This is a genomic window from Pseudomonas sp. GW823-FHT05G12, from assembly GCF_058795575.1.
In genome coordinates this window covers 3,353,616-3,411,286 of record NZ_CM179501.1, presented here as the reverse complement: position 1 = coordinate 3,411,286, position 57,671 = coordinate 3,353,616, and the positions used below count along the sequence as shown (strand labels likewise).

The following is a 57,671-nucleotide window of genomic DNA, read 5'->3' as shown; positions in this document are numbered from 1 at the left end:
CCGCCGCCGCAGTGATCGGCATCCCCCTGTTGAAGACCAAACTGCTGGCTTTTGCCATCAGCGGCTTCTACCTCGGCGTGGCCGGTTCGCTCTGGGCCTTCACCTACCTGGGCACGGTGGAGCCACACGGCTTCGACCTGAACCGCTCGTTCCAGATCCTGTTCATCATCATTATCGGCGGCCTGGGCAGCATCCTCGGGAACTTTCTCGGTGCCGCCTTCATCGTGCTGTTCCCGGTGCTGCTGTCGAACCTGGCCGGGTTGCTGCCGACCGGGCTGATCGATGCCGGACAGATAGAGAACCTGCAGAAGATGGCCTTCGGCACGCTGATCATCATCTTCCTGATCAAGGAACCGGAGGGCCTGGCGCGCCTCTGGCAACGCTTTCGCGAGCGCACTCGGCGTTGGCCGTTGCGCTACTGAGCGAACCTTCGCACCGGGCTTCGCCCGCCTTACGCCACTGCCCACTGATTTGTAAAGGATAACCACGATGTCGACCCGATCCGTCCTCGGCCGCCTGGCGCTGGCCGTGAGCCTAGCGGCTGGTGCACTCAACGTGCACGCGGCCAACGAACAGTATTTCCCCCTGCAGAGCTACCGCGTTGGCCCCTATGCCGCAGGTGGTACCGGTTTCTTCGGGGGTTTTATCGATTACCTCAAGTACGTCAACGCCCAAGGCGGCGTGAATGGTGTCAAGCTGACCTGGAGCGAGTGCGAGACTGAGTACGTCGTGGAGAAGGGTGTGGAGTGCTACGAGCGCCTCAAGGGTGGGCTCAACGGCGCACCGGCTGCCGCCACCAATCCGCTGTCGGTGGGTATCGCGTATGCCACCCTGGAGCGCTCCACGGCCGACAAGCTGCCGCTGATCACCATCAACCATGGGCGTACCGACTCCACCGATGGCAGCGTGTTCCCTTACGTCTTCCCGCTGCAGCTCAATCCCTATTCCGAGGTATCGGCCATCGTCAACTGGATCGCACAGCAGGCAGGCGGCGAGCAGGGCCTCAAGGGCAAGAAGATCGTCACGCTCTTTCACGGTTCGCCCTATGGCAAGGAAACCAACGAGGTGCTGCAGGCCCTGGCGGACAAGTACGGGTTCGAGTTGACCCTGCTGGAGGTGCCGCACCCCGGCAACGAGCAACAATCGCAGTGGCTGAACATCCGCCGTCTGAAGCCGGACTGGGTCATCCTGCGCGGCTGGGGCGTGATGAACCCGGTGGCGCTGAAGACTGCGCAGAAGGTCGGTTTCCCTGCCGACCGTATCATCGGCAATATCTGGAGCAACTCCGAGGAAGACGCGGCGCCTGCCGGTGCCGCGGCCAAGGGCTTCATCGCCATCACCACGCATCCGTCCGGTACCGAGTTCCCGGTGCTGCAGGGCATCGAACAGGCGGTGGTGGACAAGGGCCAAGGCGACCTGGCCGATCCGAAGCGCTTCGGCACCGTTTACTACAACCTCGGCGTGGTCAACGGCATCCTCAACGTCGAGGCATTGCGTCTGGCTCAGGAGAAGTTCGGCAGGCAACCGCTGAGTGGCGAGCAGGTGCGTTGGGGCTTCGAACACCTGAACCTGGACGATACCCGCCTGCAGGCACTCGGTGCCAAGGGGCTGGTGCAGCCGCTTAAACTGTCCTGCTCCGACCATGAAGGCGGTGGCGCGGTGCGCTTCCAGCAGTGGGACGGGCAGAAGTGGAAACTGATCAGCGACTGGGTACAGGCCGACCGCGCGTTTTTGCGGCCGATCATCGAGGCCTCGTCGCATCAATATGCCAAAGAGAAGGGTATCACCCCGCGTGATTGCAGCCAGGAAGGCTGATCGCGCGGGCAGGGCCGGTGGCGTCCCCCCGGCCTGTCTTCAGCCCTGCGCAGTTCGGGCGCCGCCGCGCACCAGGCCCACACCGGCTCAAAGGTTGGGGGGCGCTTCCAGTCTGTTGCGATTGCCGCCATTTGGCGCGGCCATGCGCTTCTGTCCTTCGCAACCCTCTTGGCGCAGTTGGCAAGGGGGCAATCGTTCGTGGCGGCCTCTCAGATTGATAGTTGTATCGCCCGCTCAGGGCGCATCTGGGGCTCTGGCCGGCGCCGATTGACCACCAGTTCGCCGATGGCAATCAGTCGGGCGCGGGTGATGTTGCGGCTCAGACCCAGCAGGCTGGCCGTGTGCACCTGGTTGCAGTGGCAGAAACGATAGGCACTGCGTAGCAGGGAGTCCTCGACCTTCTCGTGCAGGCTGCCGGCCTGCTCCTCGAACAGGCGCTGAAAGGCACGCAGCAACTGCTCTTCGGCGCTTTCGGCGGTGCTCACCGGCGACTTGTCCTGGCGCTCGATACGCAGGTGCGACAGGCGCAGGTCGTCGTCCTGCACCAGGCCATTGCGGCACACCAGCAGGGTGTGGTGGATGACGTTTTCCAGCTCGCGGATGTTGCCGGGCCAGTCGTAGCTCACCAGCTTGCGTTCGGCCTCGGGGGACAGGCGCACTTCGCCGTAACCCAGGCGGTTGCAGTAGGTCTTGATGAAGTGTCGGGTCAGCGGCAGGATGTCGCCCGGGCGTTCTCGCAGCGGGTAGAGTTGCAGGCTGACCACGTTGAGGCGGTAGTACAGGTCTTCGCGGAAGTTGCCGGCAGCGATGGCCTTGTCCAGTTGTACGTTGGTGGCGGCGACCACGCGCACGTCGATGGGAATGCTCTTGCGCGAGCCCAGGCGCACCACTTCACGCTCCTGCAGCACGCGCAACAGCTTGACCTGGATGGCCATGGGCAGGTCGCCGATTTCGTCGAGGAACAGCGTGCCACCGTTGCCCTCCTCGAACCAGCCGGCCTTGGCCGCCAGGGCGCCGGTGAAGGCGCCTTTCTCGTGGCCGAACAGCTCGGCCTCCACCAGCGACTCCGAAAAGGCGCCACAGTTCACCGCGACGAAGGGGCCGTTGCGCCGTCCGCTGAGGTTGTGTATGTGGCGTGCGACCAGCTCCTTGCCCGTGCCGGTCTCGCCGATGATCAGGACGCTGGCCTCGCTGGGAGCGACCTGTTGCAGGTGGGCGAGCAGCGCCTGCGATCTAGCGTCTTCGAAGACCTGTGCGGTTGCCCGGATCGAGGTGGCCAATGACGGCGAAGGGGGGAGGGTCAGCAACTGCATGGCGATTCCTATGAGTAGAAAGATGGGGTGGGTCGCGTCTGACTCAGTGCCCACTCACCCAGCTCGTGGAGTTTGTAGTCCAGCGGGTCGTGCAGGCTCTGGGTACGCAGGTTGCGCCAGTAGCGATCGAGGCGTAGCGAGGCGTGGGTCGCGCGTGCGCCAGTGACCTCGAACAGGCGGTTGCAGATGTCCAGGCCAGTGCGTGCCGCCGCCACTTTGGCCGTGGCGATGGCCAGCGCCAGTTGCGCACGCTCTTCGGCGCCGAGCGCGTGCTCCTTGTGCCAGGCCGCGTCGAGTTGCGTCGCGGCGCGCTCCACCAGCAGGCGCACGCCTTCCAGACCGACCCAGAACTCGCCGTAGTGGCGCAGGATGTAAGGGTCTTCGCTGACATGTCGGGCTTTGGAGCGGAACCACGGGCGGCCTTCCTTCAACGTGTAATGGCGGGCCTCTTCCAGAGCGCCTTCGGTGATACCAAGGAATACGTTGGCGAAATGCAACTGGGCGATCAGCGGGCGCAGGCTGGCGAAGGGTGTGCTCAGCGGGCCAGGGTCGAGAAGCATCTCGTTCTCTTCGACGCGCACGCGCTCGAAAGTTGCGCTGCCGCTGTCGGTCTGGCGCTGGCCCATGTTGTTCCAGTCATCATGCAGTGTGATACCGGTCCGGCCGCTGGGGATGGCAGCGATCAGCAGCTTGCCGCCAGCACTTTCATCGACTGCCGAGGCAATCAGCATTTCCGAGTCGCTGGCGCCTGAGCAGAAACTCTTCTTGCCGGAAAACTCGTACCAACCGTCGAAGCGTGTGAGCACGGTGCGGCTGTCCAGAGGGTTGAGCGCATTGCCCCAGAACCAGTTCTTGCGCGCGGTCTGCTCGAACCAGGGTTGCCACTGATCGCGACGGGAGAACAGGCGCACGGTAGCCAGCATCAAGTGCTGAAAGCCGAAGACGTGGGCGATGGAACTGTCGACCCGGGCGAATTCGCGCACCACCTCCAGGGTTTCGCTCCAGCTAGCGCCGAGGCCGCCGAACTGGGTGGGTATGCTCAGCGCCAACAAGCCGCTCTGGCGGATAGCGTCGCGCTGGGCCTTGGGTGTGCCGCCGGCCTCGTCGCGCTCGACGGCGGTTTCGGCGAACGCCGTCGCTAGGCGACGTGCAGTCTGCAAGGGGCTAAGCACGGCAGGTCGTAGAGGGGTTGTCACTCGGCATTCCTCGCTGGCTGGTGGGATGGCGGATAGGGGGGCATTTCATAGCGGCGCCTCAGACAATTTGCTCAGCACATGCGCTTGGCGATGGAAGAGGGCTGCGGTGCGTTCTGCGGCTAGCGGGATGCGGGCCTGCAGAGGCTGGAAGAAACTGAACAGCGGGTGCAGCTGCAACAGCACCTGGGATTGGCCGGAGGTAGGCAATGACGTTGGCATCAGAAACTTCAACTCTCCAACACGGTTACCCCGATCCATCGCGGGTCTGATGAAAGTATAAAAGTCGATTCATATCTCTAAAAATAATAATAAATAATATTTATATTCCCGTATGGAATATTTATTTATTGCAAATGCAATGGCCTCACAAGGCTGCCAATGCTTTCGTTCAACTAAGACCGCAGGCGTGTTCCTCGCTGTTTCCCACACAACAGCAGCCATGCAATGTTGCTGCCTCTTCAACACCGTGCCGTCATGACAAAAACCCATCTCGCGCTTGAGTACGCGGGGTTTGGCCGATTGGCATGGAATCTGCTTCGTCGCCCTGGAATCCATTGAATCCCAGGGGGCGACGTGATCGCTGATAAATATCCACTGATTGCCAATGACCCTTTGGAAACCCCTGCGCGGGTCAGCGCAGACTCCCTTGGCTCTGCATCGATTCATGCTATCGCGCTGGAATTTCGCGCGGTCACCAAACGTTACGAGGGGAGCCGGTCAGGCTCCAGCAACGCGGTTGAGCAAGTGAACCTCGCGGTGCGGCGTGGCGAAGTGCTTTGTTTGATGGGTACATCCGGCAGCGGCAAGTCGACTTTGCTGCGCCACGTCAATCGGTTGATAGAACCGAGCAGCGGCGAGGTGCTCATCGACGGTGAGGTTCTGAGCGACTTGACGCAGCCTGCGCTGCGCCAACTGCGGTCGCAGCGCATCGGCATGGTGTTCCAGCATTTCGGCTTGCTGCCGCATCGAAGCGTGCTCGACAACGTGGCCTTGCCCCTGGAATTGCGCGGTGAGCCGGAGAGTACGCGGCGCGCAGCGGCACAACGGCAGTTGCAGGCGGTGGGGCTGAAAGAGTGGGGCGAGCGTTTGCCCCACGAGTTGTCTGGTGGCATGCAGCAACGTGTCGGGCTTGCGCGAGCACTGGTCACCGAGCCTGACATTCTGCTGATGGACGAACCCTTCAGTGCACTGGACCCCACCATCCGCCGTGATTTGCAGGGGCGCTTCCTGCAACTGGTGCGCGAACGGGGAATCACGACGCTGCTGGTGACCCACGATCCGGGTGAGGCGTTACGTCTGGCAGATCGTATCGCCGTCTTGCGCGGTGGTCGGCTGATTCAGGTCGGCACCCCTGGTGAATTGCTTGAACAGCCGGCGGACGAGGGGGTGGCGGATTTCTTCGACGATCGGCCGCATATCGGCCCGAGCATTCCCTCGCCTAGTGACGAGGTGCTCAGCGAGCCACCGTCGGTCGAAGTGCAAGCGCGCTCGACAAACCATTGGATTCGCCAAAGCGTGTTGGGCCCGGCAGCGCTCGCTGACGCCGGACGAGGTGGCCTGTTCTGGCTGGCGCTGCTGCTGGAGTTGACGGCCCTGGCCGTGCTTGCTGGCGCGTGGCGCGAGGGGGCGGGGTGGCTATCGGCCGCAGCACTGGCAGTGCTGCTGGTCAATCGCTTGGGTTGTGCTTGGGTGAGCCTGCACGGCCACGGCCGTGACTCCCTGGGCGTCGCTTTACCCTTGGCGCTGCTGCTGGTGAGTCAGGTACTGACCGTATGGCGCGCCCTGACGCCGGATGCTGCCGGGGCACTGGTGCAGTTTCCCGCCGATCGCGACAGTATGCTGGCAGTTGCTGGTGCCATCGACACGTTGATTGGCTGGTCTCAGGTCACGTTCGAGAGCGTATTCGTCGGGGTGATCGTGGCGGTGCGCACCGTCATTGATGGCGTTGAAGGTGCGCTGGGCTGGATTCCGTGGCCGGTACCGGCGCTTGCATTGGTCTACCTGGCCTGGCGCTCTGCCGGCGCGATCCTGGCCCTGACGACTGCGTTAGCCCTGGGTTATATCGGCCTGTTCGGTTTCTGGGAGCGTACGATTTCCACCATCGCCCTGGTCGGCGCTTCGGTGCTGCTGTCGCTGCTGATCGGCATTCCCACCGGCATTCTCCTGGCCAAGCGGGCGCTGGCTCGGCGCTTGGTCACGCCGCTGTTGGATGTCATGCAGACCTTGCCGACCTTCGTCTACCTGATTCCGGCAGTGGCCTTCTTCTCGGTCGGTAAGACGCCGGCGGTGATCGCCACGGTGATTTTCGCCCTGGCGCCGATGATCCGTCTCACCGCCCTGGGTATTCAGGAGGTGCCCAAGGCCGCGGTGGAGGCTGCGGTCGCCCATGGCGCAACGCCCTGGCAGACGCTCACCCGGGTCGAGTTGCCATTGGCCTCCGGCTCTCTGTTGCTGGGGGTGAACCAGACCATCGTGATGAGTCTGTCCATGGTGGTCGTGGCAGCACTGATTGGTGCCGGAGGCCTTGGCTACGACGTCATGACCGCCTTGCGCAACATCAAGGGTGGTGAGGGCGTCCTGGCCGGTATTGCCATTGTTTTTTGTGCCCTGGTGCCCGACCGGATCATTCAGGCATCCCTTCGCAAACGTCATCATTCTACTCAGGAGTAACAGGTTCCATGACCCGATTCCTTTCCCGCGGGCTTGCCGGGTTCGCTCTGCTGGCCGCACTGGTACCAGCGACAGCAAGCTTTGCCAAGGACAAGATCGTTATTGGCGAGCAGAACTGGACCGGCGCCATCGCCATCCAGTACATCCTCGGCGACATCATTTCCAATCGCCTTGACGGCGATGTTTCCTACCTGGCCGGTGATCTGCCGGTACTGTTCGCCGCCGCTGCCAAGGGTGACGGCTCGGTGGACGTGCTGACCGACATCTGGCTGCCGAACCAATCAGCAGCCTTCGCCAAGTACGTGAACGGCGGTACCCGTTCGCTGATCCCCAACAAGCAACCCTATGTCGGTGTGCAGGGTTTCTACATCCCGGGCTACATCCAGGACCGGTACAACGTGAAGTCGGTGTATGACCTGAAGAAGCCAGAGGTCGCCAGGTTGTTCGCTCCGCTGGGGGGTGGCAAGTCCCAGCTATTGGTCGGGCCGGCAGGCTGGGAGTCGACCTATATCGGTCAGATCAAAGCCAAGGATTACGGTTTCGACGGCAACTTCGAGTCGGTCTCCACGGAGGCCTCGGTGACTTACGCCAAGCTTGATGCTGCCTACAAAGCCGAGCGTGGGGTGATTTTCTACGCCTACACACCAGACTGGATCTTCTCCGCCTATGACCTGCGCCGTCTTGATGAACCGCCATTCGATGGCTATGCCCAGGACAACAAGAAGGGCGACCCGCTGTACAAGGCTGACGGCTGCTGGACATTCATCAGCCCGACCGTGGATGCCGACTGGCTCAACAAGAGCAGCATCACCTGCGCGTATCCCGACGCGAAGGTGCACATCCTCGCGTCTTCTGCGCTACGCCAGCGTGCACCGCGGATTTCCGCGTTTCTGGAGAACGTAAGTATCGATCCGGCATCCCTCAACGACCTGATCCTCAAGATCGAGCGTGAGAAGCAGCCGGCGGATGCGGCGGCCAAAGCCTGGGTCGCCGCCAATCAGGCGACCGTCGATCGTTGGTTGAGTGCCACTGGCACCCAGGTGGCTGCCCAATGACTCGACGTGCCTGGACGCTGCTCGATGGTGGGATGGGACGAGAACTCAAGCGGATCGGCGCACCCTTCCGGCAGCCGGAATGGTCAGCACTGGCGCTGTTCGAAGCGCCCGAATACGTGACGCAGGTCCACCGAGCGTTCATTGCCGCCGGGGCCAGGGTGATCACCACCAACAGCTATGCAGTGGTGCCGTTTCACATTGGCGAGGAACGCTTTGCCCGCTCCGGGCGGGCGCTGGCTGAACTGTCCGGGCGGCTTGCCCGTGGCGCTGCCGAGGAGGCGGGGGCTTTGGTGCAGGTCGCCGGTTCGCTGCCGCCGGCGTTGGGGTCGTATCGCCCGGACCTGTTTGATCCAGCCCGTTCCCAGGCCATCCACCGTGAATTGATCCGTGGCCTGGCGCCCCATGTGGATTTCTGGTTGGCGGAAACCCAGAGCTCCTTGGCCGAAGCGCGCGCCGTGCACGCGGCCCTGGACGGCGATGGCAAGCCGCTCTGGCTGTCCTTCACGTTACTCGATCCTGACACAGAGCACACGGAGCCTTTGCTGCGCTCGGGTGAAAGCGTGCAGCAGGCAGTTCTGCTGGCCCTTGAACTGGGGGCCAGCGCCTTGCTATTCAATTGCAGCCAACCGGAGAGCATGGGCGCAGCGTTGCGCAGTGCCAGACAGGTGCTGAAGCAGGAAGCTCGCGAGTTAGCGCTGGGTGTCTATGCCAATGCCTTTGCGCCAGTACGTGAAGATGCCCAGGCCAACGAGACGCTGCTCGATATTCGTGGCGACCTAGGGCCTGAGGCGTACCTGCAGTGGGCGCAGCAGTGGGTCGAGGAGGGGGCGGGTATTGTGGGCGGCTGCTGCGGCATCGGTCCGGAGCACATCGCCCGACTTGACGAGCATCTGCAAGCCTGCAAGCAGGGGATGGAATGAGCGAAACAGAGGAGGCCGCACTTGGCGAAGGCTGTTTCTGGCGGCTGGAGCGGGCGTTGCGCGAGCTTGGCGGTGTGATCGACAGCCGCGTCGGGTGAGGCAGACGGTCAGCGAAGTGCGCCTCGCCGTGAGCAGGCAGGCAAGCACCTCGCGATGCTCGCCTGTCTCGAGCCAAGCGATCGTCTTGCGCCCGCTGACCTTATGCGTAAGCACCTGGAACAAGCTCGCCGTCGTAAACTCGCAGCGGCGTTCTTCGAGGCGGTTGAGCTGCCTGTCAGGGCGATTGTTCTGGCAGCCCTCGATAAACATTGACCAGGGCTGCTACCCAAGTAGCAAACAACCCTATCAGCTGTTTACGTCTACAATCATCCGACCCCGGTTTTTACCATCCATCAGATCAGTAGCAGCGGCAATTGCGCTCTCAAGGCTAATTTCTCTGGTCATCAACGACAGTGTGTCGAGATTCAGCTGATCGGACAGCTTTTCCCAAGCCTCGACGCGCCGCTCGAAGGGCTGAGTGACGCTGTTGATGCCGAGCAGGCTTACCCCTCGAAGGATGAAAGGTGCAACGGTTGCCGGGAAATCCATTCCCTGGGCCAATCCACATGCAGCTACCAAGCCTTCAGACATTGTGCTTGCGCACGCATTGGCCAGGGTATGGCTGCCGACCGAGTCGATAACGGCTGCCCATTTTTCTTTCGCCAATGGACGCCCTGGGGCTGAAAGCTCGGCCCGATCGATGATGGTCGTTGCTCCCAGGCTTTTCAGATAAGCCTCTTCGCTGGCTTTACCTGTGGCTGCAGTGACGGTATACCCGGCACCGGCGAGAAGGCTAATGGCAAAGCTACCGACGCCGCCGGTGGCGCCTGTTACCAGCACCGGCCCATCGGAGGGTTTCAGCCCATGGCGTTCCAAAGCCATCAAGCACAGCATGGCGGTGTATCCAGCGGTACCGATGGCCATGGCTTGGCGTTCGTTCAAGCGCTCAGGGTGGGGGATCAGCCAGTCGCCGTTCAACCTCGCCTTTTGAGCAAGTCCGCCCCAATGGCTTTCACCCACCCCCCAGCCATTGAGCAATACGCGATCGCCAGGTTTGTATCGAGGATCGTCACTCGCTTCGACAGTGCCCGCGAGGTCGATACCCGGCACCATCGGAAACTGCCGAACGACCGGCCCCTTGCCGGTGATTGCGAGCGCATCCTTGTAGTTCAAGGTGCTGTAGGCCACCTTCACCGTCACGTTTCCGCTGGGTAGCTGATCATCCTGCAGCTCGGTGAGTCGGGCCGAGTACTTGTCTTCCAGCTTCTCAATCAGAATGGCTTTGAACATGCTTTGTCCTTATTTAGACCGGCTGTCTTTAAATTGCCCGAAAGGAATCAACGAGTGATTCCCGTCAGAAAACCTTGGAAAAAAATGTCCAGGGGGCGGACATGCTGCGTCAGTCGTGCCCGAAGCACGGCACCCTCCCAGCCAACCCAGAAATAGGCCGCGAGGGCTTTGCAGTCATGTTCGCAAGACACCTCGCCCTGCTTGACCGCCTCCTCCAGGCAGGTTGACAAGCGCGCCTCCCAGTCCTGAAGCGTCAGTTCCAGTTGTTCACGGAAGCTGGCGGGCAGCACCAACACCTCCTGGCCAAGGTTGCCGACCAGGCAGCCTCTGCGGAACTGGTACTTGGCCATCCCGACCTTCGCTTCTTCAACGAAGTTGGAAAGCCTTCGCAGCGGTGACACGCTCAGGTCGCTGAAGCAGCGATCGAGTTTTCGAGCGAAGTAATCGGCATAGCGCTGCAGTACCGCTTGGCCGAATGCTTCTTTGCTGTCGAAGTAGTGATAGAACGAGCCCTTGGGCACCTGGATACGTTTGAGCACGGTATCGATGCCGGTGGCAGCGAAGCCTTGCTCGGTGAGGATTTCCATGCCGCAGCGCAACAAGAGCTCGAGCGTTTCGCCATGCTCACGCGCGATCTTGGGCGGTCGGCCCCTTCGAGGGACAGGTTTGGCGCTATTCATGCGTTGTAATTTAGACTGTTCGTCTCTAATGTCAACCGCAGAGCGATTCGATTCCCGATGAGCCTAGTGTTGGATGCGTTATGAAAAAGCGTTTGCCGCCCCTGAACTGGCTTCGAGCTTTTGAGGTTTCTGCCCGGCTATTGAATTTCACCCATGCTGCTGAGGAACTCAATCTCACGCAAGCAGCGATCAGTCAGCAGGTCAAAGCTTTGGAGTCGCAGTTAGGCCAAGCGCTTTTCAAGCGTCTTCCGCGGGGACTTGAGCTGACGGAGGCAGGCAAGTCCTACTTCCCGGTGGTCAGAGAGTCGGTTGAGCGCCTCGCTGCCTCGACGGATGAGATCTTTGGGCTGGGGCATCGAAGCGTGCTCAGCATCCGCAGCAGTCTGGTGTTCTTCACACATTGGATAGCCCCCCGATTACCCCGATTTGGAGCAAGACATCCGGATGTGAGCATTCGAGTTGCAAGTAACATCTGGGTAGATGAAACAGAGTTCGATGCCGATCTGGAAATCCGGTACGGGCAAGGGCGCTGGCCTGGCATGAAGGCTGAGCGCCTGACGTGGGACACGCTTGTGCCCGTGTGTTCACCTGCATTGATCACCGAGGAGCGCCCGTTGCAACGCCCTCAGGATCTTGCGCTGCACCCCTTGCTGCATGTGCTGGGCTACGAGGAAGGCTGGGGTTATTGGCTCAAGAAGAATAATGCAGAGAGCGTTGATTCGTCTCAGGGGATGCAGTTCGATACCCTTATTTCGGCATTGACGATCGCTGAGCTTGGCCAAGGCGTCGCTTTGGCGCGGTCTTCCCTGGTCAAGCATCTCCTGGACGAGGGCCGCCTTGTCGCCCCCCTTGGACGGCATGTACCGACCAAAGAAGCGTTCTACCTGGTTTATTCAGCTCACAGCATGGTCAATCCCGATGCGGCGGCTTTTGCCCAGTGGCTGTGCGAAGAGGCCCAGTCTTTCAAGGAGGCGTCCAGTGCTGAAGAGGACGGACATCCCCAGCAATAAGCAAAGCACCCGTGCAATAAAAAAAATGGCCCCTTAGGGCCATTTTTTATTGCTTTCGCGTTGCCTGCGAATTTCTGAAAGTAGCAAGCACATCGCAAGCCCTTGGAGGGTGCAGTCGTCCAGGGTCCGGTCAGTACGAGGTCTCAATAACAACAATAACCGCGCCGGCGAATATCGGCGGCCCGGGCTACCTAGGGTTATCCTCATGCAGCAAACCAACCAATTGCCTTTGCAAGGCGTCAATGTCATCGATTTCGGGCAGTACATCGCAGGCCCTGCGGTCGCGATGATCCTCGCTGATCTTGGGGCCACAGTCGTCCATATCGACCCCCCGGATGGGCCCCTATGGGACAGCCCGGCAAATGCCACGCTCAACCGCAACAAGCTGTGCATGCGCCTGGATCTGAAGGCGCCAGAGGGGCTGCAGCAAGCTCGCGAACTCATCTCCCGTGCCGATATCGTGATCGAAAATTTCCGGCCGGGGGTCATGTCCAGATTGGGCCTCGATTTCGCAGAGCTGCGACGTACTCGCCCTGAGTTGATCACCTTGTCGATTCCAGGGTTTGCCAGCGATGACGAGTTGCGCGCGCAATGGCGTGCTACCGAGTCGGTGATCGCTTCGGCCTCTGGTGTATTCACCGATATGGGCCAAAACCGCGTGCTGATGGGCATCAACCCTAGTTTCTCGCCACTTCCCCTGGCGTCAGCGTACGGCACCATGCTGGCTGTGTCGTCTGTGGTACTTGCTTTGCAGGCGCGTGAAAAGAACGGTGTTGGCGATCAGATCGAAGTGCCCTTGGCATCTGCGGTGATGGAAGGCCTGTCGTACAACTCGATCAAGATCGATGGTTACCCGCTGCGCTACAAGACCCTGCGTGAGAAGGAGAGCGAGCGTCGTCGGGCAGAGAACCTGCCGATGAACCTGAGCTACCAGGATTTGCAGGAGTACCTCGACCCGTTCTACCGGACCTATGAATGTGCCGATGGCCGTAAATTCTACGCCGTTTGCCCATCGCATCGGGAGCATGCCAAGCGCTGTTTGCAGGCTATGGGCATCTACGAAGAAATGGTTGCCGCCGGCTTGCCGAAGGTTGATGACCCCTACCTGCCGATTGATCAATGGGAAGGGAATGCATCCCTGGGCGTTTATCCTTTGCCTGCCGATTGGGCTGCACGTATCTCGGCTCGGATGAAGGACGTGTTCTTGACTAAAACCGCGGCCGAGTGGGAAGTCATCTTCGGTGAAGGGCGTTTCCCCGGCGCGCCGCACAGGTCTACCCAGGAGTGGCTCCATGACGAGCACTCGAATACTGCTGGTTTGATTGTCGAGGTCAATGATCGCGAGTTCGGCGTCATGAAGCAGCCTGGCCCAATTGCCTGGTTGGAAGGTTGTTCAGAACCCATGCTGAAGCCTGTTTCGCGTCGCGATGTGCGCTTCGAGGAAGCGATGGCAACGCTGTCTGAACGCCCTGTACGTGCATTGCCGCCTGCCAAGCTCGACAAGCCTGCCGGTTGGCTGGAAGGTGTCAAGATCCTCGACCTAACGAACGTGATCGCAGGGCCGCACTCGACATCGTTCCTGGGCCGCTTCGGGGCAGACGTCATCAAGCTCGACCCTGTCGTGCCCAATTATGATCCGTGGAATACCGTGGTCTTCGGCATGTCGTCGGCACGTGGCAAGGAAAGTGTTCTGGTTGATCTGAACAAGCCCGAAGGGCGGGACGTTTTCAATCGTCTGGTGCGGGAGGTCGACGTGATCGTCATGAACGCGCCTGATCGCCAACTGGCACCGCTGGGCCTGGATGAGGCGAGCCTGCAGGCGGTGAACCCTGGTGTGATCTTCTGTCAGCTTGACTGTTTCGGCGGCCCACGTCGCGGCCCTCGTACAGATTATCTGGGGTATGACGACCTGATCCAGGCCACCACCGGCATCATGCTGCGCTTTGGTGGCGGCATGGAAACGCCGGAAGAACATGCTCACGTTGGCACGATCGATGTGATGTGCGGGTTTGCTGCTGCGCTGGGCGTGGCAACAGCGCTTTATCGCAAGCATCACTCCGGGCAAGCTTACCGTGCTCGCACTTCACTGGCATCACTGGGCAATCTGGTACAGATCCCGTTCTGCTACGACTATTCAGGCCGGGCGCCCTTCAATGAGCCGTCCGGGCGGGACGTGGTTGGCTACAGCGACCTTTCCCGGTTCTACAAGACGGCGGATGGCTGGATCTACCTGGATGCCTGCGAACAGGAGTTGCACAAGTTCGCGGCAATCGATGAGCTCAGCGGGCTGGCGGCGGCCACTGATCGTGTTGCCTACCTGAAATCCGTCATCGGCCGCATGAGCAGTTCGGGTCTTCAAGCGCGTTTGCAGGCTGCCAACATAGCTGCTGCGGTACCGGACAACATCGATCACCTGCGCAGCCAGTACAGCCGTACCGCTGATGGCCTGCCGGGTACTGAGAATGGCAGCTACTCCTTCAGCATCTACAGCGACCATCCGAGCGGTCATCGGGTTACGCAGCTGGATCCTTATGCCATTCGCCCGCGGGTAGCGCGAATTCGAGCGCTGCCACCCGCTGAAAAGTTTGGCGCTTCGACTCGCAAGGTATTGGGCCGCTACGGCTATACCGAGGCGCAGATTCAGTCGCTCCTGGACGCCGGCGCAATCGGTGATTCCTGGAGTGAGGAATATCTGCCCAGCTGACTCCTGAAGGCTGGTCAAGGGGCGCGCCTTCGAGAGGTCCCCCTGGCTTGTCGACTTACCGTGCAAGCGAACACGAGCCAAAGGCTGCTCGCGGGCGCGTTCATGCCCAAGAAATGAGATAGAGCCATGACTTACAACAGCATCCTCCCACGTATCCTGCAAACCGGTGCCGGTGCCAGCCAGCAAATCCACCAGGTCCTGGCCAGCCTCGGCTGCCATAAGCCACTCATCATCACTGACCGAATGATGGTTGAGTTAGGTTATGCCGGTCGTATCAGCGCCGTTCTGGCAGAGCACGCAATAGACGTCGACGTGTTCTCCGACACGGTCCCCGAGCCTACTGTCGCTTCGATTCAAGCCGGCGTAGCAACCGCCAGGGAGGGAGGCTATGACAGCATCATCGCACTGGGCGGCGGAAGCCCGATCGACAGCGCCAAAGCGATTGGCATCCTGGCCAAGTTCGGCGGGGTCATGCGCGATTACAAGTTCCCGCGCAATGTCACCGAAATGGGTTTGCCGATCATTGCCATTCCAACGACTGCCGGCACTGGCTCCGAAGTCACCCGTTTCACCATCATCACCGATGAGTCGACTGACGAAAAAATGCTGTGCGTCGGCGCCGGCTTCATGCCTGTCGCAGCACTGGTCGACTATGAGCTCACGCTCTCGTTGCCGCCTCGCGTGACGGCGGACACCGGTATCGATGCGCTGACGCATGCCATCGAGGCTTACGTCAGCAAAAAAGCGAATCTGTTCAGCGATGCCCAGGCACTGGCCGCCATGCGCCTGATCGGGCCAAACCTTCGCAAGGTCTACCACGACGGGGCCGACCGTGTTGCGCGAGAGGCGGTCATGCTGGGGTCGACCCTTGCAGGTCTTGCTTTCTCGTCTGCGTCGGTTGCTTTGGTGCATGGCATGAGTCGTCCCATCGGTGCCGCATTCCATGTGCCTCATGGCTTGTCGAACGCCATGCTGCTCCCCGAGGTGACGGCCTTTTCAATCCCCGCTGCACGTGACCGGTACGCGGATTGCGCGCGTGCAATGGGCGTCGCTACTGAAAGCGATACGGATCAATCCGCAGTTGAAAAACTGCTGGAAGAGTTGGTGGCTATCAACGACGAGCTGAATGTTCCCACCCCGGCACAATTCGGAATTGATCGCGAAAAGTTCTTTGAACTGATGCCAACCATGGCCGCTCAGGCGCTGGCTTCCGGTTCACCTGGCAATAACCCGCGTGTGCCTACCGAGGCTGAGATGGTCGAGCTTTACCGCAGCCTTTGGTAGTCGAACAGCAACGCAATACTTGAATAACAAAAAGTGGAGTTTCACATGAATACTGTCGGTCATCTGATCAACGGCGAAGCCGTTCTCGAATCCAAGCGCACCCAGGATGTTTTCAACCCCGCCACCGGCCAAGTGGCTCGCCAGGTTGCGTTGGCATCAAGCCACACGGTAGAGCACGCCATCGCTACTGCCGAAGCCGCTTTTCCAGCCTGGCGCGACACGCCCCCTATCAAGCGGGCCCGCATCATGTTCCGCTTCAAAGAGCTCCTGGAACAGAACGCTGATGAGATCTGCAAGCTGATTGGTGAAGAGCACGGAAAAATTTCTCATGATGCGGCGGGCGAACTGCAGCGAGGGATTGAGAACGTCGAGTACGCCTGCGGGATCGCCGAACTTCTGAAAGGCGAACACAGCAAGAATGTCGGCCCGAACATCGATGCCTGGAGCGAGTTCCAGCCGCTGGGCGTGGTAGCAGGCATCACGCCGTTCAACTTCCCCGTGATGGTACCCCTGTGGATGATTCCAGTGGCTATTGCGGCGGGGAACTGCTTCATTCTCAAGCCTTCTGAGCGCGACCCAAGCTCTACGTTGTTCATTGCCCAATTGCTGCAGGAAGCAGGTTTGCCCAAGGGTGTGCTGAATGTGGTGAACGGCGACAAGGAAGCGGTCGACATCCTGCTGCGCGACGCGCGCATTCAGGCAGTCAGCTTCGTGGGGTCGACGCCGGTTGCCGAGTATATCTACGCCACCGCCACGGCCCACGGCAAGCGTTGCCAGGCACTGGGTGGGGCCAAGAACCACGCGATCATCATGCCAGATGCCGATATCGACAATGCGGTTAACCAGCTCCTGGGCGCTGCATTTGGCTCGTCCGGTGAGCGCTGCATGGCGCTGTCAGTCGCCGTTGCCGTGGGTGACGCGGCAGCTGATGCGTTGATCGCCAAAATGAAAGAAGCCATGAAAAACCTGAAGGTGGGCGCTTACACCGACAGCAAGAATGATTTCGGCCCGGTGATCACCCGGCAGCACCAGCAAAAAGTGGTCGGCTACATCAACAGTGCTGAAGAGCAGGGTGCCACGGTGGTTGTCGATGGACGTGAGCCAAGGGTCGCAGGCTACGAGGAAGGCTTCTTCGTCGGTGGCACGTTAATCGATCACGTTACCCCAGACATGCAAAGCTACAAGGAGGAGATCTTCGGCCCGGTTCTGCAGGTCATGCGTGTCAACAGCATGAAGGAAGCCATGGCGCTGATCGACACACACGAGTACGGCAATGGAACGTGCATCTTCACCCGAGACGGCGAAGCAGCTCGCTACTTCTCCGACAACATCAAGGTGGGCATGGTCGGCATCAACGTTCCTCTGCCTGTGCCCGTCGCTTACCACAGCTTCGGCGGTTGGAAGCGCTCGTTGTTCGGTGACTTGCATGCCTACGGGCCGGATGGCGTCCGGTTCTACACCCGACGCAAGACCGTCACCCAGCGCTGGCCGTCGTCAGGTGTTCGGGAGGGCGTTGAGTTCTCCATGCCGACGATGAAGTAAAGGCGGGACAAGATGTGTGCCTGACTGCCGTCGGGCACACATCTTTGTGTGGTGTTAAGGCTCACGCGTAGTCGTGCTGCCAGGGTTGTCATGTGCGGTTTTAGGTTTGTTTGGCTGTGCCGCTGAAATAATAATTAAATAAAATTAGAGGCGAATATGAATAATAAGCACAATATATGTTCGGGGAAGGCTGGCGGCCTTTCATTTCTCCAAGGGACTCGATCCGTTCGGGCAGGGGTTGCAATTCGTGCTTGACGTATTGGTATTCAACAGATGCTTGTTGTTGAGTCGAACGTTCTGAGGAGATATGCCAAATGAGTAAGTTAAAAGAGGGTGCCTCATTGGATGGTCGTGTATTTTGGCCATCGATTGCAGTGATACTCGGCGTCACGATTCCACTTATCGCATTTCCTGAGGCTGGGAATGCGGTGATAAATCAGATGTTTGCGTTTGCGACCGGGAAGTTTGGCTGGCTCTACCTGGTTTCCGGTTTGATGACTGTCGTCTTCCTGTTGTGGATGGCGTTCGGGCGCTACGGAAATATACGGCTTGGGCGAAAGAGTGATGCGCCAGAGTTTTCCTACTTTAGCTGGGTCGCGATGATTTTTTGTGGCGGTATCGGCATAGCCATTGTCAACTGGGCCTGGGTTGAGCCGATTTATTACTTTAATGGGCCTCCTTTGAATGTGGCTGCACACAGTCGTGAAGCGGCAGAGTGGGCGTTGACGTATGGGCAGTTCCACTGGGGGTTGACCCCGTGGGCATTTTACTGCTTGCCGGCATTGCCCATCGCCTATTCGATGTATGTACGCCGACAGCCTGGCGTAAGATTGTCGGTTGCTGCACGTGGCGTCTTGGGCGAGAAGTCGAATGGGTGGTTGGGAATCACACTTGATACGGTGGTGGTGTTCGGGATTGTTGGCGGTGTGGGAACATCCCTAGGGTTGGCCGTCCCGCTGGTCTCAACCCTGGCCAGCGACATTTTTGGAATACAGCAGTCCTTCGCATTTGACATGTGCGTTTTGGCGCTATGGACATTGATGTTCGGCATGAGTGTCTGGTTTGGGCTGAGCAAAGGGATAAAGATACTTAGCGATATAAACGTCTATTTGGCTTTTCTGTTGCTTTTGTTCGCTGCCGTTGTCGGCCCAACCTTGTTGCTCATCAACGGTTGGGCAAACAGCCTGGGCCTGATGCTCAACAACTTCATCCACATGAGCCTGTGGACTGACCCTGTTGCGAAAGGTACGTTCCCTCAGGATTGGACCATTTTTTATTGGGCCTGGTGGATTGCTTATGCGCCCATGATGGGGTTGTTTGTTGCGCGTATTTCTCGAGGGCGCACAATCAAAGAGCTTATTTTGGCTGAGCTTGTGTGGGGAAGCCTGGGGTGCTGGGTTTTCTTTGCGGTCTGGGGAGGCTACTCGCTGAATCTTCAGCTCACAGGCGAGCTGGACGTCAGTGCGATTTTGTCACAGCAGGGTATACCGGCGGCTGTACTCGCCATTTTAAAAACAATGCCATTTTCAAGTCTTGTTATTGGCGCTTTCGTTCTGCTTTGCTTTGTGTTCCTGGCGACAACGCTTGATTCGGCAGCTTATGTGCTGGCGTCAGTGACATCGCGTGAGCTCAGCGGCTATGAAGAACCTCAACGCTGGCTACGGATTGTATGGGCGCTGTTACTGGCGGTGATTGGCATCGGTCTTCTCAAAGTAGGCGGGCTGAAAGCTGTTCAAACGTCTACCATTGTCGTTGCGCTGCCTTTGATACCTGTGCTTGGCGTATTGACCTGGTCGCTACTGCGCATGATTCGTGCCGACCTCACGCATGAACTGGCGTCCAGAGAAATTGTCCTGGAAGACGCGGTGACACTTGCCGATCTGCCGGAGGTTGATGTTTCGCGGGCGGTTGAAGCTGTTTTGGTTTCGACTCATCCTGAACCTAAATATTAAAGATTGACCTCGTGCTCTATTCGCAAAGGCCTAGGGTTTCCTAGGTCTTTGGTTTTCTCGCCGTCGCGCGGGTGAAGAGCGATCGAGTGTTCCCACTCAGGGCGATGCAAGCCTGTGTGGAGGGCAATGTCATGCGGCGGAGCCATAAGCAAAACAAACCCTTTGGGGTGTTTATTCTGATTTTTAGATGGTGGGGCGAGTGAGTATATTGATGGGTTTTTTCTGTGGTGTAGAGCGTTGTTTGTGTCGCAAAATGCTTTGTAATGTCGCTGGCGATCAACTGGTCTTTTGTGATGTGTCTTATGTTTTCGCAAACCGTTATCTACGTTGTAGGCAACGAGCTTTTCACTTATTTCGATAAGCGGGCTGCGAGAGAACGCCTGGTTTTAGCAACTCCCAGCCCGAGAACGTTCGTTCAGCCTACTGCCCGTATGCTGATGTGGTTGCCAGATTTGCACGGGCCCATGCCTCAGCGGTCGTGACCTGAATCGACTGCTGCGCATTGAAAGTGCCGGCTTTAGGCCATGCCACGCCTCTGCCTTGGGCGAAGACAGCGCGGTACTTCTTGATGTGATGCGTTGGGTCTTCCTCCAACTCTTGGAGCAAGTACGGCACAGTCCACACGTTGCGTTTGAACGGGCGGCCCAGTACACGTTCGAGGAGGCTCGCAACCTCTCCGTACGTCACGGTGTCGCCCGAGAGGTAGACAATCTGATTGCGGAAGCGAGGTTCGAAGAAAACGATCTCCGCTGTCAACGCGCCAATGTCATCTGGCGTCGTGAGCGTCACGCTGGTCTCAAGACTGCCTAGCGCGTTCACCGTATCGTTTTCGAAGTCAACCACCTCGAATACTGGCTCGAACAGAAAGCTGGTGAACATGCCCGTCGAGATGATTACCCATTCAGTTTTATCCTGGGCTCGAAGCAATTCGCGGACATCAAGCTGAGCATCGAACAAATCCTGAGGGCTGCCCCGACCGATTACCTCGAAGTCGACACCAAACTGCCACGGGAAGTAGCGCTTCACACCAGCCTTCAGGGCGGCGGTGGCCAGCTTCATTGGGGTTTCCCGGCCTGCAACCATGCCTGCACAGCCTATTACGGTATCGAAACGTGCGAATACTTCAGCCAGCTGATCGATTGAGTCATTCACGAGATCGGCAGCCACCATCTGGATCCCGAGGCCCCGAAGCTCATCGATTTTGACCTTTTTCTCGGGCACTTGCGTGTTGATGGTCGAATCTCTGAGCAGGACGCTGATTGTGGAACCGGGCGCGCGTTTTGCTAGTCGCGCAAGATTGCGCAGCACCGGCAGCCCAAGCTCACCGGCGCCTAGAACGAGGATGGATTGGGGGGGAAGCTGGGTCACTTCGGTCATGATTTCTCCTGAGAACTGTTGCCTGTAAGATGAACAAATGCTTGCACGATTAGGCAACGTTCGTAAGAAGGCACACCTGTGATACTTGAGAAAGCAATGACTGATCAGGAGGCGCTAAGCCAGGCAGAGACGATTTGCCGAACGCTTAGAGAAGACGATGATGGCGTCAGGCGAGAAGTGCTCGCTCACGCAGGCAGTCGCTGGTCGTTAGGTATTCTGCATGCCCTGGGGGTATACGGCACGATGCGCCATGCCGAAATAAAAAGGCAGATGACGGGGGTGACTCAGCGGATGTTAACCAAGACGCTGCGCTCCATGGAGCGGGATGGCCTGGTGCTTCGGCGGGAGTTCGGAGAGATTCCGCCACGTGTCGAGTATGAGCTCACGCCACTGGGTATGGGGCTGTTGATCCGCATGTCACCTGTCTGGACTTGGGTTGTCGAGAACGTTGAGGACTTCCGCAAGGCGCGGCGTATTTTCGACAGTCAGGATGACAAGAAGCCAGCGTGGCAAATACCTGCATCAACACCATTCCATTCAGACGCGGATGACTGAATGTAGCTCACAGGGGGTGAGAAGCCCTGTGCCCGTTCATGCATGCCAATTGAATCACAGGTCGAAGACCTTGCGATGAGCATGGGCCATGCAGCCGATTTTGATGATGCGCCCTCCCAAGCCGGCCATGTAGCCTGCGAAGTGATCGCAGACCAGGTTGCCGTTCCAGGTGCCCTGGAAGTTGCGCCCATGTTCGTCAGGACGGCTCGGGCTGAAGTGGATGACGTTGGCGTTGACGTCGTGGCTGATGGCGACGCTCCAAACCGTAGCGCCAGGCTGGAGGCATTCCTGCACTTTACCTTTATCTGTGCCAAAGCTTGATACTCAATGAGCCGCCGACCTTGCTGAATGGGAGATGCCTTTGATGGAGTTACGCCAGCTTCGTTACTTTCTGAGTGTGCTGGAGTGTGGCAGCCTCGGCAGAGCCGCGCTCGAAACGGGCGTTGGGGTATCTGCGTTGAGCCAGCAACTCACGAAGCTCGAAAGTGAGTTGAGTACCCGCCTGCTGACACGCTCTAGCGTTGGCGTCACGCCTACCGCGGCAGGTTTGGCATTTGAATACCATGCGCGCCTGACGCTGCGCCAGGCCGATTACGCCATGCTGGCTGCACGCAGTGGGCGTATGAGTGGGTACGCCAGCGTCGGTATGGCACCCACCACGGCTTCGGTGTTGGGGCTGGCGCTGATCGCCAGGATGCGCGAGCGCTACCCTGATATACGTCTTCATTTGGTGGAAATGCTGTCGGGCTACCTGGTGAACCAGCTCAATACTCGGCACCTGGACTTGGCGGTGTTGTTCCAGCTGGAGGCTGGCATGCGGCTGGATGCGCGGCCGCTGCTGGAGGAGCGGCTGTTCGCATTGGTTCCGGTAGCCTTGGTCAAGGCTGACTGGGGGACGTCGCTGACGTTGCAGCAGATCGCCTCGCTGCCCTTGGTGATGCCCAGCGCCCAGCATGGTCTTCGCGCCACGTTACGCGTCATCCTTGAGCGCGTCGGATTGGACGCGAATATCGTCATGGAGGTTGATGGCCTGTCGCTTCTCATGGATTGCGTCAGCGCAGGTCACGCCGCGACGATTCAACCCGGCGCCACTGTGGCCCGGGCCATGCAGGCAGGCCTGCGGGTGTTTTCAATCGACGATCCGCAAGCTCAGCGTCGCAACTTGGTGGTGAGCCTGGTCGATGATGAACTCTCGCCTGCTGCACTTGCCACGCGAATCGTGCTGCATGAAGTGTCCCGCGAATTGGTGCAGCAGGATCGCTGGCCAGGGGCGCGTTTGCTGTGAGCGCCTGCGAACGACCGTCCCTTTAGAAAAACTGAAGACCTCCCCCCTGCAATCGTGTTTCGCCCAAGGTACGCGACCCTCTAGAGTCCGGGGTCCGCGAGGAGCTGCCCAACCCTGGCTTCTCGCTCCCTGGAGGCGACATGATCGATGTACTTGTCATTGGCGGCGGCAATGCTGCCCTCTGCGCCGCGCTGATGGCGCGCGAGGCCGGCGCCAGCGTGATGCTGGTGGAAGCCGCGCCCCGCGCCTGGCGAGGCGGCAATTCCCAACACACCCGTAACCTTCGATGCATGCACGATGCCCCGCAGGACGTGCTGGTGGAGGCTTACCCCGAAGAAGAGTTCTGGCAGGATCTGCTGAAGGTTACTGATGGCCAGACCAACGAGGCCCTGGCGCGTCTGGTGATTCGTGCCTCGTCCGACTGCCGCGGCTGGATGCGCCGCCACGGCGTGCACTTCCAGCCCTCGTTGTCGGGTGCGCTGCACACTGCGCGGACCAACGCGTTCTTCATGGGCGGGGGCAAGGCCCTGGTCAATGCTTATTACCGCAGCGCCCAGCGGCTTGGTGTGCAGGTGCGCTACGACAGCCCGGTGTGCGATCTGGAGTTGCGCGATGGACGCTTCATCGCTGCCCACCTGGCGGCCCGCGACGTCGACGGGCGGCGCCTGCCCGCCGAGCGCATCGAGGCGCGCAGTTGCGTGCTGGCGGCCGGCGGCTTCGAGTCCAATCGCCAATGGCTGCGCGAGGCCTGGGGGCAGAATAATCGCGGCGAGTGGCCGGCGGACAACTTCCTTGTGCGGGGCACGCGCTTCAACGACGGCGCGCTGCTGCGGCGCATGATCGACCTAGGTGCCGACACCATTGGCGACCCGACCCAGGCCCACATGGTCGCCATCGATGCCCGCGCACCGCTGTACGACGGCGGTATCTGCACGCGCATCGACTGCGTGTCGCTTGGCGTGGTGGTGAACCGCGACGGCCAGCGATTCTACGACGAAGGCGAGGATTTCTGGCCCAAGCGCTATGCCATCTGGGGGCGCCTGGTGGCCCAGCAGCCTGGCCAGGTGGGGTTCTCGATCATCGACCAGAAGGCCCTGGGCCGCTTCATGCCACCGGTCTTCCCTGGCAGCCGCGCCGACAGCCTCGAGGCCTTGGCTGTAGCCCTCGGACTGCCGGTGCCTGCGTTTCTCGAGACCCTGCGCGCCTACAACCAGGCATGCCGCCCCGGCACGTTCGACCACACCCAGCTGGACGATTGCCGTACCGACGGCGTGCAACCGGTCAAGAGCCATTGGGCCTTGCCGATCGATAAGCCGCCGTTCTTCGGTTACCCGCTACGTCCGGGGGTGACCTTCACCTACCTCGGCCTGCGCACCGATGCCACGGCCGCCGTGCATTTCGCTGGGCGGCCCAGTCCCAACCTGTTCGTCGCCGGCGAGATGATGGCCGGCAACGTGCTGGGCAAGGGCTACACCGCCGGTGTCGGCATGTCCATCGGTACCGCGTTTGGCCGCATCGCCGGCACGCAGGCGGCGGCTGCCGCCGGCCATTGTATTTCCCCCCTGGAGGCCCAGCATGACTGTGCAAATGCCTGATCCCCACGTGTTCGAACCCGCCCCGCCACAGGCCGAGCTGATCCCGCTGCTGAACCTGGACGAGCAGGAGGTGGACCGGCAGATGCGCATCTGCAACGCCTGCCGTTATTGCGAGGGGTTCTGTGCCGTGTTCCCGGCGATGACCCGTCGACTCGACTTCGGCAAGGCCGACATCCACTACCTGGCCAACCTCTGCCACAACTGTGGCGCCTGCTTGCACGCTTGTCAGTACGCTGCACCGCATGCGTTCGCGGTGAACGTGCCGCAGGCCATGGCCAAGGTGCGCGGGCAGACCTACGCTGAGTACGCCTGGCCGGCCCGTTTCGGGCAGCTCTACCGGCGCAATGGCACCTTCGTCGCCGTGGCGTTGGCACTGGCGCTGTCGCTGTTCTTGCTGCTGGCCTTGCAGGTCAACGGCACTTTGCTGCCTGGGCGGCTGGCCGGAGATTTCTACGCTGTGTTCCCGCACAACACCTTGGCGCTCTTGTTCGGTGGCGTGTTCAGCGCTGCCGGGGTGGCGCTGGGCGTGGCGTTGAGGCGCTTCTGGCGCACGGTGTCGCCCACCCAAGCGCGGCAACCGGCCAACGGTGCGCTGCCGGAGGCGGCGAGCGCAGTGCTGACGCTCAAGTATCTGGATGGCGGCCATGGCCAAGGCTGCAACAACGCCGACGATCGCTACACGCTGTGGCGTCGACGCTACCATCACTTGACCTTCTACGGCTTCATGCTGTGCTTTGCCGCCACCGTGGTCGCCACCGGATATCACTACCTGCTGGGCCTGCATGCGCCATACCCGCTGCTGAGCCTGCCGGTAGTCCTCGGCACCCTCGGCGGTATCGGCCTGATCGTCGGGCCAGCGGGCCTGCTGGCGTTGAACCTGCGCCGCGCGCCAGAGCATGGCGACGCCGCGCAGCGCCCCATGGACCGTGCGTTCATCCTGCTTCTGCTGTTGGTCAGCACGACCGGTATGGCGTTGCTGGCCCTGCGTGACACCGAGGTGATGGCGATCCTGCTGGCCGTGCACCTGGGCACCGTCATGGCACTGTTCGTGACCTTGCCCTATGGCAAGTTCGCCCATGGCCTGTTCCGCAGTGCCGCGCTGCTGAAGTTTGCGATCGAAAAGCGCCGGCCCGACCCTCACAGCTTGGGCGGGGACTGAACCCTGCCGGGGATGCGATGCGACACCGTGTGTTCGGCCTGGCGAGCAACGCAGTGGCCACCGTGCTGATCTCGCTGTCCGAGGGTGCCTGAGAACGCGAAACCCTGCTGCGTCGCCTGAAGGGTCCGCCGAACCTCATCGCCACGGCCGACCGAACCGTACACCCCGCATTGACACAAACGCCTACCTGGCATCAAGCGATGCCGGGTGGGGAAGGGGGCCGTCTACCCGTCGGGCGGCCACATAGACAATAAGAACAAGAGAACAAACCATGCTCGCACTTCTGGGCCTGATCATGGTGGTGACCTTCACCTACCTGATCATGAGTAAACGCCTGTCCCCGATCGTCGCGCTGACCATCGTGCCGATTGTTTTCGCCCTTGTTGGCGGTTTCGCGCCAGACCTGGGCAAGATGATGCTCGATGGGCTGAAAATGGTCGCATCGTCTGCCGCGCTGCTGCTGTTCGCCATCCTGTTTTTCGGCCTGATGATCGACGCCGGCCTGTTCGACCCGCTGATCCGCAAGATTCTCAAGCGGGTGAATGGCGACCCGATAAAGATCGCCATCGGCACCGCCTTGCTATCGCTGCTGGTGGCGCTGGACGGTGACGGCACCACGACCTACATGATTACCTGCGCCGCCATGCTGCCGCTGTACAAGCGCATCGGCATGAACCCGATGATCCTGGCGACCGTATCGATGCTGTCATTGAGCATCATGAGCGGCATGAGCCCGTGGGGTGGTCCCGCCACCCGTGCCATTGCAGCGCTCGGCCTGGATGCGACCGAATACTTCATTCCGATGTTGCCCACCGTCATCGGTGGGGCGGCATGGGTCGTGTTCACCGCCTACCTGCTGGGCCGTGCCGAGCGCCGGCGTATCGGCAATATTGCCCTGGAGTCCGGTGGCGGCAACTGCTACATCAAGGAAATCCTCGGCGACAGCCCGCACAAGCGCCCGCGCCTTGCCTATGTGAACCTGGTGCTGGTGATCGCCGTGATGACCGCGCTGGTGCTGGGGCTGATGCACGCGGCCATCCTGTTCATGATCGGTTTCGTCGCCGCACTGATGATCAACTACCCGCAGCTGGACCTGCAGAAAGAGCGCATCCTCGCCCATTCGGGCAACGCCATGACCGTGGTGCTGCTGGTGTTCGCCGCGGGCATCTTTGCCGGTATTTTCTCGGGTACCAAGATGGTCGATGCATTGGCCCAGACGCTGGTGGACTGGATTCCGGAAGCGTGGAGCCACTGGTTCCCGCTGGTGGTGGCGCTGACCAGCATGCCGCTGACCTTCGTGCTGTCCAACGACGCGTACTACTTCGGCGTTGTGCCGATCCTGGCCAATGCCGCGGCCGCGTACGGCATCGACCCGGTGGAAATCGCCCGCGCCTCGGTGCTTGGCCAGCCGGTTCACCTGATGAGCCCGCTGGTGGCCTCGACCCTGCTGCTGGTGGGCATGGTCGACCGCGATATCGGTGATTTCCAGAAAGCCACCTTCAAGTGGGCCGTGCTCACTTCTCTGGTGATCACTGCGCTGGCACTGCTGACGGGCGCCTTGTCCTTCATTGTTTGAAGCACTCAGGGCGCCGCTTGCGGGTACGGTGATATCCCGCTTCTGGAACTATCGTGCTGTTTCAAGCAATCGATTTTGTCATTTTACGACCCCTCTCCAAGCCCCATTGAGCTGCATAAATCAAAGGTTTCAGGGCGCGTCGGGATTTCTCGCAAAAAGCACTGATGGCACGTTGACTCTCCCCTTAGGGGGAGACTTTAGACTCCCGGCCCCCGATAGATCTGGCCTTAAAACAGCTTTTTTTGGCCCGATGACTTTATTCATTCAATGCGGCTTTTGTAGGGAAACACTCAATGAATAATCCGTTGGAATTGGACAGCGTTATCAGCAGTACACAGGATATTCTTGCGCAGTTGCTGGTGCTGGATAGGGGCGACGTGACAGAGCACAGCAGTATCGTTGACGACCTCAGCGCCGACTCGCTGGACATCGTCGACCTGAGCTTCCAGCTGGGCCGTCAGTACGGTTGCACCTTGCCGAAAACCAGCGTGCTGGATCACGCGGTAGCGGTGTTCGGCGACGCCACCCGGTTTGTCGAAAATGGCCGAATCACGCAGGACGGCGTGGCCTTGCTGGAGCAGAGCCTCAGCGCTTATGCGCCGGGCCAGCTTCACGTGGGCATGCAGCCGGGCGATGTCTTCTCGGCCACCACCGTGCGGAACTGGGCGCAGCAATGCCATAACGTGTTCAACCACCTCCCCGAAACCTGCCCTGAGTGTGGCGCGGCTCATGCCCAACTCAATGAACGCCAACAAGTGGTGTGTGGCGGTTGCAGTGCTCGCCTGACCCCTCTGGACGGTGACTCGATCTCGCGTCTGTTGGTTGAGCAGTACGCGGCCGCCCAGTTGAAGGCTTCGGCGTAGGGGGTGCCTTGATGCAGGCCCGAGAGGTTCTGGTCACCGGCTATGGACTGGTGGCTCCCACGGCACTGGATGCGGCCTCGCTGTTCACGACGATCAGCGAAAACCGTTCCTGCATTGGCCAGCACCCGGCGTTTGTCGAACTGGGGTTTGCGAACCCGGCGGCCGGATTTATCGATGATCAACAATGGCAGGTCATCGCGGCGGCCTTTCCGGGCGACCTGCAGACCACCTCCCGCCAGGAATGGCTGGCGCATTACGTGGCCCGTCAGGCGCTGGCCCATGCCGGGTTGGCCGACGGCGCATTTGCCCGAGTCGCCAGCGGTATTTTCGTCGGGGCCAACAAATATTGCGTGAGCAGTGATTTGCGGGACGCCAGTCGTTACATGGACGATCAGGGGCGGGTCGATCTCGACCAGTTCCTGGATAACCACACCCTCAGCGGTGGGGCGTTCGCCCGGCGGGTTGATCAGCAAACCCGCCATCTCGCCGAATGGCTGGGTGTCCGTGACCATATCTCCACGCATTCCGATGCCTGTGCCGCCGGCACCATGGCCATCGGCAGTGCCTATCGGGCGATCGCCCGTGGCGAGATCGACCTGGCGTTGTGTGGCGCTGTGGAGTTGATGGCCCATGAATTGTCCTACTACAGCTTTGATGGGCTGGGCGCACTCTGCCAGCGCGTGGACTTTTCCCCACAGGAACAGAGCCGGCCGTTCATGCCGGACCGCTGCGGTTTTGTGCTGAGTGAAGGGGCGGCGCTGTTGGTGCTGGAATCCCGCGAGCATGCCGAGCGTCGTCAGGCCTGTTCGCTGGGCCGGGTGCTGGGGTACGCGAATCTGTGCGAGGCAGAGAAAATCACCTCCAGCAGCCGCGACGGCAGCAAGTATGCCGCCTGCATGACGGCGGCCCTGGCCGATGCCGAACTGACCAGTGCGGCAGTGGACCATGTGAATGTTCACGGTACGTCGACACAGGCCAATGACCGTTGCGAGGCCCTGGGCCTGGTGCAGGTCTTCGGCGAAACCCTGGAGCAGATGACGTTCACCGCCAACAAATCTGCCATAGGGCATTCGTTGGCCGGCAGTGGTGCCATTGAGGCGGTGCTGTCGTTGATGAGCATTCAGTTGGGCGTGGCCTTGCCGACCCTCAATTTTCAGCCGGAAAAATCCGAGTTTCCGGCGTTGAAATTCCTTTGCGAACCGTTGCAGCAACCGATCAATGTCGTGCTCTCCAACTCCTTTGGGTTTGGTGGCGTGAACAGTTCGTTAGTGCTGGGCAGGGCATGACATGACCAGATCCAATTCAACCGCTGTTTATATCACTGCGGCGTCGGTACTCAACGCCGCCGGTACTGAATGTGCGCCTCGTGACAGTCAACCTCAGGCCGCGCAACCCCTGGATTTCGACCCGGCACGTCTGGCCCATTGTGTCGCAGCACCCGCCTTGCCGGCGGGTGTGTACGACCGCAGACTGTCCCGCAGCCTCGAGCCTCAGGGCGCGCGCCTGCTGTATTGCGCCGGCCGTCTCGCCGAGACCTTGCGTGGGCTGGAACTGCCCGACGAGCGGATCGCATTGATCGCTGCCATTCCGGAAGTGGATGGCCCCAGTTCGTGCTGGGATGCAGTGCAGGCCATTGGCGCACAACCGGCAGATCTGTTGGCGCAATTCTTTGCCCACACACCGCCGCTGCATGCGCTGATGATGCTCAACAGCAGCGTCATGGCCCACGCGGCTGAGGCCTTGCGTTGCAAGGGGCCCATGGGCGGTTTTTGCTCCCAGGGCAATGCGGGGCTGGATGCTTTGATGGAGGCCGCTGCCCATCTGAGCGAAGGCCGTGCCGATGCTGCCGTGGTCGTCAGCAGCAGTCCGAACATCACCCCGGCGTTGTACCTGCGTGACGCTACTCACCCACCTGTAAACCCCGGCCCGTGGGTTTTCGGCGAAGGTGCTGCGGCACTGTTGCTGACGACCAACCCAGGCAGCGGTGCTCAATCTGCGTTGCGTATTGCCGGGTTTGCCCGTGGTTACAGCGCGCAACCCGAGCGTGGACTGGCGGTTGGTCGCGACGTCATTGAGCGTGCTTTGAGCAACGAAAAACTGTGCCTCAGCGATGTCGGGCAAGTCGTCGCCGATGCACAGGATCCGCAGATTGCCGCGTTGTTTAGCCTATCGGGGCACACCCTCGAACACTCCAAGGCGTTGCTAGGTGACTTGGGCGCCAGCGCCTTGCTCAGCGAAATCGCTGTGACCTGGGCACTGGATTGCAGCCGTTACACGCTGTTGCTCGAACATAGCCGAGGCGGGCATTGGGGCGCGGTACTGCTGGCCAGAACGTCGTCGGACACAGAGACAATGGAGAGTTACCCATGAGCCCCACACGGATCGTGATCACGGGCATGGGCGCCGTCACCGGCTTCGGTTTCGAGTGGCAGTCCATGTGGCAAAGAATGTTGGCCGGCGAGCATTGCATTCGGCCATGGCAACCGGAAGGCGTCGAGGCGGGTGCGTTCCCCGTGCGTTACGCAGCGCCCGTGGATATGGGCTTGATGCCGGCGCACTTGAAAGACCATCCGGCCTGGGGATTGTCGCTGGAAAAACGCACCCGCTTTGGCTGGGTCGCGGCCACCCAAGCCATTGCCGATAGTGGTCTGAGCCCCGAACAGTTGCGTGGCGCGGCGGTATTGTCAGCGTCCGGCGCACCTGCTCATCGTTTGCAGGACATGCTGCTCAGCCTGGCGGATAACCCGGCGCAGGCGCCGTCCTGGGCTCAATTGATGGCGCGACAGGCGCAGGTCGATCCTGACAGTTCACTGTGTCAGAGCAACGACCGCCTTGCGCGGGTGATTGCCGATGGCATCGGCAGTGAAGGCCCGGTGATCAATGTCAGCAGCGCCTGCGCGGGAGCGTCCCAGGCCATCGGCAACGCATTCCAGATGATCCGTCGCGGCGAGATCGAGCTGGCCATTGCCGGGGGCGCCGATTCGGTGCTGAGCCTGGACACCATGACCGCGCTGTATCTGCTCGGCGCCGCCAGCAGCGAACAGCGTTGGGGCACCGAACTGTGTCGGCCGTTCGACCGCCATCGCAGTGGCTTGATTGCGGGTGAAGGTGGTGGTTTCGTAGTGCTCGAAACCCTCGAACGGGCGCTTGCCCGAGGGGCAACGCCGTACGCCGAAGTGCTGGGTTTCGGCAGCAGCCTGGATGCCTACAAAATCACCGCACCCGACCCGCAGGGCCGGGGCGCGGTGCTGGCGATGCAGGCGGCCCTGACGGATGCCGGGCTGGCGCCGCAACAGGTCGATCTGATCAATGCCCACGGTACCTCGACACCCCTCAACGATGCCGCCGAAACCCTGGCGATCAAGACCCTGTTCGCCGAGCGCGAACATTATCGGCGGTTGCTGGTGACGGCCAACAAATCCCAGTTCGGCCACCTGATTGCGGCCGCCGGAGCACCGGAGTTCATGCTCACGGCCCTGGCCTGCCGGGATGATCGAGTCACGCCGACCCTGAACCTGCAGGATGCCGACGAACAATGCGACCTCGACTACTGCGCCCACCAAGCGGTCAAGCGCAAGGTCGACGTTGCCCTGAGCAACTCCTTCGGTTTCGGCGGCCTCAACACTTCGCTGGCGCTGGGCAAGTACCGGGAGGCGCCGCGATGAAACAGGCGGTCGCGATTGCCGGTGCGGGTTGCGTGTTGCCCAGCGGCTGGGGTGTCGAGTCTTTCTGGGCGGCCGCAACCGAAGGGCGCAGTGCAATTACGGCGCTGAACGCCCGACGGTTCAGCAGCGAACGCGTGGTGGCGTTCGGGCAAATTCAGGATCAGGACCACCAACGCAGCCGACAAGACCTTGCGCAAAACCTTCAGCGTTACTGCACGCCGGCAGTGATCTGGGGTGTCAGCGCGGTACGTCAGGCGTTGGAAGAAGCCGGCCTGGCCGATGAGCAGCCGGATGTCCGTTTCGGTTTGTATTGCTGTCAGGGCGGCTACACCCATCCGTCTCTGGAATCCTATGCCGAGTTGTTGCACGGCTGTCGGCAGGACCGCGTCGCCGACATGGCGGCGTTCGCCAAACGGATCCTGCAAGACCGTGCCCAGGACCCTTTTCTGGTGCTCAAAGGCTTGAGCAACTGCTTGCTGGGTGTCACCAGCCTGGCGCTGAAACTGGTGGGCGAGTGCAACGCCTATATGCAAGGTGTCGCCGGCAACCTGGCAGCCTTGCGTGAGGCTACGGCCGCTTTGCAGGATGGCCGAATTGACGCGGCAATCGTTGTCGGCGCGGGCAGCGAGCTGGATGCCCTGGCGCTGTCCGGGTTGGTCCAGGCGGGTGTCATCAGCGCCAACGGCTCGAACACGCTGCTGCCGTTTGACCTTCGGGGCACTGGCGGCATTGCCGGGGAGGGCGCGGCAGCGCTGGTGCTGCGCCGGCGCGAAGACCTGCCGGCCGGTCCTCAGGCGTGCCTCGCCGACATGACGGCCCATGCCTCCCTCGGTCGCTTGAGCCTGCCCGACAGCCCAACCGATGTGTTGGTGTGCAGCGGCACCGGCGATGCGCACAAAGACCGCGTGTTGTGCCAGACACTGGCCCTTGCGCGCGCCTCGCACATCACCAGCGGGTTGGCGATCAACGGCATTCTCAGCGCGGCGCCGAGCCTGGTGGATCTGATACTTGCCCGTTGCGCATTGCAGGCCCAAAGCGTGCCGCCGATTGCCGGTTTGCAGCAGCCAGTGGCGAACCTGCCGTTCATTCAGGGCGCGCCCCACGCCGCGAGCCTTGCGCATTGCCTGGTGCTGAACCGCGACGACAACGGATTCAGCGCCGCCTATCAAGTGCTCTACAGCGCAAAGGTCACTCAGGACTGCCGCTGACTACCGCCTCTTTTTTACTTTCAAGGGATATGACTGTCATGGATTATCGCGATTTCGTTCGGCCCAAATTCGTCGGCCTGCTCCAGGCACTGGGCCTGGAGTGTGAATTTGAGCGCGCCCTCGGTAGCCAGTTGTTCTACCGCAACCCCAAGGGCGATATGGTCACGGTCACCGACTTTCTCGGCGGTTACGGTGCGGCACTGTTCGGCCACAACGACCCACAGTTTGTCGATCAGCTATGTGCGCTGCTGCGCAGCGACGTGCCGTTCAACGCACAAATGTCGATCCGCGGTGCGGCCGGGCAATTGGGGCGAGCGCTCAGCGACGCCTTCAATCGAGAACTGAAGAACACCGAACGTTATATTTCGACTTTCTCCAACAGCGGCGCGGAGGCGGTGGAGATCGCCGTCAAGCACGCGGAGTTCCGTCGCCAGAAGAGCCTGCAAAAGCAGTTCGACGACATCGATTTCACCCTGGCCAGCCTGACCGCCAGCGAACACGCTTACCGCGAACTGGATGTGGCCGACCTCGACCTGCCTGCAGGTGTCCTGCCGGCCACCCTTAACAGCGTGACCTTGCGTCAGGTGGTTGAAGCCGTTCGCCAACACAACCTGGCGCAGTTGCACATCGAACCGGTATTCGTCGCCCTGCGCGGCAGCTTCCACGGCAAATTGGTCAATACCGTGCAACTGACCTATGGCCGTCAGTACCGCGCGCCGTTTTCCCGTTTTGGTCTGAACGTCGAGTTCATCGACCCACAGCAGCCCCATCAGTTGCAGGAATTGCCGGCACGGCACACGCACCATTGGTTGAGCCTGCAATGGGACGGCGAACACCTGCACGTGCTGCAACTGCCGTTCAGTGCGATTACCGCTGTGTTGATGGAACCGATTCAGGGCGAAGGCGGTATCAACGAGTTCGCGGCCGAGTTCTATCTGGGGCTGCGCAAGCTGTGTAACGAGCAACAATGCCCGCTGGTGGTCGATGAAGTGCAGTCGGGTTTTGGTCGCGCCGGGACGTTTCTTGCCAGCAGCCAGTTCAACCTGCAAGGCGACTATTATTGCCTGTCCAAGGCCCTCGGCGGCGGCTTGATGAAAATCGCCGCGACGGTGATCCGCAGCAGCCACTACGAAGGCGAGTTCAGCTACATCCACAGCTCGACCTTCGCCGAGGACGACCCGTCCTGCCATATCGCGCTGTCGGCATTGCGCCGGTTGTTCGCCGATGACGACGCGATGCTCAAAGACATATGCACCAAGGGCGCCTACCTCAAAGCCTCGCTCAATGAACTGAAGATGGCCTATCCGGATGTGATCGCCGATGTGCGCGGGCGTGGCTTGCTGGTGGGGCTGGAATTGCACGATTTGAGTGTCAGCAGCTCGCTGGTACAGGCGTCGGCCCAGTACAATGATGCCTTGGGTTACTTGATCGCCGGTTACCTGTTGCAATTCGAAGCGTTGCGGGTGGCACCGTCGGGCAGCAACTCCAACGTGATTCGCCTGGAGCCGCCAGCCTGTATCACCCTGGGCGAAATCGACAAGCTGATCGCTGCCCTGCAACGGGTCTGCGACATGCTGCGCCGTGGCGATGCCTTGCCGTTGGCGGCGGGTATCTGCGCGGACTCGATGCCCGCCGTGCCAGCCCGTCAGGACGATTTTCGGGTGGCCGAGCCCGTTGAAAACAGGGATGCCAAGGTCGAAGTCGTCGCTCGGGTAGCGTTCATCAACCACCTGATCGATGCCGATATCCTCGGTGACGTCGATCCCTCGCTGGCAGCCCTGAGCCCGGAACAAAAACGCACGTTCATCAATCGCACCAAGCCTGAACGCCGCGCTGTGCCAGTCGGCCCGGTGATCATTCGGTCGCGCCTCGGCATGGCGGTGGAGTTCACGTTATACCCGCTGTGCATGGACTCGGATGCCATGGCCGAGTACATCCGCAGCGGTGACCTGGACAGCATTCGCGAAGAAGTCGGCAGGCGTGTCACCGATGCCCGCGCCGATGGCTGCAGCATCGCCGGCCTCGGGATGTACACCTCGATCGTCACCAACAATTGTCAGGCGCTGAAGATTGCCGACATGGCGCTGACGTCCGGCAACGCCCTGACCATCGGCATGGGGCTCGAAGCCATCGAGCAAGGCTGTGTACAGCAAGGTTTGGCACTTTGCGAGCAAACCGCTGCCGTTGTCGGTGCCGCCGGTAACGTTGCGTCGACCTATGCCTCGGTGCTGTCCGCCACCGTCGATCACCTGATTCTGATTGGCAGCGGTCGTGACGGCTCGGTTCGGCGCCTGGAGAAAACTGCGCAACAGATTTACGCCGACGCGGCCCGTTCGATCCTCAAAGGCACGGCCGAAAACGACCGCTTGGCCCAGCGACTGCTGACCCTTAATGGTTTTCGTGGCTTGTTGCACTCACATGGCCAAAAAGCCGACCTCGGTTTGCACATCGCCCGTCTAGTGGATGAGCGCCTTGGCGCGAACGCCTTCATCACGGTCACCAACGATCTCGACGCCATCAAGGGCGCACGGATTGTCCTGTGCGCTGCCAATGCGCCTCAGCCGTTCCTCGGTGCCGAACATTTTGCCGAGCGCAGCGTGATTTGCGATATCGCCGTGCCGCTGAACGTCCATCAAGACCTGCCGAGCCAACGCGAAGACGTGCTCTACATGCACGGCGGCATCGTCCAGACGCCGTTCGACGACGGCCTGGCGCCCAACGTGCGGGCCTATCTGAAAAAAGGTCAGCTGTATGCGTGCATGGCCGAGTCGGTGTTGATGGGCTTGTCTGGCATGAGCCAGCACGGCTCCTACGGGGATATCAGCCGTGAGCAAGTTCAGCAGGTCCGCGCACTGGCCGCGACCCACGGTTTCACCCTCGCGCAATTCAAAACTCAAAACTCACTTTAAGGAGCGGTCATGACTCAGAAAATAGCTGTTGTGACCGGCGGCAGCCGTGGCATTGGCAAGTCCATCGTGCTGGCCCTGGCCGGCGCGGGTTATCAGGTTGCCTTCAGTTATGTCCGTGACGAGGCGTCGGCCGCTGCCTTGCAGGCGCAGGTCGAAGGGCTTGGCCGGGAGTGCCTGGCCGTGCAGTGTGATGTCAAGGAAGCGCCGAGCATTCAGGCGTTTTTTGAACGGGTCGAGCAACGTTTCGAGCGTATCGACTTGTTGGTCAACAACGCCGGTATTACCCGTGACGGATTGCTCGCCACGCAATCGTTGAGCGACATCACCGAGGTCATCCAGACCAACCTGGTCGGCACGTTGTTGTGCTGTCAGCAGGTGCTGCCCTGCATGATGCGCCAACGCAGCGGGTGCATCGTCAACCTCAGTTCGGTGGCCGCGCAAAAGCCCGGCAAGGGCCAGAGCAACTACGCCGCCGCCAAAGGCGGTGTAGAAGCATTGACACGCGCACTGGCGGTGGAGTTGGCGCCCCGCAACATCCGGGTCAACGCGGTGGCGCCCGGCATCGTCAGCACCGACATGAGCCAAGCCCTGGTCGGCGCCCATGAGCAGGAAATCCAGTCGCGGCTGTTGATCAAACGCTTCGCCCGGCCTGAAGAAATTGCCGACGCGGTGCTGTATCTGGCCGAGCGCGGCCTGTACGTCACGGGCGAAGTCTTGTCCGTCAACGGCGGATTGAAAATGCCATGAGCCAGGTACGCACGATTGTGATTACCGGCGCGGCCAATGGTATTGGCCGCGCCGTCGCGGAAAATTTTGCAGCCCAGGCCGAGCACCTTTTGATCTTGCTTGATCGGGATCTGGCAACCTTGCAGAGCTGGGTCACCGAGGGCGAATTTGCCGCTCGCATCGAAACCCATCAAGCGGACATCGCCGATCTCGCCAGCCTGCAACTTCTGTTCAAGGGCCTGGCCAACCGGGTCGGCTTTGTCGATGTGCTGGTCAACAGCGCCGGGGTCTGCGACGAGAACGAACCCGAAGACCTCGACAACTGGCACAAGGTCATTTCGATCAACCTCAACGGCACCTTTTACGTCACCTCGTTGTGCCTGCCACTGATGGCCGATGGTGGGCGGATCGTCAACATGTCGTCGATCCTCGGCCGAGCGGGCAAGGTCCGCAACACCGCTTACTGCGCCTCCAAGCACGGCATCATCGGCATGACCAAAGCCTTGGCGCTGGACCTGGCGCCACGGCGAATCACCGTCAATGCCATCCTGCCCGCCTGGATCGACACACCGATGCTGCAAGGCGAATTGGCGGCTCAAGCGCGCATCGCCGGGATCACACACGAGCAGATCCTGCGCAATGCCAAGAAGAAGTTGCCCCTGCGGCGCTTCATTCAGGGCGACGAAGTGGCGGCCATGGTTCGTTATCTGGCGAGCCCGCAGGCTGGTGGTGTCACGGCGCAAAGCCTGATGATCGACGGCGGTGCCGGGTTGGGAATGTAGCCATGGCTCGACTGGGATTGAACCGCGGCCTTTTGGCCGCGCTGGTCAGCCTCGGCCCGCCAGTGGCGATCGCCGAGTGGTTGCCGGAGCATCATGAAGCGGAGATCGGCGTTGCCACGGCCGTGCGTCTGCACGGTGACGACCGGGTCACGCAAAAGGCCGTGTACCTCAAGTTCAGCCTGGAGGATGCCTGGGACAGCGGCTACTACAAGGCCAAGGGCCGAGCCCGTTACGACTTCCGTTATGACGGCAACAACCCATACAGCGCGCAAGCCCGGGATGATTACCGGGCCACTGCCGATTGGCGGCACCTTTACTGGGGGCTCTACGTCGGTGACGGCGAGCTGACGGTGGGCTGGCAGCAGGTGGTGTGGGGGCGTGCAGATGAATTACGGGTGCTCGATCAGATCAACCCGCTGGATTATCGCGAGGGTGTGATCGGTCTGTTGGAAGACAGCCGCATCGCCGTGCCGATGATTCGCCTGGTGCAGCCGGTCGCCGAGTGGGAGCTGGAAGCGCTGGTGATCACTGATTTTGTGAAAAACCAGGCGCCGGCCGTCGGCAGCGAGTTCGATGCACCGATCTTTGCCACACCCGATCCGCAGATGTTCGTGGTCGATTCGCGGCCCGGTTATGACGGTCACAGTGGCTTCGGTTACGGCGCCAGTGCCAACGGCCGGGTCGGCACGGTGGATGTCAGCTTCGTTGCCCTCAACGCCCGCCAACAGGACCCGGTCTACGCCGTCGAAGGCCAGACCGAAGAGGGCCTGATTCGCCTCGAGCGGCAATTCCCGCGCTATTCCATGGGCGGCGCCGGTGTGGCCATCGATGCCGGCCACAGCATCGTGGTACGCAGTGAAGTCGCCTACTTCGACAATTGGCGCGTCACCAATCCTTACCGCGCTTACGGCAGCGACCAGACGGCGATGACCAAGTCGCTGCTGGGCGTCGATTACCTATTGCGGGACTGGCTGATCTCGACGCAGTGGCAACATCAGCGGCTGCTCGACTGGCAGCCCGGCATGGTCCAGGACAAGCGCGACGACCTGTTCACCGTGTCTGCCGAAGGCTCGCAGTTCCAGGATCGCCTCAAGACCCGTCTGGTATTCGGCATGTCGCCGCCAGCGCAGGACGACAGTTTCGTTCAGGGGATCTTCACCTACAAACCGGTGGACTGGCTCAAGTTGGGGCTCGAAGTCGATGTGTTCTTCGGCAAGCCCGACCGCCAGTTCGGTGCGTACGACAACCGCGACCAGGTGCGCTTGTCCGCCGGTTATCTGTTCTGACCACACCGGTGCGGTGTGCGAACCACTCAAACAATGAAAAGGAAATCGCCATGTTGCCCATCTTCAAGACCCTGACTGTAAGCGCACTGCTGCTGAGCGCCGCTGCCGCCATGGCAGCTGAAACACGCACGGCCGACGAAATCATTCGCCAGGCCCGGGACCGCGATGACGGCAAGAGCTTCATGTCCCAGGTGTCCCTGATCCTGATCGACAAGCAAGGTAACAGCCGCATCCGCGAGTTCAGCTACCTGCAAAAGGATTACCCGGACAGCGACAAGTTCACCATGTATTTCTCCGCGCCGAGTGATGTGCGTGACGTCGCCTTCCACATCGAAAACCCGCGCGAGGTCCTGGGCCTCGAAGACAGCCAATGGATGTATTTGCCGGTCAGCCGACAGACCCGAAGGATTTCCACCACCGACAAACGCGGGGCGTTCATGGGGAGCGACTACTCCTATGCCGACCTCGACAAGATTCGCGCCGAAGACTATCGCCAAACGCTGGTTGGCGAAGAGCAGTTGCAGGGCCGCGATTGCTACGTGATCGAGCGTGAGCCGGCGACGCCTGCCGTGCTGGCCAAGACCGGCTACAACAAGCTCAAGGTCTGGGTTGACAAGAAGAACTCACTGGTGCTGCGCCAGGACTTCTTCGATGTAAAAGGTGTGATGTTCAAGCAGATGCGCACCCTGAAGACTGAAACCATCGACCAGATCGACAGCATTACCCTCAGCGAAACCGAGGACTTCATCGCCGGTACGCGCTCTCAGCTGCGCTTCAACCAGTTGCAGTACAACGTCGCGCTGGACGACCGCCTGTTCACGCAGACCGCGATCAAGCGCGGGCTGAAAGCCGGCGACTTGCCGGAATACGCCGTGTCTGCCCGCTAAGCGCCGCTCCCGATTCATCTGGAACCCTCATTCATGGAAAGATACCTGAACTTCGTCGAGCGCTATGCGCGGGCAATTGTGTTCGTGCTGGTGGCGATCACCGCCTACTTCACCTACACCCTCGGCGCGCTGATGTCGGACACCAATCCGTATCTGCTCAAGGACACTCACCCGGCGCGCAAGACGATCATTGATTTGCAGCGCGAGTTCACCGGCACGTATGACTCGGTCATGGTGGCGCTGAACAACCCCGAGAGTGTCTTCAACACCACGTCGTTGAACGCCCAGTTCGAGCTGTCCCAGGCCATACGCCGGTTGATGCTGGCGAACGATGAGGACCGTGTCGAACTGCAGCGCATCGTCGGCCTCCACAGTGGCGACCCTGATGCTCAGGCTTTGCTGGTGCAGATCCTCGCCGAGGGTTTTTCGCAGAACGACTACGCTGCCGCCAAAGCGCTGCGTGACCATGGGATTGCCCGGAACTGGGACAGCCATGACCTGCAGTTTTTGAGCTTTCTTGCCGAGCGGCTCAACCCGATCCAGGAAATGGCCTCGATGGCTGACCTGGAAAACATTAGCCTGAGTGCCGATGGCGAGTTGTGGATCCACAAGACCCTGCACGCCCTGGATATGGACCCGATCAAGGTCGAAGCGCAGATCATGGGCAACGAGCAGATGGTCGGTGGCGTCGTCTCGGCGGACAAGAAAGTCGCCATGGTCGTCGCCGAACTGGGCACCAAACAGGACGACGCTCAGGCCCAGTTGCGTGCCTATCACCAGGTCCGCGAGATCATCGCGAAGTACCAGGCCGCCCACCCGGAGTTCACCGATGAGGTGTTCATCGCCGGCATGCCGATCTTCATTGCGGCCCAGCAGGAAATCATCGATCACGACCTGGCGATGCTGTTCCCGATCGTGTTCCTGTTGGTCACCTCTCTGCTGGTTTTCTTCTTTCGCAAACCACTTGGCGTGGTGCTGCCGCTGTTCAATATCCTGTTCTGCACCATCTGGACCCTTGGCCTGATGGCGCTGCTGCGTGTGCCGATGGACTTGCTCACCAGTGTCTTGCCGGTGTTCCTGTTCACCATCTGTTGTGCCGACGCGATCCACGTCATGGCCGAATATTACGAACAGCTCAATTCGGGTAAGTCTTTCCGCGAAGCCAACCGTGAAACCCAGCGCCTGATGGTCACGCCGGTAGTGTTGACAACGGTCACGACGATTGCGACGTTCCTGATTTCCACCACCAACAACATTGTCAGCATCCGCAACTTTGGCATGTTCATGTCCATCGGCCTGACGGCGGCGCTGATCATCTCGTTGCTACTGATTCCGGCGTGGATTTCGATCTGGGGCAAAGATGCCGTCCCGCGCAAAGTGCAACTGAAAGAGTCGCTGATCTCCCACTATCTGGTGGTGTTCTGTGCCTGGCTGATTCGCTGGCGCAAGCCGGTATTGCTGGTGACCCTGCCGTTGTTGGCGATGATGACGGTGTTCACGTTCAAGGTGGATATCGAAGACTCGGGCATTGCCTACTTCAAGAAGGACAGCCCGGTGCGGATGTCCGACGAATTCATCAACCGGGCCGGAGTCGCCGGTACATCGCCGGGCTGGATCGCTTCCGACACCAAGACTCCGCGTGGCGCGCTGACCACTGAAACCGTGCAGTTCCTCGACCGTCTGGACCAGTTCATCAAGGCCCAGCCGAACGTGAGTTACACCTATTCGGTGGCGACCTACATCAAGCGCATGAACCTCGTGCTCAACGACATGAACCCTGCTTTCCTGCGGGTGCCGCAGGCGGTGGAGCAGGTGACGGTGGTCGATGATGACGGCAAACCGGAGACCTTCGATGTCGATGGCAACTCGCTCATCGAACAACACATCATGATGTTCGAGAACGGTGGCGGCACTGACTTGCAGAACGTGCTCAATGCCGATTACTCGAAGGCGGTGACGCTGTTCACCATGACCTCCTCTGTGGCGGGCGATTACCAGGCGATGCTCGATAAACTGGACGCCTGGCTGGCCATCAACAAACCGGCCAACCTGCAGGTCACCCATGCCGGTACGCCGTACATATGGACCGGGGTGTTGCAGGAAATCACCCAGGGTCAGGTGCTGAGCTTCTCGCTGGCGTTGCTGGCCGTGACCTTGATGATGATGTTCTGGCTCAAGTCAGTACGCCTGGGCATTCTCGGCATGCTGACGTTGCTGACCACGTCGGTGACGGTGTACGGCAGCATGTACCTGTTGGATATCGAGTTGAACATCGGTACCACACTGGTGACGTTCCTGGTGGTGGGCGTCGTGGATTACGCCGTTCACCTGCTGTCACGGATCAAGATGCTGGTGCAGAAGGGCATCGAGATCGACGAGGCCATCCTGGCGGCCATGCAGGGCGTCGGGCGCTCGACGGTGGTCAACGTCGTGATCTTCTCGATGGGCTTTGTCGCGCTGCTGTTCTCCGCCTACAAACCCGTCATTGACCTGGGTGTATTGGTGATACTGGCGCTGTCATCCAGCGGCTTCATGACCATTTTGTTGGTCACGCTGATTTCGCCGTGGTTCTTTGCCTCGATTGTGCCGCAGCCAGCAGTGCAAGAGGGCGAGCAGCCGGGGGGTGGGGGTGTGCCAGGCTAAATCGCCGGGGCGCCTGCGTGCTGAAAACGGCGCGGGGCGCCATAGCCGTTCAGGGGCGGCGGAGCGGATTCAGCGGGCTTTTTCCAGGTGTTCGAATTGGCATTGCATCTGAGCATCCTTGAGGCTCAGCTCAAACTCAACCAAGCCGTCATGCACTTGCTGCAAGGCCTGGATCTGCCCCATCAATTCCTGCTTTTTGTTATCGATGGCCTGCATGGCCAGATCCCAGGGCAGCTCCTGGCCGCGATGATCCTGCAGAATGGCCTGCATTTCCTTGAGCTTGAAACCGAGTTGCTGAGCGCATTTGATGAAGGTCAGCAGCTCTACGCTTTGCTGGCTGTAGATGCGGTACTTGCCTTCGCGTTGCGGTGGGGGCAACAGGCCGATTTCTTCGTAATGGCGGATGCTTTTGACGGTTGTGCCCGACAGCTGGGCGGCTTTGCCGATGTACATGAAAATCCCTTTTTTGACGCATCAGAAGCGAAAAGATGTCGCGTGCTCGTACAGGCGCGCGACATTTTTGCACAAGCGTCAGGGGGTGGGAAGCCAAGCTGAACAAGGCGTCACAGCAAGGAGGCTCGGCGGGGCAGCGCAGGGGCACGGCCCGACCGGGGCCGATCAGCGGCTGGCGACGGCCTGGACTTGTTTGAGCCAGGCTTCACGCTGTTCCGGCTTGGAGCCCAATACCGGACCGAAAGTCAGGGTTTTCAGGGGTTTTATGCCGCAGAACTCCAGGGTGGTCTTGCGCATTTGGTGCAGGCCCGGCATGCGATATACCCACCGGTAGTACCACGGCGGCGTGTCCATGGTCACCAGTAGGTGAGCCGTGCGGCCCTTGAGCAGCTTATCCGGGAAGGGCGAGCCCTTGCGGTACTTGAAGGCAAAACCGGGCAGAAACACGCGGTCGAAGAACCCCTTGAGCAACGCCGGAATGCCGCCCCACCAGATCGGGTACACCAATGTCAGGTGTTCGGCCCAGGTAATGTCGTTCTGTGCGTTGATCAGATCGGGCTCAAGCAACTGGATCTGGTTATAGCCATCGTGCAAGACCGGATCGAAATCCAGGGTATCCAGGCGCAGCAGGCGCACCTCATGGCCTGCTTGCGTGGCAGCCTCGACATAACGTTCGGACACAGCGCCGCAAAAGCTGTCGTTCGAAGGGTGGCCGAGGATTACGAGCATGCGTTTGCGCTTCATGACAAACTCCAGGTAATGAAGTGCCAAGGGTAAAGTCTGCCCCTTACGGTAGAGTCAAGCCTTGCCGGTTAGCGGTAGAGACAAACAGTCCAGCAGCGCTCGGGTGTAGCCCGGCAAACGTTGAATGAGCGGGTGCAGAAACGCAATGTGCGTTGAGCCAGTACTCAAAGCGTCTATGAAGCCTTACCGGCGCGAGATGAGCCGGCCGCACAAATTTCGTTGAGGGTGTGTTTTTAGAGGTCTCGTACCTCATACCGGTCGTGCAGACCGTTTTTTAAAGGAGACGTTTTGATACCTATGGATAGACCAATAAGACTGGTGGTATTGGGCGCGTCGGGGCGCATGGGTCAGAGACTGGTGCGAAGCTTGCTTCATGCCCAGGGTGCGTGCCTGCATGCTGCGGTGGTACGGCCTGGTTCCAGCTTGGTTGGCAAGGACTGCGCTGAAGTGGTGGGGAGTGGCCCGACTGGGGTGCATTTCACTGACGATATGTTGCGATCGCTCGACGGGGCTGATGGCGTGCTTGATTTCACCCAGCCCGAAGTCACGTTGCAATGCTTGGAGTACACCTCGGCCCGAGGGTTGGTTCACATTATTGGTACGACTGGTTTCAACCCCGAGCAGGAAGCGGCGATTGCTGGCAGCCAAGGGGCGCGCATTGTCAAGTCTGGCAACATGAGCGTAGGGGTGCAGTTGCTCAGTGCCCTCGCTGAAATTGCCGGTCGAGTGCTACCTGCGGAGGATTGGGATGCTGAGGTGCTGGAAATGCATCACCGTCATAAGGTAGATGCACCGTCCGGCACGGCGTTGATGATGGGGGAAGCGGTCGCCAAGGGCCGGCAGGTGGACCTAGGCAGCCAGGCGGTGCGCGTGCGGGATGGGCTGACCGGCCCGCGTGAAGTGGGCACCATTGGTTTCGCCACCCTTCGGGGGGGCTCAGTGGTGGGGGATCACTCACTCATCTTTGCGGGCGAAAGAGAAGTATTTACCCTTAGCCACCAGGCACTAGATCGGCAGGTTTTCACCCGAGGGGCGCTGCGGGCGGCACGCTGGGCTTGGCATCAGCCTGCCGGGGTATATTCCATGCAGGCGGTGCTTGGCTTGGCAGTGAATTGAGCGTGAGTGCGATGCGGGCTAGTGGTGCTCTAGTCGCATGGATTGGTCCAGCGCTTGCAAGAGTGTCTGGTCGATCTCGTCCAGATCCTTGCAGATGAACCGCACACCCGATGCCTGCATCTGCTGTTTCTGGTACAGGGTTGCGGGTTTGCCGATAAAGCCACAACCGAGCGTTTTGCTCACTTGGGCGACCCGGCTCAGGTCATCGATGAACACCAGCTCGCCGGCACCGGTAGCTGTTTGACGGTGGATTTCAGCCATGCCCGGACGTGCGTGGCCCATGTCGATGTAAGGCAGGTCGGCATCGAAGTACTCACTTACCGGCGCCAGGTAGCGGTCGAAGATCGCTGCCTTGGGGCTTCCCCCATATGCGGTGATACGAGCGCCTGTTTCTTTGAGTCGGGCGAGCAAGGCAACGGCTCCCGGTGCCAGCTGTACAGGGTGGCGTGCGGCGTACTGGGCTTGCTCTGCGAGGAAGGCATCTATGGTTTCCATGGCTGTCCAGGGCAGGTTGCAGGCCAGCGCCATGATGTGCCCCCCGGCCATATGCGGCGAGCCTAGTATCTGGCGTTCTAGACCGGCCGTGCGAAAGAACAGCCGAAAGCACCTGCCGATTGTTGCCCGCCGTCAATGTCGGTAGGCGGTGCCCAGCGTGTTGCCTTGGCGGAACTCATCACTGCCCGGGTCGGTAGGCACAGCCTCCATGATCAGATGGCTCAATGCCCAAAACAGCTTGACGTTGGCGTTGCTTTCAAAACCTTGCAGGTCGTTCTGCTCGGCCCGGGCGGCGGCTTCTTGCAATTTGCGTAGCTGTAAAGTCACACCTTCATGGAACAACAGTGTCCAGCCATGTCGCAGCATCAGATCGCGACCTCACTGTCGATATCTTCGTCCAGATTTACAGCGTGGCCCGCATTGGCGAGCATGGTTTGCGCCAGGTCTTCCGGCAGGGTGGTGAGGTTGCGCCCGCTTCGGATATCAGCCTCCAGCAAACCCAGGAACGCACCGATGGCAGGGTCCTCATGGATGGCTTCTACGCGGCTGACCACGACTTCCCCGGCACGTACGTCGAATGCGATCTTGCCACCCGTGTCGAGGCCTAAAAGCTGGCGAACGGACTTGGGCACTGTGACCTGCCCCTTCGAGGTCAACGTGGCGATTTCGTGGATGGCAGGCATGAGCGTTCCCCCGGATGTATTGATTGAATGGTAAGGAATAATCCTTACGTGGTCAGGCTTGGTTTTCTGCTGATCAAGCATAGGCGGGGAGGACGCTCAGTAGCGCCGCAGGATGAGTTACACCACCCCTCGGGACACGATCCTCTAAAGACTGTCAGGATCCCCGAAGAACATCTGTATCCGCGACCGCAGCCACCGCTCCGCCGGGTCGTTGTCCTGTGCCCCGCGCCAGGCCATGTGCAGTTCGAAACTGCGCACGGGTATCGGCAGATCCTCGGCCCGCAAGCCGCCGGCGGCCGTCAGTGCATCCGCCGTGTAGTCCGGTACCGTAGCCACGATATCGGTGCCTGCCAGCAAGCTCCCCAGCCCGTTGAACTGCGGTACTGCCAGCACCACGTGGCGCTTGCGGCCGATTTCTTCCAGGGCTTCGTCGATGAACCCGGACAAGTCCCCGGCAAACGACACCAGCGCATGGGGGCGGGCGCAGAAGTCATCCAGGGTGATGCTGCCGGGTACGCTGTCGGCGCGCAGCAGTTTCGGCATGCTGCGGCGCAGCACCTTGCGCTTGGCGTTGGCCGGCAGTTCGCTGGTGTAGCTGACCCCCACCGAAATCTCGCCCGAGGCCAGCAGGGTTGGCATCAGCAAGTAGTTGACCCGTCGCACCACCAGCACGATACCGGGCGCCTCGGCGCGAATGCGCTTGAGCAGTTGCGGCAGCAAGGCGAACTCGGCGTCGTCCGACAGGCCGATGCGGAACACCGCATTGCTGGTGGCCGGGTCGAATTCGGCGGCGCGGCTGACTGCAGTGGAAATCGAATCCAGTGCCGGTGACAGCAGGGCGAAGATCTCGTGGGCCCGTGCCGACGGCTCCATGCTGCGCCCTGTGCGCACGAACAACGGGTCATCGAACAGGTTGCGCAGGCGCGACAGCGCCGCGCTGATGGCCGGTTGGCCGAGAAACAGTTTTTCTGCGGCACGGGTCACGCTGCGCTCGTGCATCAGCGTTTCGAACACGATCAGCAGGTTGAGGTCTACACGACGCAGGTCGTTTCGATTCATCGGTGCGCTTCGCCTAATGTGGGGCAGAGGTGAATCTTAAGGCCAAAGGCTGTTACCCTGCACGGGTTTAGGGGGACCAATCGCAGGGAAAGTCAGGTGCCCAATCGATGACAAGCATGTCGACTATTAATGGCCACTGATGGTCTAACGGGCAAAGCCCGGATAGAGTCAGTGGTAATTAGAGGTTCACAAAGGCGAGGTATGCGATGTCCCGCATGATCCGTTTCCACAAGTTCGGTGCTGCCGACGTGCTCCGTTGCGAAGAGCAGGCCGAACCGTCACCCGCTGCCGACGAGGTGCAGATCCGCGTCGAAGCGGTTGGCGTCAGCTGGTATGACGTGCTTTGGCGCCAGAATCTGGCACCGTCCCAGGCGCGCCTGCCAGCGGGGATCGGTCACGAAATGGCCGGGGTGGTGACTGCGGTCGGGGAAGGGGTCGATGACATTGCCGTCGGTGATCGGGTCGCCAGCTTCCCGGCCACCAGTGCCAACGACCACCCGGTGTACGGCGATGTCATCGTACTGCCCCGTACAGCCATCACGCGCTACCCGAATGTGCTCACCCCGATCGAGGCCAGCGTGCACTACACCCCGCTGCTGATCGCCTACTTCGCCTACGTCGACCTGGCACGGGCCAAGGCCGGGCAGACAGCACTGGTCACCGATGCCAGCCATTGCGCCGGGCCTGCCTTCGTGCAGCTGGGCAGGGCCCTGGGGCTGAAAGTGTTCGCCGCCACCAAGGAAGCGGCGCAGCGTGACTACCTGCTGGGTTTGGGCGCGGACAAAGTGATCGTCACCGAAGAGCAGGACCTGCTGCTGCAGATTGGCAAGTACACCGATGGCCGTGGTGTGGACATGGTGCTCGACGGCCTGGGCGGCCCGCAGATGTCGCTGTTGGGTGATGTGCTGGCGCCGCGTGGCAGCCTGGTGCTGTACGGTCTGCAAGGCGGCAACCAGACGCCGTTCCCGGCCTGCGCGGCATTCCAGAAGAACATTCAGTTCTATGTGCACTGCATCGGTAATTTCACCGGCAAGCCAGAGCTTGGCATCAGCCAGGACCAGGTGGCACTGCAGCGTGCCTTGCGCGATATCAACCAGTTCACCGCCGATCAGCTGCTGACACCGCAGATCATCAAGGTGTACCCGTTCGCGCAGGTGGTCGAGGCGCATCGCTACATGGACCAATGCCCGTGCGGCGGGCGCGTCGTGCTGGACATGTCGCAACACTGACGGTGGATGGCGCAAGCAGAAAACCCGGGCAATGTCCCGGGTTTTTTATGCGCGGAGTAAAGTGTTTCAACACTTAAAGTAGGACTGTTCCTACAATAAACCCAGATGTGGACTACATATAAGTCCGTGGCTTTCGGGCTGTCAGAAATATTCCGGCAAATAATCAGCCTTGAACGCTTTTGCCTTGCGAGTCACTGTGAACTGACACGGATGCTGAATGGTTTTTTTACCCTGAACTGTATCTTCAATTCATGCTGCCTCCCTCTCGATAATGGCCCAATGATAGTTTGTGCAAGGAACGTGGGATGAGCATGGCTATGCCTGATATAGAGCAGCATGTGACAGCGACAGGCCATCGCAGGGGTGGTTTCTTCTCGATGGCTTGGCGACAGTGAAGGGTTACGTCATTACTTTCATTTTGTTGTAAGAAATTTCTTCTAGGTAAGTTTGGCGCATGTTCACGTTCAAATGTTGGATACCGCATGCGCTGGCTGCATGAAGTTGATGAGGTGATTGCGTGACTGCTATTCACGACCAGGCGATGCATTATATCTACCAGCAAGTACTCGAGCGCTTGTTGAACCACATGTCCCAGGCCCAGCGCGCTTCCTTGCAGTTGCTGATACAACGCCTGTTGGTCGCTGCAGGCGGGCCGGAGTACATCGGTACTTTCAGCTTGCAGGTATTGCAAGGGAGCGACCGCCATAGCAGCCGGCTGCTGGCCATGTTGCGTGCCGCGCAACTGAGCATTGCCCTGCGTTCGCCGGTAACCTTCCAGCTGCGGGTATTGGTGGTCAGCCTGCCGGTTGCCGATAGCGCCACGCTGGAAGCTCACGAGCGCAGTTTTAGCGCGTTGTTCATGCAGGATGACCCGCGGGTGCAATTGCAGATGATCGAGGGGCGCGCAGTGGTGCCGTTCAGTCGTCGGCTCTCGGTAATGCCTGAGCGCTGGCTGCTGGCGAGGGACGCGATGTTGATGTTCGGCCACATGATCGATGCCAGGCCTGAAGCCCTGCTGGGCTGCCGCCTGCACCTGGAGCTGGCCGGGGCCGTGGGTCAGGCGCTGCAGGCAGCGGTGCCTCCCGATGCGTTGGTCACCGCCATGCCCGGGCTGCAGCGGCGCCGATACCTGGCGTGGGCCCGGCGTAGCCTGCGCCTGGCCGGCGTGCGTGGCTCGCATGCAGTGCACCAGTGCCTGGCGGCGCTGGCCCAAGGGCTGAGCCGATTGCACGGTGCTGTTGGGGGCGCACCGGGTGGTCAGCACGAGCCGGTTCCAGGCGCCGTACCGGAGCGCGCGCCGGTGCGGCTGATTGCTATTGATGACCTGTTGCCGCACTTGCTTGAAGAGCAGCAGCTTGACGCGATGCTGGGTTGTCACTTCGAGACGGCTGCGGATGCTTTGCCGCTGTCCGAGTTCGTCGACTCGCTAGCCACGGCACAGCTGCATGAACTGCGCGCCCGCAGTCTGGAGCCGCTGGTCGGGCGCCCAGCGCTGAGGCTGGCAGGGCAGGCGGGTGGCAGCAAGCAGCGTGACGCCGTGCCGTTGCTATTTGGCAAAGCCTACGGCATCAACCAGGCCCAACTGGTGTGCCTGCTGTTCAGCCCGTTTGCCAGGCAGGGGAAAAACCTCGAGCGGTTCTTGCAGTGTCGGCACGCCGACATGGTGGTGGCGTTGCCGTACCTGCACAGGGCCTTGCAAGGCAAACCCTGCCCCGATGCAGTCAAAGCCTGGCTGGTGAATACCAGTGGCTTGCCGTTGGGGCAACTGCGGCAAATTTATGATGGGCAGTTGCCGCTGGCGGGATGGCGCCTGCTTAACAACCTGGCCCGCCGCGATGTACACCTGAGGCTGCTGCCGCAGCTGGCGTTGGGGCGGCGGCGTGGTGTTGCGGGGCTGCCTTGATGGGGCGAGCGGCCCCAGGCGAGTTCGCGTATCGCAAGGTGTATCGCTACCTGGAAGCGTTGATCGAACAAGCTGCAGGCGTTGGCACATGCCGGTTGCCGTCATTGCGTGAGTTGTCCCGGCGGCTGCGGGTGTCGTTGGCGACGGTACAAAGTGCCTACAGCCTGCTGGAAGAGGAGGGCCGTGTACACTGCCTGCCGAGGTCGGGCTATTACGTACAGAACGATGGCAAAGATCAGGCTGTGGCCGTGGCCCGGCAGCCTCCCTTGCCGACGCAGCCACTGTTGGAGCGCATGCTGCTTGGTCACGAACGGCGTTTGGCCCGTCAGCGTGATCGCAGCGTTGCGTCCTGGGAAGCGCTGGGTAGCGCCCGTTTGCGCAGTGCCGTGGCTGAGCGATACACCCGCTGCTCCAACCAGTACTGGCATGCCGATGACGTCCATCTGGCCCCCGATGTGCTCGCGTTGCTGGAGACGCTGCTTGCGGCGCTGGCCCTGCAAGGTGGTACCGCATTGGTGCATTCGCCCTGTTGCTGGCAAGTGTTGCGCGCCCTGGCGCGTGCCGGCATGCGCGTGCTGGAGGCACCACTGGATGCCCGTGGCAACCCCGAGCTGCACGCGTTGGCCAAGCTGCTGGGTAGCGAGCCGGTAAGCCTGCTGGTCATGCCGTCTTGCCTGGGCATGCCACAAGGGCGGCTGGTTTCCCCGTATTACCAGCAGCAGCTTGGTCTTTTGCTTGGCCAGCACCCTGTATGGCTGCTGGAAAACGACCTGGACAGCGAGCTCTGTTACGACGGGCCGCCGAGCACACGCCTGCGTGACTGGATCGACCCGCGCTGGCTTCTGGTGATGGGCACGTTCGAGGCCGCAGTGGGGGCAGAGGCGCCGTATGCCTATTTACTGAGCCGTGACACCGTGTTGGCCAAGGCATTCGCTGAACGGGCGTATCGGCTTGCGCCGCTACGTTTGCAGGCGCTTGCTCACATGCTCGGCAAGGGGGAAATCGAAACGCAGCTGGTACAGCAACGCACAGACTTGCAAAGGCGTACGCAATACCTGGCGCATGCACTGCAATCGCAATTCGGCCAACGGGTGGTCTTCGACATGCCGCAAGGTGGGCAGATGCTGTGGGTGAGCTTTTGCCAGCCGCTGGCGTGGGACGGTATTACCGCAGCGTTGGCAGGTTCTGCACTGCACGCACTACCGGGTGAGCAGTTCGGCCTGCCGGGGCATTACCCTCAACACCTTGCTCTGATCTGGCTGGGTGGACGCCCGGATGAACTGCAACTGGTGGTAAGGCGACTGGCGCAGGCGCTTGAGGTGCGCTGCGGGCGAAACACCCGCATCACAAGTTGAAATCAAGACGCTTGCAGGTGCTGCCAAGTGCTGCGAGAGGGCCGACAAGTGAAATGACGGCCTGAAAACCTCAAGGCTCCGCAGCACAAAGAGCCACCTGCAGGCGGCGTAAATTGAGTTCTCCTCAGGGTTGCTCTTGCCCCTGACGCAAACGGGTACTGACCAGCGCCGCACATACCAGCAACGCGGCAATGATCCACAACCCGTTGCGGGTGCTGCCGGTGGTCTGCTCGATCAAGCCCATCACCGACGGCCCGACGAAACCGCCAAACAGACCGCAAGTGGTGACAAAGGCCAGGCCCGCCGCCAACGCACTGCCGCTCAGTCGGCTGGAGGGAAAGACGAAGATGATCGACTGCACCACGAACAGCATCAGCGCGGTCAGGGAAAACCCGAGCAGGCCGATGAACGAGTTGGCCAGCGATGCCAGCAGCAATCCGGCCGCCATGGTCAGCAGGCCAAGGAACAACAGGGTGCGGCAGCGGCGCGGCGAGGTGGCCAGGCGTGGGAAGGTAGCTGCGCCAATGGCTGCTGCAATCCACGGCACCGCTGTCAGCAGGCCGACCTGGAAGGGCGAAAGCGCAGCGTAGGTGCCGATAATGCCCGGCAGGAAGAAAATCACCGTGTAGATGGTGATCTGGTGCACGAAGTAGACCACGATCGCCAGCCAGATCTGCCGGTCGCGGAACATCTGCCCCAGCTTGCTCTGCTGCGGTGCGGCGGCCTGCTCTGCGGCCAGGCGGCGCTCGATGTCCTGGGCGTCGGCAGCCGTCAGCCAAGGCGCCGAGGCCGGACCGTCCGGCAGCTTCTTCCACACCACATAGGCCAAGGCTACGGCGGGCAGGCCTTCGAGCACGAACAACCATTGCCAGCCATGCCAGCCCAGTACACCGTCCAGCTCCAGCAGGGCACCGCCCAGCGGGCCGCTAAGGATGTTGGCCAGGCACACACCCAGCAGGAAGTACCCCGTGGCACGGGCGCGTTGTTCGCGGTCGAACCAGTAGGTCAGGTACAGCATTACCCCGGGGAACAGGCCAGCTTCGGCTACCCCCAGCAACAGGCGCATGATGTAGAACGAGGTTTCACCCTGAACGAAGGCCATGCCCGCCGAGAGCAAACCCCAGGTAATCATGATACGGGTGATCCAGAAGCGCGCGCCCACCCGGTGCATGATCAGGTTGCTGGGCACTTCGGCCAAGGCATAGGTGAGGAAGAACAAGCCCGCGCCCAGGCCATAGGCGGCTGCCGAAAGGCCCAGGTCGATGCCCATGCTGGCTTTCGCCAGGGCGATGTTGGTGCGGTCAAGAAAGCTCATCACGTAGACGACGATGAGCAGTGGCATCAATTTGCGTAGCAGCAGGCCGTTCAAGCGCTGCTCATGGGTGGTGGCAGGGGCGCAAGCCGCTGCGCGGGTGAGGGTTGTCATTGTTTTTTTCCCCGTGAAAAGTGCTGGTGGTGTGCCGCGCAGCAGCGGCACACCCAGGTCTGTGGGTCAGGAACGGTTGATGTCGAGCCACACGGCGCCGTTGGGGTACTGGTAACGTTCCAGGGTCTCAGCGTGCATCTCAATGCTGTAGCCAGGGCGTTGTGGCGGCATGTAGCGCCCGCGATGGATCACCACCGGGTCGATGAAGTGCTCGTGCAGGTGGTCGACGTACTCCAGCACCCGGTTGTGCAGCGAGGCAGAAACCGCGATGTAGTCGAAAAGCGCGATGTTCTGCACATATTCGCACAGCCCGACGCCACCGCCGTGCGGGCAGACCGGCACGTCGTACTTGGCGGCCATCAGCAGCACGATCAGGACCTCGTTAAGGCCACCCAGGCGGGCTGCGTCCAGCTGGCAGAAGTCCAGTGCACCGGCCTGGAACATCTGCTTGAACATCACCCGGTTGTGGCAATGCTCACCGGTGGCGACACCGATTGGCGCAATGCGCTGGCGAATGGTGGCGTGGCCAAGAATGTCATCGGGGCTGGTCGGTTCTTCGATCCAAAGCGGTTCGAATGCGGCCAGGCGGCGCATGTTGGCCACCGACTCTTCGACGCCCCACACTTGGTTGGCATCCATCATCAGGGTGCGTTCCCAGCCGATTTCGTCGCGCAGGATGCTGGCGCGGCGGATGTCTTCTTCCAGGTCGGCCCCGATCTTCTGTTTGATGTGGGTCCAGCCGTCTGCCACGGCCTCGCGGGCCAGTTTGCGCATCTTCTCTTCGCTGTAGCCCAGCCAGCCCGGGGCAGTGGTGTACCCGGGGTAGCCTTCACGCAGCATGTGTGCCTCGCGCTCGGCTTTGCCCGGCGCCTGGCGGCGCAGCAGGGCGATGGCCTCTTCGGGGGTGAGCACGTCGGTGACGTAGCTGAAGTCCAGGCAGCGCACCAGCTGCTCCGGCGTCATGTCGGCCAGCAGTTTCCACACGGGCTTGCCTTCGTGCTTGGCCCAGAGGTCCCACACTGCGTTGATGATGGCGGCGGTGGCCAGGTGGATCACGCCCTTTTCCGGGCCCAGCCAGCGCAACTGGCTGTCGCTGACGGTAAAGCGATGCCAGAAAGCGCCCATGTCGGCGCTGATTTCTTCGAGCGTAAGGCCGACGATCAAGGGGGCCAGCGACTGCACCGCTGCCGCGCATATCTCGTTGCCACGGCCGATGGTGAAGGTCAGGCCGTGGCCCTCGAGGGCGGCAGCGTCGGTGTGCAGCACCACGTAAGCCGCCGAATAGTCGGGGGCACTGTTCATGGCGTCGGAGCCATCCAGCGACAGCGAAGTGGGGAAACGGATATCGCGAACGCTCAGGTGGGTAATGCGTATGCTCATGGTCGACTCTTGTTCTGTTCAGGCACAGGGAGAGCTGACTGTAGGTTGTCGAGCGATACAGGCATAATCGCCAAATCTTAATCAGTGATACCGGATTCGATATGTCTCGCTTGCCACCTGACAAGGCCCAGGCGCCTGCCAGCCTCGGTGCCTTGAAGATTTCCAGCCGTCAGATCACGTTGCTCAATGCGCTGGGCGAATTCGGCAACCTGCGCCGCGCCGCCGCCGCGATGCACACCACGCAACCGGCCGCCAGCCTGTTGCTACAGCAGCTCGAGGAGCGCCTGGGGGTACGTCTGTTCGAGCGCCTGCCCCGGGGGATGCAAGCGACGCTGTATGGCGAGGTGATGATTCGCTATGCGCAAAACGCATTGCATGAGTTCGATCATGCCCAGGCGCAAATCGCCGAACTGGCGCGCGGAGCGTTGGGCCTGGTGCGGGTGGGCAGCGTCATGGGCCCGGTACCGGGCGTGCTGACCAGGGCGGTGCTGGCCTACAAGCGCGACCAGCCCAAGGTACGTATCTCGCTGGAAGTGGGCACCAGCGATACCTTGCTGCCGGCCTTGCTACGCGGTGATTTCGATATGGTGGTGGGGCGCCTGCCGGACCAGAGTGACAGCCAGGAACTGAATATCGAGCTGTTCGACGGCGGTGAGCAGATGCGTGTGATTGCTCGCGCAGGTCATCCCTTGGCGACAGCCACAGGGCTGCAACTGGCCGACCTGGTGAGCTTGACGTGGATCTTGCACCCCATCGGCAGCCCGATGCGCCGTCGCGTCGAAAGCGCATTGCAGGCCGGCGGCATGGTGCAGTCGCTGGATATCGTCGAAACCGCGTCGATCCTGGCGACCACTGCCATGCTCGAAGCGTCCGAAATGATTGCGGTGGTGCCCAATGACGTGGCCCAGCATTATGCCCGCTATGGCATGGTCGCCGTCCTGCCGGTGGAGTTGCCACTGGCGATGGCCAACCTTGGTGTGCTCACCCTGCGTTCGCGGCCCAACTCGGTTGCCCTTGATACCTTGCTGCGCTACCTGCGGGCACAATAACTTTCACCTGCATGAGGCCCTGCGTCTATGCCGCCGGACATGACCCATTCCAGTTTTTGCAACTGGATCCGCTACAAGCACCTGGTGTTGATCGACACCCTGGCGCGCACGCGCAACATGCACGCCACCGCCACGCGCATGAACCTCAGCCAGCCGGCGCTCAGCAAAATGCTGCGTGACCTTGAGGAGCAGTTCGGCTTTGCCCTGTTCGAGCGCCTGCCTCGCAGCATGCCGCCCACCGAACTGGGTGAATACGTGGTGCGGTACGCCCAGGGTGCCCTGGCCGAGTCGCAACAGTTCGTCGATCAGGTCAACCGCCTGCGCAACGGCGGGCACGGTTTCATCCGCGTTGGCGGTATCTTTGCCGCGACCGCATTGGTATTGCCGCAGGCCATCGCCGCCATCAAGGCGCGAAGCCCGTTACTGTCGATTGAAGTGGTGGAGCATTCCAGCGATCACCTGCTGACCATGCTCGAGCAGAACAAGCTGGACATCATGATTGGCCGCTTCACCGAGGAACGCTTCGGTCAGCTGTTCGACTTCCAGCCGCTGGAGCCTGAACCCTTCAGCCTGGTGGTGAACAGCGAGCACCCGCTCAACCAGCTCGACAACACACCGCTTGAAGCGCTAGGCGATTGGCCGTGGGTGCTTTATCCGGTAGGTACGCCCATCCGCAACCGCCTGGAGCAGGCGTTCCGGGTGGCCGGAATCGCCACGCCTGCCGACTGCGTGGAGACCATCTCCATGCCGATGTTCCTGCAGTTGCTGCAATCGGCACCGATGATTGCCATGCTGCCGCGCTCAATGGTGGCCGCGCAGTTGGCCAGCGGGCAGTTCAAGGAGCTGCGCAGCCCTTTGCAGGTGCCCGCGCTGGAGTATGGTGTGGTCACCCGCAAGGATGAACCGCTGAGCGCCTCCGCCAGGGCGTTTGTCGAGATTCTGCTGGAGGGCGCGCAGCGCCGGCGGCAATCCCCGGCAGATGCTGCGTTCTGCCCCTAGTGGGGTGTTTCACAAATAACGACCATAACTCGCGGCGCTTTTTGCGCTCATGCGGCGTTGTCGCTCCTCGCCGTAGCTGGGCTACGACTCGTCGCGACGCCTTGCCTGAACGCAAAAATCGCTCGCGAGTTATTGGCCGTATTTGCAAAACACCACACTAGCCGATTGAAGATAACGCACCGAAATACCCTTGCGATAACTTCAGGTTATCGCTCGATCGGATCATCTCATTGGGAATGCGGCACCAGGCTTCTTACAGTGGCTACAGCCATAACAAGAAGTCAGCCGCTCCGCCCTGAGAGGTCCCATGCAACTGATTGCCAAATCCGGTGACCCCGCCGTCATCCGTCTCAACCCTTTGGACAACGTCGTCATTGCCCGCCAGGCCCTGCTGCCAGGCGTGCGCCTGGATGCCGAGGCGATTACCGTGCGCCAGCCCATCCCTTCAGGCCACAAGCTCGCCACCGAGCCTGTGGCGCAGGGCCAGCCGTTGCGCCGTTACGGGCAGATCATCGGGTTTGCTTCCCAGGCGATTGACGCTGGCGACCATGTGCATGTGCACAACGTGCAGATGGGCGATTTTGCCCGCGACTATGCGTTTGGTGTCGATACCCGCAGCCTGCCAGGCAGCGCCGCGCAATTCCAGGGCATCGTGCGCGCCGATGGCCGTGTCGCCACCCGCAACTACATCGGCATTCTCACCTCGGTGAACTGTTCGGCGACCGTGGCCCGGGCCGTGGCCGACCATTTCCGCCGTGACATTCACCCCGAGGTGCTGGCCGACTACCCGAATATCGACGGTGTGGTCGCCCTGACCCACGGTGCCGGCTGCGCAGTCGACCCGAGCGGTGAAGCCCTGGGCCTGTTGCGCCGCACCCTGGCCGGTTACGCCGTCCACCCCAACTTCGCTGCCGTGCTGATCATCGGTCTTGGCTGCGAAACCAACCAGATCGAAACCCTGCTGGAAACCCAGGGCCTGCAGGCGAGTGCGCAACTACGCGCCTTCACCATCCAAGGGATCGGGGGCACCTCGAAAACCATCGCTGCCGGTATCGCTCAGGTCAAGGCGCTGTTGGCCGAGGCCAATCAGGTACGGCGCCAGCCGGTCAGTGCCCGCCACCTGGTGGTCGGCCTGCAGTGCGGCGGCTCAGATGGCTATTCGGGGATCACCGCCAACCCGGCACTGGGCAATGCCGTTGACCGCCTGGTGGCCGCCGGTGGTACCGCCATTCTCTCCGAAACCCCGGAAATCTATGGTGCCGAGCACTTGCTCACGCGCCGCGCGGTAAGCCGTGAGGTGGGGGAGAAGCTGGTGGCGCGCATTCGCTGGTGGGAAGACTACTGCCAGCGTATGAACGCCGAATTGAACAACAACCCCTCGGCCGGCAACAAGGCAGGGGGGCTGACCACTATCCTCGAGAAATCCCTGGGCGCAGTGGCCAAGGCAGGCTCCAGCAACCTGGTCGATGTGTATCAGTACGCGCAAGCCGTGCGAGCCCAGGGCCTGGTGTTCATGGACACCCCCGGCTACGACCCGGTCTCGGCCACCGGTCAGGTGGCCGGCGGGGCCAACCTGATCGCCTTCACCACCGGCCGCGGCTCGGCCTACGGCTGTGCCCCGGCGCCATCGATCAAGCTGGCAACCAACAACCGGGTGTTCGAGCACCAGCAAGAGGACATGGACGTCAATTGCGGCGGCATCGCCGATGGCTCCACCAGCATCGAGGAGCGCGGCGCATTCATCTTCGAGCAGATGCTGCGCATTGCCTCCGGGGAACGCAGCAAGAGCGAACA

General features: G+C 61.0%; 47 protein-coding genes and 2 pseudogenes (2 of these 49 cut by a window edge). 34 read left to right on the top strand and 15 right to left on the bottom strand.

Features of this window, described 5'->3' with window-relative positions; genetic code table 11:
* Together AC3RCM_RS15520 and AC3RCM_RS15515 are read left to right on the top strand one after the other, a co-directional pair.
* A protein-coding gene (locus AC3RCM_RS15520) for a branched-chain amino acid ABC transporter permease (RefSeq protein WP_266022480.1) crosses the window boundary here: on the top strand, window positions 1–422 show its final stretch. 646 nt of this gene lie to the left of the window's left edge; the window shows 422 of its 1,068 coding nt (coding positions 647–1,068); its start codon lies off the left edge, out of view; it ends in the stop codon at window positions 420–422.
* Between the two features lie 67 nt (window positions 423–489).
* Complete coding sequence (locus tag AC3RCM_RS15515; protein WP_003253969.1) at window positions 490–1,815, top strand: ABC transporter substrate-binding protein; 1,326 nt, start codon at window positions 490–492, stop codon at window positions 1,813–1,815.
* 209 nt (window positions 1,816–2,024) lie between these two features.
* On the opposite strand, the gene AC3RCM_RS15510 is transcribed toward AC3RCM_RS15515, so the two are convergent.
* From AC3RCM_RS15510 to AC3RCM_RS15500, 3 genes are read right to left on the bottom strand one after another with little or no spacing between them, the layout of a single operon-like run.
* Window positions 2,025–3,128 (bottom strand): sigma-54 interaction domain-containing protein, encoded by a 1,104-nt coding sequence (locus AC3RCM_RS15510; RefSeq protein WP_064493302.1) that lies wholly within the window; start codon window positions 3,126–3,128, stop codon window positions 2,025–2,027.
* 8 nt (window positions 3,129–3,136) lie between these two features.
* Window positions 3,137–4,324, bottom strand: a complete 1,188-nt coding sequence (locus AC3RCM_RS15505) for an acyl-CoA dehydrogenase family protein (protein WP_004576530.1) — start codon at window positions 4,322–4,324, stop codon at window positions 3,137–3,139.
* A 45-nt stretch (window positions 4,325–4,369) separates the two neighbouring features.
* Complete coding sequence (locus AC3RCM_RS15500; protein ID WP_177410020.1) at window positions 4,370–4,543, bottom strand: hypothetical protein; 174 nt, start codon at window positions 4,541–4,543, stop codon at window positions 4,370–4,372.
* Window positions 4,544–4,897: 354 nt separating this feature from the next.
* Here AC3RCM_RS15500 and AC3RCM_RS15495 point away from each other — a divergent pair, with 354 nt between their 5' ends.
* From AC3RCM_RS15495 to AC3RCM_RS15480, 4 genes are read left to right on the top strand one after another with little or no spacing between them, the layout of a single operon-like run.
* A complete protein-coding gene (locus AC3RCM_RS15495; RefSeq protein ID WP_081273302.1) occupies window positions 4,898–6,994 on the top strand; it encodes an ATP-binding cassette domain-containing protein in 2,097 nt (698 codons plus the stop codon).
* A gap of 8 nt (window positions 6,995–7,002) precedes the next feature.
* Complete coding sequence (locus AC3RCM_RS15490) at window positions 7,003–8,049, top strand: ABC transporter substrate-binding protein (protein WP_019751216.1); 1,047 nt, start codon at window positions 7,003–7,005, stop codon at window positions 8,047–8,049.
* A complete protein-coding gene (locus tag AC3RCM_RS15485) occupies window positions 8,046–8,969 on the top strand; it encodes a homocysteine S-methyltransferase family protein (RefSeq protein WP_134698411.1) in 924 nt (307 codons plus the stop codon). Before AC3RCM_RS15490 ends, AC3RCM_RS15485 begins: the two co-directional genes overlap by 4 nt.
* Window positions 8,966–9,067 (top strand): peptide-methionine (S)-S-oxide reductase, encoded by a 102-nt coding sequence (locus AC3RCM_RS15480; protein WP_177410021.1) that lies wholly within the window; start codon window positions 8,966–8,968, stop codon window positions 9,065–9,067. Before AC3RCM_RS15485 ends, AC3RCM_RS15480 begins: the two co-directional genes overlap by 4 nt.
* Window positions 9,068–9,314: 247 nt before the next feature.
* Here AC3RCM_RS15480 and acuI read toward each other — a convergent pair whose 3' ends face one another.
* Window positions 9,315–10,298, bottom strand: a complete 984-nt coding sequence (acuI, locus tag AC3RCM_RS15475) for an acrylyl-CoA reductase (NADPH) (RefSeq protein ID WP_492629002.1) — start codon at window positions 10,296–10,298, stop codon at window positions 9,315–9,317.
* A 47-nt stretch (window positions 10,299–10,345) separates the two neighbouring features.
* Window positions 10,346–10,978, bottom strand: a complete 633-nt coding sequence (gene acuR / locus AC3RCM_RS15470) for an acrylate utilization transcriptional regulator AcuR (RefSeq protein WP_185279428.1) — start codon at window positions 10,976–10,978, stop codon at window positions 10,346–10,348.
* An 80-nt stretch (window positions 10,979–11,058) separates the two neighbouring features.
* Between acuR and gcvA the strand changes: the two genes are divergently transcribed.
* The 5 genes from gcvA (at window position 11,059) to AC3RCM_RS15445 (ending at window position 19,470) form a co-directional block, all read left to right on the top strand.
* The gene (gene gcvA, locus AC3RCM_RS15465; RefSeq protein WP_064493297.1) at window positions 11,059–11,988 is read left to right on the top strand and encodes a transcriptional regulator GcvA; all 930 of its coding nucleotides are present in this window, start codon (window positions 11,059–11,061) and stop codon (window positions 11,986–11,988) included.
* A gap of 205 nt (window positions 11,989–12,193) precedes the next feature.
* A complete protein-coding gene (locus tag AC3RCM_RS15460; protein WP_064493296.1) occupies window positions 12,194–14,692 on the top strand; it encodes a CoA transferase in 2,499 nt (832 codons plus the stop codon).
* Window positions 14,693–14,818: 126 nt separating this feature from the next.
* Window positions 14,819–15,976 carry an iron-containing alcohol dehydrogenase gene (locus AC3RCM_RS15455; RefSeq protein WP_020191699.1) on the top strand — a complete coding sequence of 386 codons (1,158 nt, stop codon included), beginning with the start codon at window positions 14,819–14,821 and terminating at the stop codon, window positions 15,974–15,976.
* A gap of 45 nt (window positions 15,977–16,021) precedes the next feature.
* Window positions 16,022–17,518, top strand: a complete 1,497-nt coding sequence (locus tag AC3RCM_RS15450; protein WP_064493295.1) for a CoA-acylating methylmalonate-semialdehyde dehydrogenase — start codon at window positions 16,022–16,024, stop codon at window positions 17,516–17,518.
* A 314-nt stretch (window positions 17,519–17,832) separates the two neighbouring features.
* Entirely contained in the window at window positions 17,833–19,470 is a 1,638-nt protein-coding gene (locus AC3RCM_RS15445) for a BCCT family transporter (RefSeq protein ID WP_064493294.1), read from the top strand.
* Window positions 19,471–19,890: 420 nt separating this feature from the next.
* Here the strand turns inward: AC3RCM_RS15445 and AC3RCM_RS15440 are convergent, their stop codons facing one another.
* A complete protein-coding gene (locus AC3RCM_RS15440) occupies window positions 19,891–20,847 on the bottom strand; it encodes an aromatic alcohol reductase (RefSeq protein ID WP_064493293.1) in 957 nt (318 codons plus the stop codon).
* A gap of 96 nt (window positions 20,848–20,943) precedes the next feature.
* Between AC3RCM_RS15440 and AC3RCM_RS15435 the strand changes: the two genes are divergently transcribed.
* The gene (locus tag AC3RCM_RS15435; protein WP_020191703.1) at window positions 20,944–21,402 is read left to right on the top strand and encodes a winged helix-turn-helix transcriptional regulator; all 459 of its coding nucleotides are present in this window, start codon (window positions 20,944–20,946) and stop codon (window positions 21,400–21,402) included.
* A gap of 57 nt (window positions 21,403–21,459) precedes the next feature.
* Here AC3RCM_RS15435 and AC3RCM_RS15430 read toward each other — a convergent pair.
* Window positions 21,460–21,672: pseudogene (locus tag AC3RCM_RS15430) on the bottom strand (IS66 family transposase); the annotation flags it as partial.
* A gap of 94 nt (window positions 21,673–21,766) precedes the next feature.
* Between AC3RCM_RS15430 and AC3RCM_RS15425 the strand changes: the two are divergent.
* From AC3RCM_RS15425 to AC3RCM_RS15355, 15 genes are all read left to right on the top strand, one after another.
* Complete coding sequence (locus AC3RCM_RS15425; protein ID WP_020191705.1) at window positions 21,767–22,687, top strand: LysR substrate-binding domain-containing protein; 921 nt, start codon at window positions 21,767–21,769, stop codon at window positions 22,685–22,687.
* Window positions 22,688–22,827: 140 nt separating this feature from the next.
* Window positions 22,828–24,282, top strand: coding sequence for an FAD-dependent tricarballylate dehydrogenase TcuA (tcuA, locus tag AC3RCM_RS15420; protein WP_064493291.1), 1,455 nt, complete (start codon window positions 22,828–22,830; stop codon window positions 24,280–24,282).
* A complete protein-coding gene (gene tcuB, locus AC3RCM_RS15415; RefSeq protein ID WP_104887484.1) occupies window positions 24,263–25,441 on the top strand; it encodes a tricarballylate utilization 4Fe-4S protein TcuB in 1,179 nt (392 codons plus the stop codon). The genes tcuA and tcuB overlap by 20 nt, the downstream gene beginning before the upstream one ends.
* 271 nt (window positions 25,442–25,712) lie before the next feature.
* Window positions 25,713–27,017 carry a CitMHS family transporter gene (locus AC3RCM_RS15410; protein WP_492629001.1) on the top strand — a complete coding sequence of 435 codons (1,305 nt, stop codon included), beginning with the start codon at window positions 25,713–25,715 and terminating at the stop codon, window positions 27,015–27,017.
* Window positions 27,018–27,310: 293 nt separating this feature from the next.
* Window positions 27,311–27,880: an acyl carrier protein gene (locus AC3RCM_RS15405; protein ID WP_064493112.1), complete on the top strand. Its 570-nt coding sequence runs from the start codon at window positions 27,311–27,313 to the stop codon at window positions 27,878–27,880.
* Window positions 27,881–27,891: 11 nt separating this feature from the next.
* Entirely contained in the window at window positions 27,892–29,166 is a 1,275-nt protein-coding gene (locus tag AC3RCM_RS15400; protein ID WP_198748190.1) for a beta-ketoacyl-[acyl-carrier-protein] synthase family protein, read from the top strand.
* Between the two features lie 169 nt (window positions 29,167–29,335).
* Window positions 29,336–30,250: a beta-ketoacyl-[acyl-carrier-protein] synthase family protein gene (locus tag AC3RCM_RS15395; RefSeq protein WP_104887487.1), complete on the top strand. Its 915-nt coding sequence runs from the start codon at window positions 29,336–29,338 to the stop codon at window positions 30,248–30,250.
* Entirely contained in the window at window positions 30,247–31,545 is a 1,299-nt protein-coding gene (locus tag AC3RCM_RS15390; protein WP_064493110.1) for a beta-ketoacyl-[acyl-carrier-protein] synthase family protein, read from the top strand. The genes AC3RCM_RS15395 and AC3RCM_RS15390 overlap by 4 nt, the downstream gene beginning before the upstream one ends.
* Window positions 31,542–32,753, top strand: coding sequence for a beta-ketoacyl synthase N-terminal-like domain-containing protein (locus tag AC3RCM_RS15385; protein WP_492629000.1), 1,212 nt, complete (start codon window positions 31,542–31,544; stop codon window positions 32,751–32,753). Before AC3RCM_RS15390 ends, AC3RCM_RS15385 begins: the two co-directional genes overlap by 4 nt.
* Window positions 32,754–32,791: 38 nt before the next feature.
* Window positions 32,792–35,662, top strand: coding sequence for an aminotransferase class III-fold pyridoxal phosphate-dependent enzyme (locus AC3RCM_RS15380; RefSeq protein WP_064493108.1), 2,871 nt, complete (start codon window positions 32,792–32,794; stop codon window positions 35,660–35,662).
* A 9-nt stretch (window positions 35,663–35,671) separates the two neighbouring features.
* Complete coding sequence (locus tag AC3RCM_RS15375) at window positions 35,672–36,409, top strand: 3-oxoacyl-ACP reductase family protein (protein ID WP_020190178.1); 738 nt, start codon at window positions 35,672–35,674, stop codon at window positions 36,407–36,409.
* Window positions 36,406–37,170 (top strand): SDR family NAD(P)-dependent oxidoreductase, encoded by a 765-nt coding sequence (locus AC3RCM_RS15370; RefSeq protein WP_129932931.1) that lies wholly within the window; start codon window positions 36,406–36,408, stop codon window positions 37,168–37,170. The genes AC3RCM_RS15375 and AC3RCM_RS15370 overlap by 4 nt, the downstream gene beginning before the upstream one ends.
* A 2-nt stretch (window positions 37,171–37,172) precedes the next feature.
* Window positions 37,173–38,456 (top strand): DUF1302 family protein, encoded by a 1,284-nt coding sequence (locus AC3RCM_RS15365; RefSeq protein WP_104887490.1) that lies wholly within the window; start codon window positions 37,173–37,175, stop codon window positions 38,454–38,456.
* Window positions 38,457–38,506: 50 nt separating this feature from the next.
* Entirely contained in the window at window positions 38,507–39,343 is an 837-nt protein-coding gene (locus AC3RCM_RS15360) for an outer membrane lipoprotein-sorting protein (protein ID WP_104887491.1), read from the top strand.
* Window positions 39,344–39,376: 33 nt separating this feature from the next.
* Window positions 39,377–41,986 (top strand): efflux RND transporter permease subunit, encoded by a 2,610-nt coding sequence (locus tag AC3RCM_RS15355; protein ID WP_492628999.1) that lies wholly within the window; start codon window positions 39,377–39,379, stop codon window positions 41,984–41,986.
* A gap of 69 nt (window positions 41,987–42,055) precedes the next feature.
* On the opposite strand, the gene AC3RCM_RS15350 is transcribed toward AC3RCM_RS15355, so the two are convergent.
* Together AC3RCM_RS15350 and AC3RCM_RS15345 are read right to left on the bottom strand one after the other, a co-directional pair.
* Complete coding sequence (locus tag AC3RCM_RS15350; RefSeq protein WP_003253954.1) at window positions 42,056–42,439, bottom strand: MerR family transcriptional regulator; 384 nt, start codon at window positions 42,437–42,439, stop codon at window positions 42,056–42,058.
* A gap of 165 nt (window positions 42,440–42,604) precedes the next feature.
* Window positions 42,605–43,183, bottom strand: a complete 579-nt coding sequence (locus AC3RCM_RS15345) for an NAD(P)H-dependent oxidoreductase (protein ID WP_003253953.1) — start codon at window positions 43,181–43,183, stop codon at window positions 42,605–42,607.
* Window positions 43,184–43,540: 357 nt separating this feature from the next.
* On the opposite strand from AC3RCM_RS15345, the gene dapB reads away from it, so the two are divergent.
* A complete protein-coding gene (dapB, locus tag AC3RCM_RS15340; protein ID WP_492629691.1) occupies window positions 43,541–44,299 on the top strand; it encodes a 4-hydroxy-tetrahydrodipicolinate reductase in 759 nt (252 codons plus the stop codon).
* An 18-nt stretch (window positions 44,300–44,317) separates the two neighbouring features.
* Here dapB and AC3RCM_RS15335 read toward each other — a convergent pair whose 3' ends face one another.
* From AC3RCM_RS15335 to AC3RCM_RS15320, 4 genes and pseudogenes are all read right to left on the bottom strand, one after another.
* Window positions 44,318–44,827 (bottom strand): HAD family hydrolase, encoded by a 510-nt coding sequence (locus tag AC3RCM_RS15335; protein WP_196766235.1) that lies wholly within the window; start codon window positions 44,825–44,827, stop codon window positions 44,318–44,320.
* 102 nt (window positions 44,828–44,929) lie between these two features.
* Window positions 44,930–45,160 (bottom strand): annotated as a pseudogene (locus AC3RCM_RS15330) (type II toxin-antitoxin system YhaV family toxin); the annotation flags it as partial.
* On the bottom strand, window positions 45,160–45,477 hold the full coding sequence (locus tag AC3RCM_RS15325) for a type II toxin-antitoxin system PrlF family antitoxin (protein ID WP_064493103.1): 318 nt from the start codon (window positions 45,475–45,477) through the stop codon (window positions 45,160–45,162). The pseudogene AC3RCM_RS15330 and the gene AC3RCM_RS15325, both read right to left, overlap by 1 nt.
* Window positions 45,478–45,621: 144 nt before the next feature.
* Entirely contained in the window at window positions 45,622–46,536 is a 915-nt protein-coding gene (locus AC3RCM_RS15320; protein ID WP_003253946.1) for a LysR family transcriptional regulator, read from the bottom strand.
* A gap of 206 nt (window positions 46,537–46,742) precedes the next feature.
* Here AC3RCM_RS15320 and AC3RCM_RS15315 point away from each other — a divergent pair, with 206 nt between their 5' ends.
* The 3 genes from AC3RCM_RS15315 (at window position 46,743) to AC3RCM_RS15305 (ending at window position 51,023) form a co-directional block, all read left to right on the top strand.
* A complete protein-coding gene (locus tag AC3RCM_RS15315) occupies window positions 46,743–47,765 on the top strand; it encodes a zinc-dependent alcohol dehydrogenase family protein (protein ID WP_492628998.1) in 1,023 nt (340 codons plus the stop codon).
* Between the two features lie 517 nt (window positions 47,766–48,282).
* Entirely contained in the window at window positions 48,283–49,668 is a 1,386-nt protein-coding gene (locus AC3RCM_RS15310) for a hypothetical protein (protein ID WP_492628997.1), read from the top strand.
* Entirely contained in the window at window positions 49,668–51,023 is a 1,356-nt protein-coding gene (locus tag AC3RCM_RS15305) for an aminotransferase class I/II-fold pyridoxal phosphate-dependent enzyme (protein ID WP_064493101.1), read from the top strand. Before AC3RCM_RS15310 ends, AC3RCM_RS15305 begins: the two co-directional genes overlap by 1 nt.
* 124 nt (window positions 51,024–51,147) lie before the next feature.
* Here the strand turns inward: AC3RCM_RS15305 and AC3RCM_RS15300 are convergent, their stop codons facing one another.
* Window positions 51,148–52,449 (bottom strand): MFS transporter, encoded by a 1,302-nt coding sequence (locus AC3RCM_RS15300; RefSeq protein WP_104887499.1) that lies wholly within the window; start codon window positions 52,447–52,449, stop codon window positions 51,148–51,150.
* A 66-nt stretch (window positions 52,450–52,515) separates the two neighbouring features.
* The gene (locus AC3RCM_RS15295; protein WP_049586184.1) at window positions 52,516–53,829 is read right to left on the bottom strand and encodes an L-fuconate dehydratase; all 1,314 of its coding nucleotides are present in this window, start codon (window positions 53,827–53,829) and stop codon (window positions 52,516–52,518) included.
* A gap of 101 nt (window positions 53,830–53,930) precedes the next feature.
* On the opposite strand from AC3RCM_RS15295, the gene AC3RCM_RS15290 reads away from it, so the two are divergent.
* From AC3RCM_RS15290 to AC3RCM_RS15280, 3 genes are all read left to right on the top strand, one after another.
* On the top strand, window positions 53,931–54,878 hold the full coding sequence (locus tag AC3RCM_RS15290; protein WP_457252036.1) for a LysR family transcriptional regulator: 948 nt from the start codon (window positions 53,931–53,933) through the stop codon (window positions 54,876–54,878).
* Window positions 54,879–54,905: 27 nt separating this feature from the next.
* Window positions 54,906–55,877 carry a LysR family transcriptional regulator gene (locus tag AC3RCM_RS15285; RefSeq protein WP_064493098.1) on the top strand — a complete coding sequence of 324 codons (972 nt, stop codon included), beginning with the start codon at window positions 54,906–54,908 and terminating at the stop codon, window positions 55,875–55,877.
* A 307-nt stretch (window positions 55,878–56,184) separates the two neighbouring features.
* On the top strand, window positions 56,185–57,671 hold the 5' portion of the coding sequence (locus AC3RCM_RS15280) for a UxaA family hydrolase (RefSeq protein WP_409320299.1). It continues 55 nt past the right edge of the window; only the first 1,487 of its 1,542 coding nucleotides appear in the window; it begins with the start codon at window positions 56,185–56,187; the stop codon falls past the right edge of the window.

Bases quoted from the DNA above. Each gene is read 5' to 3' on its own strand.
- AC3RCM_RS15515 (WP_003253969.1), top strand. From the start codon at position 490: ATGTCGACCCGATCCGTCCTCGGCCGCCTGGCGCTGGCCGTGAGCCTA.
- AC3RCM_RS15510 (WP_064493302.1), bottom strand. From the start codon at position 3,128: ATGCAGTTGCTGACCCTCCCCCCTTCGCCGTCATTGGCCACCTCGATC.
- AC3RCM_RS15500 (WP_177410020.1), bottom strand. From the start codon at position 4,543: ATGCCAACGTCATTGCCTACCTCCGGCCAATCCCAGGTGCTGTTGCAG.
- AC3RCM_RS15490 (WP_019751216.1), top strand. From the start codon at position 7,003: ATGACCCGATTCCTTTCCCGCGGGCTTGCCGGGTTCGCTCTGCTGGCC.
- AC3RCM_RS15485 (WP_134698411.1), top strand. From the start codon at position 8,046: ATGACTCGACGTGCCTGGACGCTGCTCGATGGTGGGATGGGACGAGAA.
- AC3RCM_RS15480 (WP_177410021.1), top strand. From the start codon at position 8,966: ATGAGCGAAACAGAGGAGGCCGCACTTGGCGAAGGCTGTTTCTGGCGG.
- acuI (WP_492629002.1), bottom strand. From the start codon at position 10,298: ATGTTCAAAGCCATTCTGATTGAGAAGCTGGAAGACAAGTACTCGGCC.
- acuR (WP_185279428.1), bottom strand. From the start codon at position 10,978: ATGAATAGCGCCAAACCTGTCCCTCGAAGGGGCCGACCGCCCAAGATC.
- gcvA (WP_064493297.1), top strand. From the start codon at position 11,059: ATGAAAAAGCGTTTGCCGCCCCTGAACTGGCTTCGAGCTTTTGAGGTT.
- AC3RCM_RS15460 (WP_064493296.1), top strand. From the start codon at position 12,194: ATGCAGCAAACCAACCAATTGCCTTTGCAAGGCGTCAATGTCATCGAT.
- AC3RCM_RS15455 (WP_020191699.1), top strand. From the start codon at position 14,819: ATGACTTACAACAGCATCCTCCCACGTATCCTGCAAACCGGTGCCGGT.
- AC3RCM_RS15450 (WP_064493295.1), top strand. From the start codon at position 16,022: ATGAATACTGTCGGTCATCTGATCAACGGCGAAGCCGTTCTCGAATCC.
- AC3RCM_RS15445 (WP_064493294.1), top strand. From the start codon at position 17,833: ATGAGTAAGTTAAAAGAGGGTGCCTCATTGGATGGTCGTGTATTTTGG.
- AC3RCM_RS15440 (WP_064493293.1), bottom strand. From the start codon at position 20,847: ATGACCGAAGTGACCCAGCTTCCCCCCCAATCCATCCTCGTTCTAGGC.
- AC3RCM_RS15435 (WP_020191703.1), top strand. From the start codon at position 20,944: ATGACTGATCAGGAGGCGCTAAGCCAGGCAGAGACGATTTGCCGAACG.
- AC3RCM_RS15425 (WP_020191705.1), top strand. From the start codon at position 21,767: ATGGAGTTACGCCAGCTTCGTTACTTTCTGAGTGTGCTGGAGTGTGGC.
- tcuA (WP_064493291.1), top strand. From the start codon at position 22,828: ATGATCGATGTACTTGTCATTGGCGGCGGCAATGCTGCCCTCTGCGCC.
- tcuB (WP_104887484.1), top strand. From the start codon at position 24,263: ATGACTGTGCAAATGCCTGATCCCCACGTGTTCGAACCCGCCCCGCCA.
- AC3RCM_RS15410 (WP_492629001.1), top strand. From the start codon at position 25,713: ATGCTCGCACTTCTGGGCCTGATCATGGTGGTGACCTTCACCTACCTG.
- AC3RCM_RS15405 (WP_064493112.1), top strand. From the start codon at position 27,311: ATGAATAATCCGTTGGAATTGGACAGCGTTATCAGCAGTACACAGGAT.
- AC3RCM_RS15400 (WP_198748190.1), top strand. From the start codon at position 27,892: ATGCAGGCCCGAGAGGTTCTGGTCACCGGCTATGGACTGGTGGCTCCC.
- AC3RCM_RS15390 (WP_064493110.1), top strand. From the start codon at position 30,247: ATGAGCCCCACACGGATCGTGATCACGGGCATGGGCGCCGTCACCGGC.
- AC3RCM_RS15385 (WP_492629000.1), top strand. From the start codon at position 31,542: ATGAAACAGGCGGTCGCGATTGCCGGTGCGGGTTGCGTGTTGCCCAGC.
- AC3RCM_RS15380 (WP_064493108.1), top strand. From the start codon at position 32,792: ATGGATTATCGCGATTTCGTTCGGCCCAAATTCGTCGGCCTGCTCCAG.
- AC3RCM_RS15375 (WP_020190178.1), top strand. From the start codon at position 35,672: ATGACTCAGAAAATAGCTGTTGTGACCGGCGGCAGCCGTGGCATTGGC.
- AC3RCM_RS15370 (WP_129932931.1), top strand. From the start codon at position 36,406: ATGAGCCAGGTACGCACGATTGTGATTACCGGCGCGGCCAATGGTATT.
- AC3RCM_RS15365 (WP_104887490.1), top strand. From the start codon at position 37,173: ATGGCTCGACTGGGATTGAACCGCGGCCTTTTGGCCGCGCTGGTCAGC.
- AC3RCM_RS15360 (WP_104887491.1), top strand. From the start codon at position 38,507: ATGTTGCCCATCTTCAAGACCCTGACTGTAAGCGCACTGCTGCTGAGC.
- AC3RCM_RS15355 (WP_492628999.1), top strand. From the start codon at position 39,377: ATGGAAAGATACCTGAACTTCGTCGAGCGCTATGCGCGGGCAATTGTG.
- AC3RCM_RS15350 (WP_003253954.1), bottom strand. From the start codon at position 42,439: ATGTACATCGGCAAAGCCGCCCAGCTGTCGGGCACAACCGTCAAAAGC.
- AC3RCM_RS15345 (WP_003253953.1), bottom strand. From the start codon at position 43,183: ATGAAGCGCAAACGCATGCTCGTAATCCTCGGCCACCCTTCGAACGAC.
- AC3RCM_RS15335 (WP_196766235.1), bottom strand. From the start codon at position 44,827: ATGGCGCTGGCCTGCAACCTGCCCTGGACAGCCATGGAAACCATAGAT.
- AC3RCM_RS15325 (WP_064493103.1), bottom strand. From the start codon at position 45,477: ATGCCTGCCATCCACGAAATCGCCACGTTGACCTCGAAGGGGCAGGTC.
- AC3RCM_RS15320 (WP_003253946.1), bottom strand. From the start codon at position 46,536: ATGAATCGAAACGACCTGCGTCGTGTAGACCTCAACCTGCTGATCGTG.
- AC3RCM_RS15315 (WP_492628998.1), top strand. From the start codon at position 46,743: ATGTCCCGCATGATCCGTTTCCACAAGTTCGGTGCTGCCGACGTGCTC.
- AC3RCM_RS15305 (WP_064493101.1), top strand. From the start codon at position 49,668: ATGGGGCGAGCGGCCCCAGGCGAGTTCGCGTATCGCAAGGTGTATCGC.
- AC3RCM_RS15300 (WP_104887499.1), bottom strand. From the start codon at position 52,449: ATGACAACCCTCACCCGCGCAGCGGCTTGCGCCCCTGCCACCACCCAT.
- AC3RCM_RS15295 (WP_049586184.1), bottom strand. From the start codon at position 53,829: ATGAGCATACGCATTACCCACCTGAGCGTTCGCGATATCCGTTTCCCC.
- AC3RCM_RS15290 (WP_457252036.1), top strand. From the start codon at position 53,931: ATGTCTCGCTTGCCACCTGACAAGGCCCAGGCGCCTGCCAGCCTCGGT.
- AC3RCM_RS15285 (WP_064493098.1), top strand. From the start codon at position 54,906: ATGCCGCCGGACATGACCCATTCCAGTTTTTGCAACTGGATCCGCTAC.